This is a genomic window from Aeromonas sp. FDAARGOS 1404 (genome assembly GCF_019047085.1).
In the GTDB taxonomy this organism is placed as follows: Bacteria; Pseudomonadota; Gammaproteobacteria; order Enterobacterales; family Aeromonadaceae; genus Aeromonas; species Aeromonas veronii.
Window position 1 is genome coordinate 461,372 of record NZ_CP077237.1, and the last position, 57,671, is coordinate 519,042.

Consider the following 57,671-nt stretch of genomic DNA (forward strand, 5'->3'; position numbering starts at 1 on the left):
GAATTCCCGACCTTCTGTAAAAGCTGTTGTGCATCATCGACCAACCCTGACTTCGCTAATGCCTCTATCTCTAGCATACTAATTGCACTGGAATTAACGGCGGCTTCCATTTGAGTTCTGTGGCGGTTAATATAATCCACTGCTGCCGATATTGGCTTTTGTACCTGTGCCAATACAAATCTGGCTAAACCAAGAGTTGCATCATTCTCTGGACTTAGTGCTGTTTGTCTATTTACTTCCTTTTCTATCGCATCAAAATCGATTTCAATTCCAAAAGCAAATGCCAATGACAAATTCTCAAGTGTTTTCTGAGTGTAACTAACAAAGTAGCTCTCAAGTTCTAAAATTGCTTGTTCGTGTGTTTCACTGTTTCTAAGCTGTAACCACAGCACATATTTATCTGATATATTAGCGACATCTTCAGCACCGAGGTGCCTTGCCTGACCTGAACAACATTTGAATAGTTCGACAGCTCTATTTCTAAGCGCTGTCGATTCAGAATCATCTGCAAGTGGAAACTTATCTGCTGCTAAAGGAATAAAAGCCAACACGCTCTCGCGGAGTTCAACAGCCTTAATTGCATTTACCAAGAATGCAAACGCAGAAATCTGCGCCAGTGCTGGTGAAATATAAAATGATGCGTCGCCTATCGTCTGCGCCGAATCTAAAGCCTTTTCCCATTGATGCTCTATCAACAATGTAGAAACCAAAAAGACTTTGCCATCATTGTCTAAATCTTGAGAGCTTAATCCTGCACTTTCTAACCAGAGCAAAGCAGCGTCGTTTCCTTCTACTATTTTTTTAATCATAAAAAAGGCAGAATAATTTGAAGCCCCCCCTGCAAGCAAACCAGACGCCGCATCTACTCTGTTCAATTCAATAGCATCGATAAAGGCCTGTGCTATCGCAGCCTCCTCCGTTTGACACAATTTTTTAGAACATGATAGCCATTTTTTCGCTAGCTGAGCCCTTTCTCCTACACATAAGTATCTTGCAATTAGCGCTAGCGCCCTAGCTTTTACTTGAGGGGTGCCGCCGGACAGCTCTCCATCAATAATGCTTTCTGCTAAAGCAATCGATTTCTCTTCCTTAGGAAAAGAACCGAAAAATCTCAGCAAGGTAATTTCGTGGGCAAGTTTTTCTATTCTTTCGTCTTGAAGATGCTGAGCGGTAAATCCGGCCCCCCTCATCTGATCAACTATCAAATCCGCTGTTTGTTTTGGATGATTTTTAACGGTATCCAGTAGCTTTTTTTCACTTTCCTGGCGCATTGATTTAATTTGAAGCCACACTTCAATAAAATAAATAAAAATACTTAGACCAATTAACACCCACCCGGTTATAAACATTGGAGTTGATATTGGCCCACTATATTCTGGGAAGAATTTTTGGTTACTCAAAAGCCAATTTAAAATATCTAGCCATAAAGGAGTGTTGAGAATGCCTACTCCTGCCAACAACAACGGTACACTTAGTGCTTTCGCTAATGAAGGTCTATATAGTGCAACTAAAAATTTTATGTTTTTTCGCACAACATCCCAATCAATATTCATGTTGTTCTAAACCCTCTCTGAAGGTGGAGTTTCCTTATCAAATGGCTTGGATATCTGCGCCGTTTCGGTATTGGTTGGTAGCGTCACCTCTTTTGGTGGGCTCTTCTCTTATCAACTCGGTCATCTGTATGCCCATCTACCGCACAGAGAAGTAATCTCGTAGAGCTCATATTCCATGGCGCCATCGCAGATGGTTATTCCACTGCTGCATGTAGTGAATTCGCAGCATGGTGTCGAGTGGATAGGAACGGCTGCCGTTGTCAGCTTTCGGGTAGACCGGTTCAATGACACTGAGCATTCTGGCCCATGGGAGCAAAGCGTCCATGCGGGCTAGGAATGTCTCTTTGCGGGTTTTGCGGCGTTTACCATTGAACTTGCTATCCGCGAAAGTAAACTGTTGGACCATGCTGAACCTCATCCCTGATACCAAGTGAGACTGATAGTCTCACACCAGAGACTTGTTCGCACCTTCCCCAACACGGCTGAAAGATCAAAATGCGATCATTTTTATAATTTAATGACTCTCAGTCCACGGAATAATAAAAAGGCCCTGCTGTTGCAGGGCCTTTGAGTTTCCAACTTGAATGGTCGGTTTCCAACTTCAATGTCACGGTTTCCAACTTAAATGGCCGTGATCAAGAAGCCACTTACTTGGCGTAATCCTCAGTCGGGATACAGGCACAGAACAGGTTGCGATCGCCGTAGACGTCGTCGATGCGGTTGACCGAGGGCCACAGTTTGCTGGCACGCACGGCGTTGGACGGGAAGACCGCCTCGGCACGGCTGTAGCCGCGGGACCACTCTGCATCCATCACATCGTCCTGAGTGTGCGGCGCATGGACCAGCGGGTTATCGGCGAGGCTCCACTGCCCCTCCTGCACCTTGGCAATCTCGGCGCGGATGGAGGTCATCGCTTCGACGAAGCGATCCAGCTCGCGCTTGGATTCCGACTCGGTCGGTTCGACCATCAGGGTACCCGCCACCGGGAAGCTCATGGTCGGCGCGTGGAAGCCGTAGTCCATCAGCCGCTTGGCCACGTCCATCTCGCTGATGCCGGAAGCCTCCTTGAGCGGGCGAATATCCAGAATGCACTCGTGGGCCACCCGACCGTTGCGGCCAGAGTAGAGCACCGGGAAGGATTCACCCAGCTTCTTGGCCAGATAGTTGGCGTTGAGGATAGCCACCTGAGTGGATCTCTTCAGCCCCTCGTCACCCAGCATGGCGATATACATCCAGCTGATGGGCAGGATGCTGGCCGAGCCGAACGGTGCAGCCGACACAGCGCCATTGTCACGGCTCTCCTTGTCGGTCTTGACCACGGCGTGACCAGCCACGAACGGTGCCAGATGTTTCTTCACACCGATGGGGCCCATGCCCGGGCCTCCACCGCCGTGAGGAATGGCAAAGGTCTTGTGCAGGTTGAGGTGAGAGACGTCCGCCCCGATAAAGCCCGGCGCCGTCAACCCGACTTGCGCGTTCATATTGGCGCCGTCCAGATAGACCTGGCCACCGTGCTGGTGAACGATGTCGCACACCTCCTTGATGGTCTCCTCGTACACCCCGTGGGTGGAGGGGTAGGTCACCATCAGACAGGAGAGTTGATCCCCCGCCTCGGCCGCCTTGGCGCGCAGGTCGTCGAGATCCACGTTGCCGGACTTGTCACAGGCGGTGACGATCACCTTGAGCCCCGCCATCTGGGCAGAGGCCGGGTTGGTGCCGTGGGCAGAAGCTGGGATCAGGCAGATGTCGCGATGCCCTTCACCACGAGACTCGTGATATTTCTTGATGGCGAGCAGACCTGCGTATTCGCCCTGGGCACCTGAGTTGGGCTGCATGCAGACCGCATCGTAACCGGTCACTTTCACCAGCCAGTTTTCGAGGTCGGCCAGCAGCAGCTGGTAGCCCTTGGCCTGCGCCAGCGGAGCGAACGGGTGCAACTTACCGAACTCGGGCCAGGTCACCGGGATCATCTCGGCGGTGGCGTTGAGCTTCATGGTGCAGGAGCCGAGTGAAATCATGGCGTAGTTGAGCGCCAGATCTTTCGCTTCGAGACGGTGGATATAACGCAGCATCTCGGTTTCGGAGTGGTACTTGTTGAACACCTCGTGGGTCAGCACGGCGTCGGTGCGCAGCAGATCCTGCGGGATGGCGTGATGGGCCTGCGCCGCCTTGTCGAGGGCCTCGATGTCGAGGCCATGGCCTGCCCCTAGGAACAGTTCGAACAACTCGGCCACATCGCCGCGAGTGGTGGTTTCAGAGAGGGAGACCCCTACCGCACCGTCGAGATCGGCGCGCAGGTTGATGCCATTAGCTTCAGCCTTGGCAATAAGTGCTGCTTTATCTGCCGTCAGCACGGTCAGGGTATCGAACCAGCTGGCATGCTTGAGGGGCATGCCCTTGGCCTTGAGGCCAAGGGCCAGAATGGTGGTGAGACGGTGCACGCGGGAGGCGATGGTTTTCAGTCCCACCGGGCCGTGGTAGACGGCGTAGAAGCTCGCCATGTTGGCCAGCAGCACCTGAGCGGTACAGATGTTGGAGTTGGCCTTCTCGCGGCGGATATGCTGCTCGCGGGTCTGCATCGCCATGCGCAGCGCAGCCTTGCCACGGGCATCCTTGGAGACGCCGATAATGCGGCCCGGCATGGAGCGCTTGTAGGCATCGCGGGTGGCGAAGAAGGCGGCATGGGGGCCACCGTAACCCATGGGCACACCAAAGCGCTGGGCGGAGCCCAACACCACGTCGGCACCCAGCTCGCCCGGGGATTTGAGTAGCAGCAAAGAGAGCAGGTCGGCGCTGACGCAGGCCAGCCCTTTTTGGGCCTGTACGGCTGCAATCAGGGCACGCAGATCTTTCACCTCACCGGTGGTGGTGGGGTACTGGAACAGGGCACCAAACACCTCTTCGCTCACTGCATCGCTCGCAGCGCCAACCGCCACATCGAAACCAAAGTGAACAGCGCGCTCCTTGACCACGTCGATCACCTGCGGGTGCACGTCATCGGCCACAAAGAAGAGGTTGGATTTGGACTTGGCCATCCGTTTGGCCAGCGCCATCGCCTCGGCGGCGGCGGTCGCTTCATCCAGCAGGGAGGCGCTTGCCAGATCCATGCCGGTGAGATCCTGCGTCAGCTGCTGGAAGTTGAGCAGGGCTTCGAGACGGCCCTGCGCCAGCTCGGGCTGGTACGGGGTGTAAGCGGTATACCAGCCCGGATTTTCCAGCACGTTGCGCAAAATGACGTGGGGCACATGGGTATCGTGATAACCCATGCCGATATAGCTCTTGGCAATCTTGTTCTGAGCGGCATAGCCCCTGAGCTTGGCCAGCGCTTCCACTTCGGTCATGCCGGCACCGATCCCCAGCGGGCCCGGCAGGCGAATGGCGGCGGGCACGGTCTGTTCAATCAAATCGTCCAGGCTTTCGGCCCCGACGGTCGCCAGCAGCTGGCGCAGCTCTTCCTCGCCCGGGCCAATATGGCGGCGGACAAAATCGGTTTTTTGCTCAAGTTCAAACAGTGACTGGGTCATTTCCCTATTTCCTGATAAATAAGTCCTGGCATGACATCCTGATAACCAAGACCTGATGTTCCTGATCGTCGGCTGATACCGACTCCACTCATGTTCTGGGTCCCGCAGACAGGGTGCGGCACCGGATGCTGCGGCAGCATCGAGAGGGGATCGCCTTGTTGCGAACGGACCCATTTGCCCCCTATGCACCTAGACTGGTAAACGGCAGGCGCGGGCGACTTCACCCTTCCACCGGCCGGTGCTTGCCCGGCTGGCGGTCATACAAAGGGGCCCTGCTGTGTTGGCAGGGCCCGGGGGCATTACTCTTCGTCCACCACGTTCTGGTAGCCTTCGGCATCCAGCAGGTTGGCCAGCTCGCTCTCGTCATCGAGCTTGATGCGGAACAGCCAGCCAGCGCTGTAGGGATCGGAGTTGACCAGCTCGGGGCTCCCTTCCAGCTCTTCGTTGACGGCAATGATCTCGCCGCTCACCGGGCTGTAGATGTCGGAGGCCGCCTTGACCGACTCGGCCACGGCGCAGTCGTCACCGGCACTGACCTGCTTGCCCACTTCCGGCAGCTCGACAAACACCATGTCACCCAGCAGCTCCTGGGCGTGTTCGGTGATACCGACCACGGCCTCGCCGTTGGCTTCAACACGGATCCACTCGTGGGAAGTGGCATATTTCAGTTCGCTCGGGATATGGCTCATTTGTGCTTCCTTTGATCTTTGAGTCGCGTTTAAAAACGAATATGAAAAGGGATGGGGGAGGCACTGCCCTCCCCCAAAACGGTATTAAACCAGCTTCTGGCCGTTACGGACGAAAGCGGGCTTGGTGACCTTCACGGTGACCAGCTTTTTGCGGATCTCCACCTCGGCCAGTTCACCGATATCGCGGGGCACCCGCGCCAGGGCAATACTGTAGCCCAGGGTGGGGGAGAAAGAGCCGGAGGTGATCACACCTTCCCGCTTCTCACCGTTTGCCGCGGTGAAGGTGACCGGTATACCGGCACGCAGCACCCCTTTCTCTTCCATCACCAGACCCACCAGCTTGGGCTGATTGCCCGCCGCTTTCTGTGCTTCCAGCACGTCGCGGCCGATAAAGTTGCGCTCGCTCGGCTCCCAGGCGATGGTCCAGGCCATGTTGGCGGCCAGCGGAGAGATTGACTCGTCCATATCCTGACCGTAGAGGTTCATACCCGCTTCGAGGCGCAGGGTATCGCGGGCACCGAGGCCGCACGGGGCGACGCCGTTATCCAGCAGTGCCTGCCACAGCTCGCAGGCTTTCTCTTGCGGCACCACGATTTCATAACCATCCTCGCCGGTGTAGCCGGTAGTGGCGATAAAGAGATCGCCAGCCTGCACGCCGAAGAAGGGCTTCATCCCCACCACGGCAGTGCGCTGGGCGGCGCTCAGCACGGCTGCGGCCTTGACCTTGGCGTTGGGGCCCTGCACCGCAATCATTGCAAGCTCGGGACGCTCGGTCACTGTGATGTCGAAATCGATGGCGTGATGGCGGATCCAGGCCAGATCCTTCTCGCGGGTAGCGGAGTTGACCACCAGCCGGTAAAACGTATCGCCAAGATAATAGGTGATAAGGTCATCGATCACGCCGCCTTCCGGATTGAGCATGCCGCTGTAGAGGGCCTTGCCGGGGACAGTGAGTTTGGCCACGTCGTTGGCCAGCAGGTGTTGCAGAAAGGCTTTGACCCGTTCGCCGGTCAAATCGACGATGGTCATGTGGGAGACATCGAACATACCGGCATCGCTGCGCACCGCGTGGTGCTCTTCCAGCTGGGAGCCGTAGTTGATGGGCATTTCCCAACCGTGGAAGTCCACCATCTTGGCGCCGGCTTCCAGGTGTTTGGGATGCAGTACAGTAGTCTGGATCATCGCATTCTTTCCTTAGCAAAAAGCCTTTTCGCTTTGGCGACCACCCTTGCGACCCGTGCCACCGCTCTGACTGCACTACGTACAGCAAAAAGCGACCGGATCCAAAAGTGTGTGCTCGCTCCTGCCCTTGCCAGGCAAGAGGGATTCCTTGAACGGAGCGGATTATATGACAAGCAGGCGAGCGTGCCGCTCAAAAAAAACTAATCCCCTCCCGTAAAACTGACTCCAGACACTAAGATAAATGCAGTGATAAAAACAGCCATAAGCCGACTCAGGCGAGATTAAATTTTGATTTTTACCGTTTCGTCACAATTTGCAGAAAAACGTTTCGCTCCAGAGCAAAATTAAAGGCTGACACCCAAAACGGGTCATCAGCCTTGTCGGATTACTTTTGTTGTCAAAAAACGCGAGTAATATTAGTTTTTTTCACCCTTGGCCTGCATGGCACTGCCCTTGGTCGCCGCAACGACCCAGTCAGGACGGGCCAATGCGGGCAACTCGCCCTCCAGCCCCATGGCGGCGCGGATCACCCCCTCCTTGAAGGGCGTCAGCAGATTGGCCGCGCGCAATCCCACGCCCCGCACCAGCTTCTTGAGCGGGTTGGCCCCGCTGAACAGCCGCTTGAGCCCCTCCATTGCAGCGAGCATGCGAGCCGCTTCGCTCTTGCGCCAGCGCTCGTAGCTGCGCAGGTTGGCGAGCAGGCCGATATCCTCACCCGCGGCATGATTTTGCAAGATCAGCTCCGCCAGCGCGGCAGCATCCAGCAGGCCAAGGTTGACCCCCTGCCCCGCCAGCGGATGGATGGTATGGGCGGCATCTCCCACCAGCACCAGCCGCTCGCGAGCAAAGTCGCGGGCATAGCGGGCGGTGAGCGGAATCGCGCTGCGCGGCCCCTCCACCTTGCACAGACCGAGCCGGGCATCGAAGGCGGCGGTAAGCTGGCGATTGAACTGCTCGTCATCGCAGGTGCAGAGCGCCTCGGCGCGGGCCGCAGGCAGCGACCAGACGATGGAGCAGAGGTTCTCTTGCCACAGCGGCAAAAAGGCGAGCGGGCCATCCGGGGTGAAGATCTGGCGTGCCACCGCCTCATGGGGTTCGGCGCAGCGCACCGTCGCCACCAGGGCATGGTGGCCATAATCCCAGCTGGTGAGCGGGATATCGGCCTGACGGCGCACCCAGGAGTGGGCGCCATCGGCGGCTACCACCAGTTTGGCCGAGATAGCCTGACCATCTTCAAGGAGCAGCAGGGCGCCCGCCGGGCCGCTCTGCAGGCTCTTGGCTCTGGCGGGGGTCAGCAACTGGATATTGCTGGCACCTTCAATTGACTCAAGCAGCGCCAGCTGGATCACCCGATTCTCGACGATATGGCCGAGGTTGGCCTGACGCAGGCTGGCGGCATCGAAGTCGATATGGCCAAAACTGTCCTGCTCCCACACCGCCATCTTGTCGTAGGCCTGCAGGCGGCGCGCTTCAATGCTGTCCCAGGCGCCGACATGGCGCAGGATCTGCTGGCTGGCCAGACTCAGGGCGCTGACCCGGTTATCGGCCACCTCCCCTAGCTGCGGATCGGGCAATTGCCCCTCCACCACCAGCACCTTGAGGGCACTATGTTTCAGGGCCGCAGCGAGCCCCAGCCCCACCATGCCGCCACCGACAATCACCACATCCACATTTTGCATCTGCATCATCTCATCCTTTCAGGGCTGACCGGCTGGCCAGCGAGGGGACGCCCGCAGGCATCACCTCTTTATTCAATAGGTTTTGATCAACGAATGGCGGTCAACAGGTTCCACTCAACAAGTGCTGGCTAGTTGCCGCACACATCGGCGACAAAGCCCAGGGTGCGCGAGGCAAGCGGCGCCTTGAGGCACGGGAATCGCCCCATCAGGGTGAGCGCCAGATTGCGCCCCGCCACCAGCGGATCGTGACCATTGGAGAAGAGCTGGGCCAGCGAAGAGGTGAGCCAGACGGTCTGCGCCTGATCGCGCTGACGCTGCTGCCAGTAGCCACTCAGTACCTTGAAGCTGCCGATATCCTCCCCCTCTGCCAACGCCTTGGCTACGGCGCCGGTAAGCAGGTCGAGATCCCGCATCCCGAGGTTGAAGCCCTGTCCGGCAATGGGGTGCAGGGCGTGTGCGGCATTACCGACCAGCACGGTGCGCTGGGCCAGCGGGTAGTCGCAGGCGGTCAGAATGAGCGGATATACGTTACGCACGCCGCATCGCTCGAAGCGACCAAGCCGCCAGCCAAAGGCCTGCTGCAGACGGGCAAGAAACGCCGCCTCATCGAGGGCCATCAGCTCATCCACCTCATGCTGCCCGACGCTCCACACCAGCGAGGAGAGCCCCTCCTGCATCGGCAGCAGGGCCAGCGGCCCCCCTTCGGTAAAACGCTCGAAGGCGCGTCCCTCAGGGTCTTGCGCCGTTTTGACCGTGGCGATGATGGCGTGCTGCTCAAAGTCGTGGCGGGTCACCGGCAACTTGAAGTGCTGACGCACAAAGGAGTTGCCGCCGTCTGCCGCCACCAGCAGGCGGGTCTCAATCTGTTCACCGCTCTCGAGGGTGAGGGTCACCTTCTCCTCATCGGGCGCAATCTCGCTCACCCGTGCCGGACAACAGACCCGGATATTGGGAGAGGCCGCCATCGCCCGTTGCAGCTCCTTGCCGGCGGATGCCAGCTCGATCACTTGGCCCAGCGCGGGCAGGCCGTATTCGGCAGCCGACAGGCGAGCCTGACCGAAGTGGCCCCGATCCGAGACATGAATCTGGGTAATGGGGGCGCAATGGGGGGCAAACAGCGGCCAGAGTCCGCGTCGCAACAGCGCATCACAGGTACCGGCCGAGAGCGCAATGGCGCGTGCGTCGAACCCTGAATGGGTGTGCTGTTCGGGGACGCTTGCCTCCAGCAGCAGGATCTCGAGGGGGGAGCCATCGGATCGAAGCAGGGCTGCCAGCGAGAGGGCCAGCACGGCACCGCTCATTCCACCGCCGACCAGGGTGACATCGACCTGTCGCACATCAGATTGAGACATAAGCAGAGAGGAAGAAGTGAAAAAGGTGGCTTCATGCTATCACAAAGCCGCTGACTGAATGCGAGGTCACCGGCAAAAAACCGGTTGCGCCTCACAGGGTTAGCCACCACAAGGAAATAAAAAAGAGCGCCATCAGGCGCTCTTGCAGATTCAGTAAGGGTCGCGTTGACCCGCACCTCAATGAAGGGTCGGCGGCGCGCTCGGGGTATCGGGGCGCTTGCCAAACTCTTCGAAGGCCATCATGACCCCCAGTTTGACGTGTTCGTAGAGCACCAGGAAAGAGGCTTCGTTCTCGTCATCTTCCTGATCGAACTCGGCGGAGACCTGAGTGATGCTGGCGATATCCTGGATCATCTCCTGCAGCTCTTCCGACGCGCGGGAGAGCTCCTGCTGCACCACGCCAAAACCGGCCAGAAATGCCTGTGACCAGTCCACTAGCGAATCGATGCGCTCGTCGAGGGGAGCATCATCACTTGGCAGCAGCAGCTCGACGCCCTTCTGGGCCATCAGGCTCTCGACCACATTGTGATAAAGATCGGTCATCACCTGGCGCACCGGGGCCGGCAGGCCGAAACCGTCGTTCACCAGATCGTTGAAATGGGGCAGCCAACTCTTGTCGTCCAGTGCCACACCGCCGCACACCAGACCGCAGATCACACCATGGGCCTCTACTGCGCTGGCCATCAGCTCATGTTGTTCCATGATGTCGGCCACTGCCGCATATTTAAGGGGGTTCGTTTTGCTCATCGAGGATCCGCTCAAAGTTCAGTCAAATTTGCAGAATTAATGGTCAGGATCCTAGCATTCTCCCTCTTGCAGAGCCAGCAAGGCCTTGAAACTTATGCATCTGCGCTATATAGTCCCGCCCAGTTGTCCACGTGGATAAAGGCGGAAATCAGCTCCGCCGTATTGAGGAAGGCATGAGCACAGAGGCCGTAGAAATCGTCATTTTGGGACGTCCCTACAAGGTATCCTGTCCCTTGGGACAGCAGGATGCCCTGCGCCAGGCCGCCGAGCAGCTGACCGACAAGTTGATCGACCTGCGTCAACGTTCCAAAGTCTCCAGCAACGAGCAATTGGCTATCATGGCGGCGCTCAATTTCTGTCATGAGCTCTGCCTTGAAAAAGAGAAGAACCACCAATACTCTGAGACCATGGACAAGCGGATCAAGATGCTGCAGCGCACCATCGAAGCGGCCCTGATCGAGCACGGACAGTATGGTGATTCCAGCGAAGAGGGGCAACAGCCCTAATCGCAAACCGTTTTAAAATTCCCTGGGATGTTTGTCAGCCGGTTCAAGTCCCCGAGCCGATATTCATACCAAACAGGGGATCTGCCTTCTGGCTATTGCGCATGCTCGGCACGACCGAGAAGCCTGCGGTCAGATCCGATCCCCGCCTTGAACCGACGGTTCAAGGGCCCAAACCGGCAACGGCATCTCGGGGTACCAACAGCAAAAGCCCGTCACCAGCGTGACGGGCTTTTTCTTTGCCTGATGATCAACGAACTGTCCCGTCCTGAATATGGTTTACACCTTTCCCCCCAATAAATGGAGAACCCGATGGGACAAGGTGTGAAGCGGACACAGCCATAACGACAAAGCCCGCCAAAAGGCGGGCTTTGTTTTGCAGCAGGCAAGCAAATTTAGATGGCCATCTGCTCGTGGGGGGAGCCATGGTGGCGTAACCAGACAAAACTCAGCGCCACGATCAGCACCATCAGGGTCATGATGGCACCCAGAGTCACCTGACCGGTCATCGGGAAACCGGCCGCCAGCAGGGTCACCACACCGGCCCCCAGATTCTGCATCCCGCCGAGAATGGCACCAGCGGTGCCGGCCTGACCCGGGAAGGGCTCGATGGCACAGGAAGTGGCGGTCGGGTAGAGAATACCGCTACCAATGAAGTAGACAGCCGCACCACCGACCAGCGAGGCGGCACTCACCACCCCGAACAGCCCCGGCACCAGAATGATGAGGGAGCCGAGCGCCAGAAAGGCGATCCCCAGACGCATCAGCTTGCCCTGAGTCAAACGGAAGCTCAGCTTGGCAGAGAGCCAGGCCCCGAACAGATAGCCGGGCAGCGGCAGCACGAACAGCACGCTCACGGTACGGGCGCTCAGTTTCAGCACATCGCCGAGCAGCACACCGGCCGCAGCCTCGAACACTGCCAAACCGGCAAAGGTCGCCATCAGGCAGAGCAGGTTGCCCTGAAACTTGGGGTTGCCCAGCACATGGCGATAGGCAGCACCGACGCGCAGTGGCTGACGGGCAGCAGCAGGCAGGGTCTCGCCAAACCAGGCCATGATCGCCAGGGTGGCTACGGCACCAAAACCGAACAGGAACCAGTAACCGGCGCGCCAGTTGAACAGCTCGGTCAGCCATCCCCCCAGCACCGGTGCCAGCAGCGGGGAGAAGATCACCCCCATGCTCACCAGACTGTTGGCGCGGTTGAGCTCGGCGCCGTTGTAGCGATCGCGCATCACGGTACGGCTCATGGCGCCACCGGCACCGGTACCCAGCCCCTGAATAAAGCTACCCACTAGCAGGGCGGCAAAATGGGGGATGACCTGAATGATCAGGGTGCCCACCAGAAACACCATCATGCCGACGATCAGCACCGGGCGACGGCCGATACGATCCGACAACGGCCCATAGACAAACTGGGAGAGGCCATAGGGGATCAGGTAACAGGCCATCACCGCCTGCAACTGGCCCGAGGCCACATTGAAGTCCCCCGCCATCATGGGAATGGAGGGAACATAAAGGGTCTGGGTCATCTGGCCCACAGCGACCATCAGAATGGTCAGTAAAAACAACGGATAAAAACTGTGCCGATCCATATCAGTCCCAAAAAATCGAAAAAATGCTGCCGCCCCTCTGGCACAAAATGGCCCAGAGGAATCTGATCACAGAGGCTGTGATGCAATCAAAAACAGTTTTGGAAACAGTAGGCGGGGAGCCCGCCAAGCCACCGCACAGGACGCTTGGTGGTATGGGGGCATCATAGTGATTCAGCTCACAAAAAACGAACGAATCTTTATAATCGGCTTGCCTTAGTTTTTCTAATATTACGGGGCATTTCGCCCCGTCAGCAGTTAAAAATCAACGCGTTACCATCTGTTGCGCCTGCTTGATCAGCTCATCGGGCTGCTCTCTGCGCGGCGGTATGGTGATCCCCTTCTGGCAGGCAGGCTTCTCTGCCATGCGATCCATCCAGGCTTGCAGATGGGGCAATCCCTCGATGGAGATGCCGCTCCAGTCATAAATACGCACCCAGGGCCAGGTGGCAATGTCGGCGATGCTGTACTCGTCCGCCAGATATTCGTGATGGGCCAGATGGCTGTCGAGCACCTCGAACAGGCGACGCCCCTCCTTCTGGTAGCGTTCGATAGCGGCGGGGATCTTCTCGGGGAAATAGCGGTAGAAGACATTGGCCTGCCCCATCATGGGTCCTACCCCGCCCATCTGGAACATCAGCCACTGGATGGCCTGAGAGCGGCGTTTGGGATCAGCGGGCAGCAACTTGCCTGCTTTCTCCGCCAGATAGATGAGGATGGCCCCCGACTCGAATACGGCGAAATCGTCGTTATCCCGATCGACGATAGCCGGAATACGGCCATTTGGGTTGATGGCGAGAAACTCGGGCTTCTTCTGATCCAGCGCCGAAAGATCGAGAGGAATGACCCGATAGGGCAAACCCAGCTCTTCGAGGGCGATCGCCACTTTGAAACCATTGGGGGTCGCGGCGGTGTAAAAGTCGATCATGATTCACTCCTTGTTGGTCATAGCCAGATTGCACGGTTGGAACAGGGTGCAACACCATAGCCGCCTCATCTTGCAACAAGTGACCGGCTCCAGACCATTAAAAAGCGGCGCACCGTAGGCCAAACAAGGCCACGGTGCGCCGCTGGTGCGCTCTGGCAATAGTAGATATTAGTTAATCACGCCGACCGGCTTGCGCTGGCGCAGCATGATCAGGCGGGAAAGCAGCGGGAAGTAGGACTCCAGCTTGCGCAACAGCACCCGGCTGCAGGCAGGCTCGGCCAGCTCCGACTCATCCAGCACGATGCCGTTTGAGACAAAATAGAAACGGGGGTCACGCACATCCGGCCCGCAGACCGTCAGCTCCTTGTCTCCCTTGCGGATCAACAGCGGCAAGACCGGCAAACCGATCGTCTCATCCTCTCCCCGGGCAAATCCGGCATCCTGCCAGGGCGCATCGCCGTCGATCAGCAGGATCGCCGCCTCCGTCTTGGCCGGTTGCCACTGGGCCAGGGGGGTCACGGTGATGTGGGCAAAGTGATCACCATACTCGGGTGACGATCGTAAAATGGCCAGCAGTCCCTCGCTGGCAGTAGACACATTTTGACTCACTAATGACAAATTCATGGTTCACATCCCTATGCTCATGACAGCCTGTATCCGGCTGCTGGGATAAGACTAGCGCAGATCTGGTCTATATTGGAGCCGTCAAATCTGGCAGTGGTAATCAATTGGTCGTAGGGGGATAACAGTTGCCATCGCACAAAATACTGGTATCATACCGCGTCCTTTTATCCCCCGTTCTTTAACATCCAGTGGTGAACCTATGCATCCGATGCTGAATATCGCCGTGCGCGCTGCGCGCAACGCCGGTCAAGTTGTAGTAAAAGCCTTCTCCCAGCCCGAGAACATTGAGGCTATCCAAAAAGGCAGCAATGACTTCGTGACCAACGTTGACCGTGAAGCCGAAGCGGCCATCATTCACACCATCAAAAAATCTTACCCGGAGCACAGCATTGTTGCTGAAGAGTCTGGTGAGATTGCCGGTACCAATCCGGACTACCAATGGATCATTGACCCACTGGATGGCACGACCAACCTTGTCAAAGGCATTCCGCACTTTGCCGTTTCCATCGCCCTGCGTGTGAAAGGCAAAACCGAACAAGCCGTTGTTTACGATCCTATCCGTGACGAGCTGTTTACTGCTACCCGTGGTAGCGGCGCCCAGCTGAACGGCTACCGTATCCGTGTCGGCAAAGCCAAAGAGCTGGCTGGCACCGTACTGGCTACCGGTTTCCCCTACAAACAAAAGCACCACATCGAGTCCTACCTGAAGATGTTCCAGAGCATGTTCATCGAATGTGCCGACATCCGTCGCTCCGGCTCTGCTGCGCTGGATCTGGCCTATGTGGCTGCCGGTCGCGTCGACGGTTTCTGGGAAATCGGCCTGAAACCCTGGGACACAGCTGCCGGTGAACTGCTGGCCAAAGAAGCTGGCGCCATCGTCACCGACTTCGTAGGTGGTCACAACTACGAAAACTCCGGCAACATCGTGGTTGCCAACCCGCGCGTCCTGAAAGAGATGCTGGGCAAGATCCGTGAAGAGCTGCCGGAGTCTCTGGCCAAATAAGCCAGCTCCCCAGCCTTCACCAATATAAAAAAACCGGCGCAAGCCGGTTTTTTTATTGCTGCGATATACCCTGTCAGGGCATTCCAACCAACTGCTTATGCTCTTCTTCCCCCGTAGCTCGCGCCCCAACCGCTCGCCCCGTTCCCCATCCCCAAAACAGTTCGTCGCCCTTCTCTCGTTAGCAAACACGCCTTAACCAACCTTCTTGAATATCACCACACAGGCAGAGATAAACATCTGATCTCCCTCCCAGTTTGCCCTGATCTTCATCCTCTGTATGAAGAGCCCCAACCATCAGGCCTCGTACCCATCGCCAGATAAAAAACACCCGGCACATGGCCGGGTGTCGTGAGGGCAGGCAAAGCGCCCCGACTTTTATGAATAAAGAGGCCGGAGCACTCCAGCCCCCTTATCAGGCGAGACGGAAGCGCCCGATGGTCTGCTTCAGACCCACCGCCAGCTGGCTCAGCTCCAGACACGCGCGGGCAGTATGATCCGCCCCCTGCGCCACCTCATTGGCGGATTCGTTGATCCGCTCAACATTGCGACCCAGCTCATCAGACACCGCATCCTGCTCACCACAGGCGCTGGCAATCTGGATCGCCATATCGGCAATCTGGGCGACAGCCTCTTCGATCTGCTGGATACCGGTGCCGGTCTGCTCGCTTTGGGTGACGCACTGACGGATCATGTCACAGCTCAGCCCGGTCACCTCTTTCGCCTGATTGGCGCGAGACTGCAGGGTTTCGATGATGGCGACGATCTCGCCGGTAGAGGCCTGGGTGCGGCCCGCCAGGGTGCGCACCTCATCGGCAACCACCGCAAAGCCACGGCCCTGTTCACCGGCACGGGCTGCCTCAATGGCGGCATTGAGAGCCAGCAGATTGGTCTGATCGGCAATGCTGCGAATGACATCGACCACTACGTTAATCTGGGCGGATTCACGCTCCAGTTCGGCCACCAGCGTGCCAGCCTGCTCAATCTCTTCCGCCACACGGGTGATCGCCACCAGCGAACGCTGCACATCCTGATTACCTTTGCGGGCTAAGGTATTAGCCGCACTGGCAGACTCAGAAGTGTGCTCTGTATTGCCCGCCACATCAGCAACGGTCGCTTTCATCTGGGTCATGGCCGTCGCCACCAGCGAAATCTCTTGCTGCTGGCTCTGAATACCCTTGGCAGACTGTTCGGAAACCGCACTCACTTCGTCAATTGCCGCCCCCAACTGGGTAACCGCAGCCACCACCTCTTCAATCAGACCACGCAGGTTGTCCTGCATCTTGAGGGAAGCTTTGGCCAGCATGCCCAGCTCGTCACGGCCGATATGCTGACGCTCCAGCTGATGAGTCAGATCGCCGGCGGCAATGGCGTTGGCCTGAGCCACTACCGCTTGCAGCGGCAGGCAGATCTGGCGGGTCAGGAACCAGGTCATCACCACCATGAACACCAGCAGAGCACCAATGCTCACCATGGCGAAAGTGGTCACCATGCTGACGCTGCCAAGCAAGCTGCTGCGGTTTTCCTTCACAAAACCGAGGTTCACATCGATCAGAGCATTAACTGTCCGCTCCAAAGAACCAAAAGCAGCATTCGAGGCAAATAACTGTGCCTTGGCTTGCTCTTGTTGTCCTTGTACCAGCAGTTGATCAAACTCGTTCACTGCACGTTGGTAACTGAGCCACTGTTGTTTGGCCTGATTAAACACCTGACGCTCATGATCAGCACCGACAGTCGCCTCATAGGCGTGAAATGCGTTGTCTACTTTCTGGATATTCTGCTGGATCCGGCTGCGGCGAGCCTGCAGATCAGCGGCATCGTTCACCATCAGCAAGGCGAACTGGGCACGACGGACATAGGAGACGTCATAGAGCAGGGTTTCGACCGACAGGACACTCGGCAGCGTAGAGTCGGTAAAGTTCAGCACCCGATCACGCACACCGCGCAATTCGCTGGAGAGAAAAACACCGAAGACAACGTTGACTGCGGCAATGACCGCAAAAACCACGGCAATCTTTTTGCCGATGGAGAGATTCTTGTAAAACATAGTGGCGGGTGATCCTCTACTGCTGACAGGCGAATGGAGTGTGGCGATCACGTCCCTATGAGCAAATCCCCGGACCTTCCTGACGGGAAAAAATGCAGAACACCGGGAAGGTAGAGTTCCGCAAAGGCGCGCACTCTAGCACAAAGCGACCACGCCCTCACTTTTCTTTAAAAATTAAAAGCAACTTAACAAAACCAACAATCGGAGCCGGATCACAATAAACTTCATATTCACCTGACGCCATTTTTCGATAGCAGCAATCGCCTTGCAGGCATGGACAAGGGGCGGCCAAGTGGATGTAATGCCATTATCCGCTTTGCTCACCTTGAGGCCATGCTATGGACCATCTCTCTGCTCTTCCTCCGTTATCCTGGTCACAGCAACTGCGTAGCCAGATGCAAAGCCGCCCACTCACTGCTCTCGGCCTCTTTATCGCGCTGGCTGCCGTCTTGTTGCTGCTGTTGCAGAGTCTCATCATGCTCGCTACCGGTGAAGTGACCAGCCGCGTGCGCTACGGCCTGATCGGTGGTGCTGCCGGGTTTGCCGCCACCGCCATCGGCGCCCTGCCCGCTCTATTCCTGCGAGCGGTACCGCAAAAAGTGGAGGACACCATGCTGGGCTTTGCCGCCGGTATGATGCTGGCGGCCAGCGCCTTCTCCCTGCTGCTGCCGGGGCTGGAGGCCGCCGAGGGGATTACCGGCAACGGCTTTAGCGCCGCCGCCGTGGTGGTAGTTGGCATGACCCTCGGGGTGCTGTTAATGCTGGGACTCGATCAGTTCACCCCCCACGAGCACGACAAAACCGGCCCCTGCGGTCCCGGCCATGAGAGCTGCTCCCGGGTCTGGCTGTTCGTCTTTGCCATCGCCCTGCACAACCTGCCGGAGGGGATGGCCATCGGGGTCAGCTTCTCACAGGGGGATATGTCGGTGGGGCTGCCGCTTACCACTGCCATCGCACTGCAGGATATTCCGGAAGGATTGGCGGTGGCGCTGGCCATGTGCGCCGCCGGTTTTCGCCCCTCGGTGGCGGTGCTGGTTGCCATCGCCAGCGGCCTGCTCGAACCGGTTGGCGCCCTGCTCGGGGTCGGGCTTTCCAGCGGCCTTGCCATCGCCTACCCCATCGGACTTGGGCTCGCCGCTGGCGCCATGCTGTTTGTGGTCTCGCACGAGGTAATTCCGGAGACTCACCGCAACGGTCACCAGACCTATGCCACCCTCGGCCTGATGGCAGGCTTTGCCCTGATGATGACCCTCGATACCGCGCTCGGCTAAAGGCCCTCGCCGCGCCTCATCAATGCTTTTTGTCACCCGAGGCGCTCCCATATGGAGCGCCGCGTTTCATCTCTCCTTTCGCTTGCGCCTCTCGGCGTCGACGCCATCTTTTGTTATGATCTACAGCAACTTAAATTCAGCCACACGGCTATCAAGACGAGGTAAGCAATGAAAGTAGGTATTATCGGCGCCATGGAGCAAGAAGTAGCCCTGCTGCGCAGCCAGATGAGCAACCCCACCACCCTGCAACTGGGCGGCTGCGAGTTCTATCAAGGGATGCTGGCAGGCAAAGAGGTGATCCTGACCCGCTCCGGTATCGGTAAGGTCGCCGCCAGCGTGGCCACCAGCCTGCTGCTGGAAAAATTCGCCCCCGACTGCGTCATCAATACCGGCTCTGCGGGCGGCTTTGCACAGGATCTGCACATCGGTGATGTGGTGATTGCCAGCGAGATGCGTTTCCACGATGTGGACGTGACCGCCTTTGGTTACGAGATGGGCCAGATGGCGCAGCAACCCGCCGCCTTCCCCTGCGACGAGAAACTCATCGCGGTCGCTCAGGATTGCATCGCCGAGCAGGGCAAGCACCAGACCAAGGTCGGCCTTATCTGCACCGGCGATCAGTTCATGTGCAAACCGGACGCCATCGCCAAGGCTCGCGCCGACTTCCCGCAAATGCTGGCGGTCGAGATGGAAGGTGCCGCCATCGGTCAGGTGTGCCACATGTTCAAGGTGCCCTATCTGGTGGTACGCGCCATGTCCGATATCGCTGGCAAGGAACAGGTTGAATCCTTCGATGCCTTTATCGAAGTGGCCGGCAAGCACTCCGCCGAAGTGATCATCAAGATGCTCGGCAAGCTGTGATCGAGACCGGCTCGCTTGATTTGATGGCCGACGCCCTCCTTTCGACGACGGCGGCCATTCTGGTAGGTGCTGCTCTGCTGGAGGCGGTGATCCCGTGGCCATCCCATCTGCGTCTTTCGGCCGTCACGCCCCTGCTGACCCGGCTGGGGCACAAGGTACACAGACCCGATGGTTCACCCGGCCAGCAAATGCAGGCCGGACTGCTGGCAATGCTGGTAGTCTGGCTCCCCTGCGCCGCCGGGCTCTGGTCGCTGCGCAATCTGGCCCTGAGCGAGCCGATCTTCGACCTGCTGTTCTTGCTGCTGATGCTCGAATCCCGTCAGCTGCGCGAACTCGCCCATGCCACCCGCTCGCTCGCCACGCAGGAGACCCTGCCACTGGCAAGATTGCAGTCTGCCCCCTGGCTCAAGCGGGAGACTGGCAAGCTCTCGGCCATGGGGCTCGCCAAAGCAGTGACGGAGAGCTGCGCCCTGCGTCTGGTCGGCCAATGGGCTGGCCCCTTGCTGGGGTACGCTCTCGCGGGGGTACAAGGTGCACTGCTCTGGCGGCTGACTCAGCTGATGAGCCAGGGCTGGAGCATGAAGGATCCCGCGTTTGGCTATTTTGGTCGCGCCGCCAGCGCCCTCTATCAGGGGCTCAATGCACCCACCATCCTGCTGCTGGGGCTGCCGCTCCTGCTCCCACGGCTCAAGCAGGCCGCACAGCTGCTGCGAAGTGGCGCGCTCTGGCCCTATCCCGCCATGGGGATGCTGCTCACTCTGCTGGTAGACAAGTGCCGGATCCGCCTTGGTGGTCCTCGCTACTATCAGGGAACCTTGCAACGCTGGCCGATACTTGGCGGCGGTGATGACCCCGATGATGAGTCACCGCGCAAGGTGCTCAATATTCTGCAAGGAATTGGCTGGGGCTGGTTGATGCTGGCGCTGCTTGTCACTGTGGCGGGGTTACTTCATGGTTAGATGGTTGCGATTGCCGCTCTGGCTGCCCTGCGTGTTGCTTGCCTGGTTACCCGCTGCGCTGCAGGCCGCCACTCCGACCCGGGTGGTGAGCGTAGTACCCCATCTTACCGAGCTGCTTTATGACATCGGTGCCGGTGACAAGCTGGTCGCCATCGACGATGCCTCCGACTATCCTGCAGAAGTGAAAAACAAGCCCAAGGTGGCCAATTATCGCAGCATCAATGTCGAGGCGCTGCTGGCGCAAAAACCGGACCTGATCCTGGGCTGGCGCTCGGCCCAGTCACGAATGCTGGCACCGCTGGAACAGCTGGGTATCCCGGTGTTCTATTCTGAACCCACCGATTTTGCCTCGCTGGCGACCGAGATGCGGGCGCTGGGCAAATTGCTTGGAGTGGAGAAGAGTGCCAACGAAGCCGCCGATCGCTATCTGGCGCGCCTGCATTCCCTGCAACAGCGCTATGGCCAACCAACCGGTGTCAAGGTGTTCTACCAGCTCTGGTACCCACCGCTCACCAGCGTCAGTGGCAATGCCTGGCCGGCTCAGGCCATCGAACTCTGCGGCGGGATCAACATCATGGCGAATGCCAAGACCCCTTACCCTCAAGTGGACATGGAACAGGTGATCAGGGCCAACCCATCGCTGATCCTGGCGGGGAGTCAAGATCCTGACGCCCTGCGTCACTGGCGAAAGTGGCCAAATCTCGACGCGGTGCAGCATCAGCGACTCGATTTGATCAACTCAGATGAGCTGCACCGCTTCACCCCGAGAGCCCTCAATGCGGTGGAAGATATATGCAGGGCGATCAGAAAGTAACAAAAGCCAAAGAGACCAAGACCTGAGTGATGCTCTTGGCTTTAAAACCGTTTTTATGAATTGATCACACTCTTTACAGAAAAAGCTGGTACTTTATTTGCTAGCATATGATTCATCTACTGTTTTTGAGACGAGATGCCCACAATGTTCAACGATAAAACGCTACTCATAACTGGTGGCACTGGCTCGTTTGGCCAGCGATTGGTCAAGACAGTACTGGAACGTTATAAACCCAAACGCCTTATCATCTATTCTCGTGACGAGCTGAAACAGTTCGAGATGCAGCAAGAGTTCGACGATTCCTGCATGCGTTATTTCATTGGGGATGTCAGAGACGCCAACCGCCTTACCATGGCAATGCGTGGAGTGGATTACGTGGTTCATGCAGCCGCACTGAAACAGGTTCCTGCCGCAGAATACAACCCCATGGAGTGCATCAAAACAAATATCCATGGTGCTGAGAACGTCATCCAGGCGGCCCTGCTCAATCAAGTCAAAAAGGTTATCGCCCTCTCAACTGACAAAGCTGCCAACCCGATCAATCTCTATGGCGCCACCAAGCTCGCATCAGACAAACTCTTCGTGGCGGCCAACAACATTGCGGGGCAAGACCCCACCCGTTTTGCAGTCGTTCGGTACGGCAACGTTGTTGGTTCCCGCGGTTCTGTTGTTCCCTTCTTCCAAAAGCTGATTGATCAGGGTATTGATGCCTTGCCCATCACCCATGAAGAGATGACTCGTTTCTGGATCACCTTGCAACAAGGGGTGGATTTCGTCTTGGATAATTTTGGGCGGATGAAGGGGGGGGAAATATTCGTTCCCAAATTGCCATCTGTTCGCATCACAGATTTGGCCAGGGCCATGGCACCAAACCTGCCACACAAGATCATCGGCATTCGTCCGGGAGAGAAGCTCCATGAAGTGATGTGCCCTGCCGATGACTCTTATCACACCTTTGAATTTGATGACTTCTTCGTGATCGGCCCAACAATCAACTTCAATAATCGCAACAACGACTTCTCCAAGACAGCTGCGGGCGAAAAAGGAAAGATGGTCGAGCAGGGATTTGAATACAACTCTCGAAGCAACCCTGACTTTTTCTCCATTGAACAGCTACAGAAGATGAACCAGAGCAAGGTAGCAGAATGATCCCCTACGGCCGTCAATCTATCAGCCAGGCAGATATCGATGCTGTCGTGGAAGTGCTCAAGTCCGACTTCCTGACCCAAGGGCCGGTCGTTCCACGCTTCGAGCAAGCGGTTGCCGACTACTGTGGAGCTAAATTTGGAGTGGCGGTCAATTCAGGTACTGCAGCACTCCATATCGCCTGTCTGGCGCTGGGCGTTGGCCCCAGCGACTGGGTCTGGACATCCCCTATCAGCTTCGTGGCATCAGCCAATTGCGCTCTCTATTGCGGTGCACAAGTCGACTTCGTCGACATTGAGCCAGATACCGGCAACATGTGCGCAGTGGAACTGGAGAGGAAGCTGATTGCCGCCAAGGCGGAAGGGAAACTACCCAAGGTAGTAATACCGGTGCACTTTGCCGGCCTCCCCTGCGATATGCAGGAGATCCACCGCCTAGGGCAAGAGTATGGCTTTCGGATCATCGAGGATGCCTGCCACGCCCTGGGGGCTCGCTATCACGATGAACCCACCGGCAACGGCCGCTACAGCGACATCACCGTCTTCAGCTTCCACCCGGTGAAGATCATCACCACTGGTGAAGGGGGAATGGCCATGACCAACGACCCTGCGCTTGCCAAGACGATGCGCATGCTCCGTAGCCATGGCATCACCCGTGAACCGGAAGACTTTATCAATGAGCCGGACGGCCCTTGGTACTATGAGCAGCAGATGCTCGGCTTCAACTACCGTATGACCGATATCCAGGCAGCGCTGGGATTAAGCCAGATGCTGAAATTAGATGAATTCTTAACACAACGGAAAATAATTGAACATAAATATCAACAAGAAATAGATACATCACATGCTTCATTCTTGACAAAACTTAATGACAGGGAGTCAGCCAGACATCTAATGATCATTCTTGTCAACAAGAAAAAAAGGGATTTTTTATACAGCCATTTAAATAAAAATGGCATTGGGATAAACGTTCATTATATCCCTATATACTTGCAGCCATATTACAAAGAAAAGTATGAGCCACTTGTAAACGCATCGAAATTTTACTCAACATGTATGACTATCCCTATGTTTCCGGCACTGGGGGACAGGGATCTCAACATTACTATTTTAACTATAAATTCACTATTATGGACATAGCATATGTTGAATGAATCTACAAAAGAAAATTTACGAAGAAAATCAGGTTACATAGACATTGTCCAGATAGTTGAAGGACACCCCCTATTTAGTTGGATTGATATAAATGTAACTGAACTCTGCAATAGAAAATGCATTTTTTGCCCCCGGGTTGACCCTGATAAATACCCTAATCAAAATATACATATGAGCATAGATTTAGCTAAAGAAATTGGAAATCAACTTGAGATGCTAAACTATAACGGTGTAGTTGTGTTCTCGGGATATTCGGAGCCAATGCAATGTCCACATCTAGAAGAAATTATAGCTGCTTTTCCTAAAAAAATAAGATTAGAAATGGTGACCAATGGTGATTTTTTAAAGCCAGAGAAAATCAAAAGACTATATGAAGCTGGATTAAACTATTTTGTAGTAAGTATGTATGATGGTCCAGAACAAACTGAGAAGTTCAAAAAAATGTTTAACGATGCAGGCTTAAATGAAAATAGCTACATTCTGAGAGACCGTTGGCATAATAAAGAAGATAGTTTTGGGCTAAAATTAACAAACCGAGCTGGTACAATAACGATCGGTGATCAACCGGAAACAGAGCCAACCCACCCTTGCTATTACACGGCATACTCACTAACCATTGATTGGAATGGCGATGTAATGTTATGTATGCAAGACTGGAATAAAAAAATAAAATTTGGTAATGCGTCTCAACAACCATTGGTTGATATATGGAATAGCAAGGCACTCAATAGTTACCGTAAAAAACTAATCAATGGCAATCGAACATGCTCACCATGTTATAAGTGCAATACTGATGGCACATTACATGGACATAACCACGCAACTATTTGGAATGAAATACTAAAATGAGTAATACAAAAAATAATATTTTGTTCGACAATATTCACACCATAAAGAAACAAATGCATTTAGATGAGATGATGGTGAGAACATGTAGAGAAATCATTGCTTTAGATAATGACACCCCATTTTCAGATTCATGTACAATATGTGGTAGTCATTTGATCGAATACTTTACTGAGCGATATGGATTTACGCTTTCACGCTGTTGTGAGTGTGCACACATATTTTGCAATCCTATGCCAAATAAAAATCAGCTAGATTATTACTATAATAGTGAAATGAAAGATTTCGAAAATGAGTTCTTTATAGAATCATTTGAAAATAGAGTGCCAATATTTGAACGCAGGATTGATATTATCAAAAAATATCTTTCATGCGGAAAGCTATTGGATGTAGGTAGCGCAATTGGCATTTTCTTAACCGCCATAACACGGCAAAATTTAGCGTACGAATTATTCTCCTGTGACCCATCAGCGTCAGCTTGCCGCCTTATTGAAGAAAATTTTTGCAATGTCAAAACATTCCAATGCATGGTGGAAGATCTAAATATATCCTCGTACTTTGATGCTATTACTATGTGGGATACATTAGAACATGTAATGGCCCCAATAACTGTCGCAAATAAAATTCATTCATTACTTAAAAAAAATGGTTTTTGGTTTTTCTCAACACCGAATACTAGTAGTTTTGAATGGATGACGGCAGGTGACAAGCATGTCCAAATTCTTCCTCCTGGGCATATTAATTTGTTTAACCTATCGTCAATAGATATTTTATTAAAAAAATCTGGCTTTAAATTAATAGAAACTCACACCTTGAATGGCTCATTAGACATCAGCTATGTACAAAAATTAATTAAATCATCACCATCATTTCAAAAAAGCTTAGGTGCCTTTTTAAATAGCCATATTACTGATCAAAATTTCGCAGATCTGTTTGCTGATTTTTTGGTAAAAACAAAAACTGCTGGAAATATTTTTGTAATCGCACAAAAAGAGGGCTAATAACATATGGAAAAATATACAATACATCATGCTGATTACGAAAAAGATGCGACTAAATATATATCGTCCAAAGGAGCGTTTTTAATAAATGAAAATGGTAGTTCCATTTTTGATGCCGGTCTGGGTGCGGGAAGTCAAATTCTTGGACATTGCCATGACGATGTTATTCATTCATTAAAAGAGCAAGCGGAAAGAGGCATACTCTTTTTAAAAAATAATCCTCAAATACATTTATTAGCAGAGCAACTTAGCTGTGTACTCCCTCATGAGTTAAAGAATTTTGTTTTTTGCAATAGCGGTTCAGAGGCCACACAAAGAGCAATAAGATATGCAAGAGCAGCCACAAGTAAGAACAAAATAGCCAGTTTTCATGGTGGCTGGCATGGTATGAATGAATGGACACTACAAGACGATGGTGGTCGTTTTGGTGGACAAGACATAAGATTACCAAGCGGTATTCCATTATCTATTCTCGAACACAGCATTTTACTTCCATATAACGACCAACTAGCATTTGATATATTATCTCAAAATAAGAACCAGCTAGCGGCAATCTGTATAGAGCCAATTCAAGGTTCAAACCCAAGAGGGGATATAATTTCATTTCTAAAAAAAATAGAAGCATTCTGTAAAGATAATGGTATTCTAGTCATTTATGATGAGATCATAACAGGCTTCAGATTAGGGATCGGTGGTGCCTGCACCAAATGGAAGCTTAATCCAGATATCGTCACTTACGGTAAAATTTTAGGTGGAGGATTACCTGTAGGTCTCGTCGCATTTACTGATGAAGTATCACAATTAACGTTCAAAAATAAAGAAAAAAGAATTCTTTCAGGTGGAACATTTTCTGCCAACCCATTAATGGCAACGACGGCATGCGCAGTTATTAACTGCTTAAAGCATAGAGACTATTCTTTGATTGACAATCTAGCATCCACCCTTCGAGAGCAAACAAATAAGAAACTAACTGAATTAGGCATCCCCTGTCGCCTGTCTGGAGAAGCATCGATTAATAGATTGTATTTTACTGATATCCCCATACAAAACAGGGCGCATAGAGACCAAGTCGAATTGGATACCACTATTCAGCAACGTTTTCGTGAGAACATGATGAAACTGAATGTTCTTTGGCCGACCAATGGTATTATTTTTACTGGATTCTGTCATAATAAAGAGATGATAACAGAATTTGGTTCCAAAATAATTTCAGCATTACAGATAACGTTGGAATAAAATATGTTTAAACTTCACTTCAAAACTTTAGCATATAAGTTCTATGCACCATTATTATTTAAAGCAATGAAGTTATATGGCAGAATAATGTTTTCCTTACCTAAAGAAGATCAGATGGAAATCGCGTCTACATTATGGGACCGTTTTCTTGCAAAGAAATTCTTATCTGAGCATTGGCAGGTAAATGGTACAGCTGCATACCAACTACCATGGGAAAAAAAATCAGAAAAAATATATATTTTAGGTTGTGGCAGCAGTATTAACAACATTACTGATGAAGAGTGGGATTTAATTAGTAAACATGATAGTATTGGAGTTAATTATTTTTACTTCCATGATTTCAAACCAACTGCACATTTTGTTGAATTAGGGAAATCTCAAGCGGCTTTCAATTGTATTCATGAGTTTTTATTATGTAACAAAGAAAGAAACGAACCTGTTTTTATGCAGATTAGGCATCTAATTTACAATGAGACAAGGCTTAAATCGAATAAAGAACGTGTTCATTTGTACTCTCCGACAACCATGCAGAGCAAGAACACACATATATTAAAAAAGTATTTAAAATTATTTTATTTCCCACCTTCTAAGAATAAACCATTGATCCATCATTGCTCAACACTTGATTGCGTTATAAATTTTGCAGTTCGACAAGGCTATAAAAAAATTTGTTTGGTTGGGGTTGATCTAAATAACAACCAATACTTTTGGGATGCATTTCCGAAAAATATCCACTACAATAAAGCTATTGATGCAGTAAATGAAGACTACGCTGCTGTAAATTGGAGTAGAGATGAAGACACTTGCCATGCAACCGTAAACACGGTATTGACGGACAAGTATAACTGTCTAGATTTGGTTACATACCTCAAACTGCTAAACGATACTATTTTTAGTACAAATGGCATCGACTTGGTAGTTTCAAATAAGACCTCTCTGTTGGCGAGCTATTTTTCATATCAGTCGATAAGTGACTTTTCAAACTACAAGAGTGAACATTATGAGTAAATCAGGCAGTTATATTTTCAAAGAGATTAACGATAAACTAGTCTTCGTTGGTGATTTTGAAAGATTTTATCAGGAAGATAACGACCCTTGGGGGCAATCAGCCTCATCTGAAATGAGTATATATTACCAACTATCACGTCAAAGACTGATGTCAATACTATCTACAATTAAAGAAAAATCTATGATAGTCGAAGTTGGCTGCGGCTTGGGATATGTGACAAAACTAATTTCAGATGGATTTCCACAAAACAATAACATTGTAGGGCTAGACATTAGCGAGACAGCCATAAACAAAGCCAAACTGTTATTTCCAGACTTAAAATTCATTTGTGCTGACATAACATCACCACGCTTTAAATATGACTTTGGACATGTTCGCGCGAATGTTGTCATTCTAAATCAGTTACTTTGGTATATCCTTGAGTCTCTTCCGAACGTTATGGCGAATATCTACTCCACTTTGGAGGATGATGGATTTTTAATCATATCGAATGCTTTTGCGCGAGAACAAAGATATGGTACTGAATTCATTGATCACTTCCATGGGGCAGCTCATTTTTTTTCAAAACTAGATGGCTTCAAACTGATTCATGCCTGCTTCTACAACGATAATGAAGAACACGATGACGCTCATTTCTTACTTAAAAAATGTAGTTAAACGCATTATGTTTTTATATGTACAGATCTAAATAGCCGTTCCGAATAGTAGATCACAAGATGTAGGGAACTCAGTCCAGTTTGGTGTGTACAGATCTAGTTATCACGGCATTGTTTCCCAAATCAGCCAGCAGTCATGACTTCCCCTGCCCTTGGTGACCGTTACACTCGGGGCTTTCTGACAGGCATGCCCAGTGTATTCAGCTTGTTTATGGCGCTTACATACGCCATGACTTCTCCCACTTGGCCGTTGTAGTTACGCAGACTGATTTTTCCCGCCAGCAACGGCTTGAACCGATACATTGCCGTCTCTGCCAGCGAGCGACGGTGATACCCCGATATCTTCTTCCAGTGCGCCAGCCCTTCCTTGCGCATTACCAGCACAGCCTCATTTCTTGGATGTCCCTTTTTCCAGAGTCCAGTGTTCTTGCGAGGCGGGATACAGGCTGTCGCCCCTTTGCACGAGATAAGCTGATGGCTGGCATTGCTGTCATACGCGCCATCCGCATAAACACGTCCCAGCTTACGCCGCAGTAGATTGAGTAAGGTTGGCACATTCTCCAATGACACTTCTGCTGCCACGATATCGTGGGTCACCGGGTCTACCGCCAGCTGCAACTTGCGCCACACTCGCCGTTTCTCGGCGCCGTGTTTTCTGACCTTCCACTCGCCTTCACCAAATACCTTCAGGCCGGTCGAGTCGATAACTAGGTCGGTAATGCCTCCCTTTGGGGGCTGTCGATAAGCCACTGTCACCGTGCGTGCTCGCTTGCTGACACAGCTATATTCCGGTGCACACAGCGGTACATTCATCAACTCGAACAGGGAGTCGAGTAGTCCCTGTGTTGCTCGCAGAGTGAGGCTGAAAATCCCCTTGAGCATCAGGAAGGTTGCTGATGCAGATTTGAAGAGGATGGTGGTGATCAGATCACCGAACCCTCAGTTAGTTCCATTCAAGCTGCATCGATTTGGGAAACAACGCCCTAATAACCATTAATATTACATTTATAGTTCTCCACCATATCAACCAAATATGAATACCCTAAAAGTTCAAATCTTGCTGTTGGTGTATATGCATCTTGTACATATGGAAAACCGCCTACCACTTTTAAAAACTCACACTGAGCATCAGGACGCAACTCAGACAACTGCCCCCATAAATACTCTATAGAATTATAATTAGCCGACTTTATTGTTCCGTCTATCAAAAGTGGCGTTTTATAATCTTCATCCTTCACAAGGATGAGCATTCTATTTAAGAAACGCTGTAAATCATCATTATTAAACACAAGACCATTCTCTTTTAAAGCTAACACAGCACGAATATCTAGTGAGGCATGATCTATATCCACATAGTCAGGCGAAGATGATTTTTCTTGACTAGGAGTGTTCTTGGATAACTGTCCCTTACTCCATCCATCCCTATACATTCCCCACCAATATGGCCAAAGGTAGGAATTGCTATCCTCTACATATTGCAAATGTCTTTTAAATAACTTACCTAGTGAAGTTGCTATCTCCAGATATTTATCATCATGAGAGATTATAGCGTAATTTATAAGAGGTCTTACATACGCGTTCATCATATTAAAAGGTAGGTTTACTCTGTCATATTTATAACCATCCCCATCAGGAAAAGTGTAATAAGCCTCTCCTTTTTTAATAATTCCTAAAACATCAGAATCATAATTATAAAACTGTTTATGATGATGCGCATAATTATTTTGAAAAACCTTCTTCAAGTCATTCAAATAATTAGGATAGCGTTTGTTCAATTCCTGACTTGATGCAATTTCTTTTGCCAACATAAGTAATGAATCAAGAATTATTGCATCATGAACAAGAAATGATGTGGCCTTATTATTGTTAGAGAACACTTTAACGTCCCAACCTGACTTCGTATCATCATGAGATACACTTCTATCATTCGATCTGATTATATGCGAAGCCCTTTCTGCTGCTATATATAAGTATGATATGTCAGATGTTTTTTTATACATATTAATTAGAGATAGTATCACCGGAGATTCAGTGATAGACAGCATTGCATAGTCATTATTATAAATAGAAAAACCAGTGATTGGAGGTGAATATCTTTCAAGAAGTGCTTTATAGGTGATAACTGAATCACCAGGTGTTTTTTTAACGAGATTCACACCATTGTTAGATAAAAAAACATCCTTTCCGCTTATGCAGGTTATATCTGTTTTCTCGTAATTATCATTTATCGCCGCAGTACAAAAACTATCTCGATGTCTTTTTATTTCAAATAAGACACCATTATTCTTGGTTAATATGTTTTGAATGAAAGAATCATCTTCATAAAATGTACTTACAACCTTCCCATTCTCTATGAAATCTATTTCAGATCGCTGCTGGTCATAATTTTTCTTTACTACAGCAACCACCCCCTTAGGCAACACTGTGTAATCTGTTATTGTATTTGGATATATACTCGACAATACCTCCTCTTCCGCTGCATTAGTCGTCAATCTCATACGCATTATTTTAATTTTTCGATCTTTACTTGAAATATCATCTTGATACCAATATATATACTCTCCATTGATCATCGGTTTTCTATGGATTGATGAGTCACTCCCAATGATAACTCTATTTTTTCTTACCCTATCCATAACAACTACTCGATCACCACTTCCATTTGGTTCAAAATTAACCCAATAGATATAGCTAAGATCTCTGCTAGCACCTAGTTGCCATTTAATTCCAGGAATACCTAATGATATATTCTCTGAGTGGTTATTATCATGATAAAGAGAGATATAGTTTTTATCCGGTGCATTCCATTCTATTGTCACTCTGGAGTGTTTATCACCAACAACTTCAGTCACAAGAGGTTTAATTAATATTTTTATATCAAACTTACCATTGTTAACCTTATAACCACCAGTACTATCTGGCCAACCAAATACAGTGCCATTTTTATAAAAAAGACCATGACCTAAGTCTGTGAACGGCATACCATCACTTTCTTTTAAAATTGAAACTTTGACATACTCACCAACTTTGCCATTAACCACAATTTCTTTTTTATTAAAAAGGAATGTCGCAGACATAAGCAGTAACACTAAAAAAACAAAATAAGTACATTTACCTTTCAAAATCCCCTCCCACCCCAAAATAGTCCGATGATATCAGATGATATTATCATTTCAAAACTTTAATTTAAAACTGATTTATCGAAATAGCTCATCATGTGCAACATATAATACACGCCACAATAGCCAAGTCTTATAAAATTACGGACCAACATTAACTTTTTATAGATATGATATTCATATTGCACAAACACACATTCCTTCGTTGGGTTAGAAGGGCATTGCCTCATCTGAAAGAAACTGATGGAGAGTGAAGAGCAACATGGCATGTACAGATCTAGTTATCACCTGACACCGGCCTCAAACCGGTGTCTTGTTTACGCTACTTTAGTGCACATGTATGGAAATGGTATTCACCTGACAGTTGACCCAAAAGGGAGTGGTCATACGGCTTCAAACCGGATAACAAAACGGTACCCCTACCGTGTTATCTGGAGTCACCGTATGACCACCAACGAGAAAGTAGCACGTCGCAAACTCAGCCTGCTAGAGCTCGCCAAAGAACTCAATAACGTCAGCAAAGCCTGCAAGCTCATCGGCTACAGCCGTCAGCAGTCTACGAAATTCGCCGTAATTACCAGACCTATGGCGCCGAGGACTTGCTCGATAAACAGCCCGGTTGTAAAGGGGCTCATCTCAATCGGGTTGCGCCCGAGATTGAACAGGCCATCCTCGATTACTCCCTCACCAGACCAACCCATGGCCCGCTGCGGGTCGTCCAAGAACTCGCTCTGCAGGGCATCAATGTCAGTGCCGGTGGCGTGCGTGGCGTATGGCAACGGCACGACTTGCTCTCCAAACACGACCGCTTGTTGCGCCTAGAGAAAACCCACCGTGAGCAGACCATTGAGCTCAATGACGAGCAAATTCGCCTGTTAAAGCGCTTCAGCCCCGAGTTTCGTGAACGCCAGATTGAGGTTCACTACACCGGAGAACTGGTGGCGGTCGACACCTTCTTCGTCGGCGCACTCAAGGGGGTGGGCAAGGTGTATCTGCAAACCGTACTGGACTGCTACAGTCGCCACGCACCAGCAAGCTGCAGGTAACCTCGGTTCATGTGCTCAATGAAACGGTACTGCCGTTCTTCGAAGCCCATGAGGCTCGGGTCTAGACCATCCTGTCGGATAACGGGCGCGAGTTCTGTGGACGACCTGACCACCATACCTACGAGCTGTTCCTGCACCTGGAGGGGATTGAGCACCAAACCACCAAGGTACGCAGGCCACAGAGCAACGGCTTTATCGAGCAGCTACATCGAACCTTGCTGGATGAACACTTCCGTATCAAGGGTGGACGACCTGGTATGAGTCGGTGGTGCAGATGCAGACAGACCTGGACAGCTACCTGGATCACTACAACACCCAGCGGCCACATCAGGGCAGGATGATGGAAAAACAGACTCCCTACTGCATGTTCAAGAAGGGTCTGAAATTGATACCAAATGAAGTGCGCACTAAAGTAGCGTAAACAATACACCGGTTTGAGGCCGGTGTCAGGTGATAACTAGATCTGTACACAATGCCGTGATCTACTATTCGGAACAGCTATTTAGCATAATTTTGTGGATTTCCACCACATCTGAAGCACTAATTATATTAAACAACATCAATATCGGAACTCATGCTTTTCACTAACGTATATATCTCTTGATAGTAGGCATCAGACGCGATAATGACGGCATTGATTTTTGTAAAATTAATTTTATCGGGCATTAAAATTGGTATTTTGCATGTACATTTTTTTTTGGTGTAATCTTTATCAAAAAAACATACTGGAGTTATATCTGCCGCTTGCAATATATTATAAATCCTGCGACCTATATCGCCAGCGCCATATATAGCAAATCTATTGTTATGTTTTTTGCCAAGAGATAAAATCTTATATAGTCTTTGATCATCAAAGCGATATCCAGCTCCTAACAAATACATTCTATAATCAAGCAATTCTTGAGGTTTTAAGACCAGAGACGAACTTGCTGACTTGACTATCGATTTGAGCAATTGATAGAGTGGGAATAACTCAGTATGCTTCTGTATTGTACCCAGCAGGAACTGTAGCTCCCCTAGATTCAATAATTTTTTTGAACTAACAACAATAGTCATAAGATCCATAATCAGAGTCTCAAGTTCATGAGGCATAGATATAGGCCTTTTATCTAATCTCAATGACAATCCTGCTAATATAGGGATGATATATGAAAAGGACATATCAACATTATATTTAAGCATGGTTGACACATTGTATAACCATACATCAAAGATTGCCTTTTTCATTTTCTCGGTATTAGTAGACATTGAACCATCGCGCCGATGATATGCAACACCAACTTTATGCAAACTTATAAAGTCGACTTTATTCAATGCCATTCTAAATATCAGGTCATAGTCCTCACATCCTCCATTCGTTCTTTCGGTGATGTCAAAACCAGAAACATCTATCAAATCACTCTTATGAAACAGAAACGAATGCACGGGAGCTAAGTTATCAATCATCAATGCAGGAATTACATCACCGAAAGCAGGATATACATCTCGAGATATGCCACTATTTTCATTAATCTCTTTATAACCAATTACACTGACTACTCCTGATGATTGACTTATACACGCAGCTTGTGCTATTAAGCATCCGGGTAAAAGAGTATCATCGGCATCAAGAAATTTGATCAGTTTACCTGCCGCATTATCTATCCCAGTGTTTCTTGCTGCTGACAAGCCTAAGTTTAATTGCCTGATCAACTGTATAGAAAACGAATATTCTATAGCAGGCAGTGTGACAGGGGTTACTGAACCATCGTCGACGATAATAACTTCCAAGGGGTGATATTTTTGTTGCTGGATAGAATCGAGAGCACGCTCAAGATACTCTTCTTGCTGGTAACATGGGATAATTATGGAGATCAACATATGTTTTATCTCTAAATAAAATCAATTGATAATATAAATATTAAAGATCACATGATATGTATTATACCCATGTGCATGTAAATCATTTTTTTCTTAAAACAGTGATGCAGTCTATATGTGCAACTCCCCAATCAATGATATTTTGGCTTATAACATCGAAGCCATGATGCTTAGCTATAAAAGCAACATCATCCTTAGATATATTACTTCGTCCATTTATATTCAAACTCCACAAATCAAAGACACTTATCTTACTAGTTAATGCTGCCAGGTTAGAATGATGCATAAGCACATATCCGCGCCGTTGTAATACCCGACTAAATTCACAGAGATAGAAATCAATACTCTTATATGAAAAGTGAACCATCGCATCCCATGAGTAAACTAGACTAAGTGAACTATCAACTATCGACAGAGCTCCAGCCGTATTGCACTGGACCTGCACATTTGGATATTTAGCAAAGCGTTCACGACAGACATCAACCGCTTTAGTGCTGGCATCAATCAGCTGTAAATGTTGACAACGCTCCTGCATCAGCTCAGCAATGCGTCCTTCTCCACAGGCAAAATCCAGAACATTGCTATAGTCTAACTCTCCTTCCAGTTTTTCAAGAATAGGCTTTATAAATTTATTATATTGATCCTGAGCAGCAAGTTCGGCTGACTTGTAATAAGCTCCCCAGTCATAAGCAGCTGGAGTAGCACTCAATCTTGCTTGGATGAAATCAAGTACATCAACCTCTTGTGCATCTTCTATCGTGATCAACTTGGAAGCAGCAACACCTCTCGTTATTAAATACTCAGTCATCTCATTTTTAAATGCCTGCGATGCGATTATAATTTGCTCTGGTTGCTGCCAGTCCATCATATTTGGGGGAAGACAAATCAGTTTCCCCTGCTGTCCTTTTGATTCAAATTTTTGGTCTACTAGCCAATCGACTTGGCAATAGTTGATAGCACTTAGTTGACTTAAAAAGCTCTTGCTTATCTCACCAGCACCATAAATGGCAATAGTCGCACCTTTATTGACTCTATCAAAAGGAAACATTATTAAATTCATTATATCATCCTGAAAAATTATGTAGCAAAAACATATCATATACAAACAAGACAAGAACCCTCACTAATTTCATCTATGATTTCATCCCGATAAGGAATTGAAGCAATTATTACTGCATCAATACCCGCCACCTTTACAAGATGATTATTTATTTCCACCCCCATGAACTCGCCACTTACACTCTTATCAACAATGTACTCTATTAAATATCCATCCATATTTCTTATTATTTCATAGCAAAGACGCCGCCCTCTCTGACCAGCCCCCCAAACTACAATATGTGCCCCATCAGGAAATTTATTTTTAAGGCGGGATAAGATATCCATATCATCTTGATCGAGATATGTTTGAAGTGGCTCACATGCATACTCAGTCTCAGCACGACTTACCAGATAACTATTTTTGAAAGGATGAGCACAATATACATGCCAAGGCTTTTCCTGACCACAGAAATGCACCAAAACTGGTTCGGAAATATCCTTTTTCGCAAGATGATTGGGTTGAGCATTCCACTTCTCATCAAGATAAAGAACCTTATTTTGCAAAACAATGTTTAGGGCATCCTGATCATTGTGCTCGAAACCATTATTATCTATCAGCAGTTTCAATGCCTGCTGACTGATATTATTTTCTCGCCATTTCCCAAGATCCATCAACATGAAACCTGCGTTGAAATACCTTCCAGATGATATTCCACGCACTTGCTGCTTCTCTTTGTCACATCCCAAGATATGGTCTGATACCACGGCAACTATGGAATCCATCATATCTATCGACCAAAGTGTACTAATATCTCCAATCGCTATCATGTCAGCATCGATGAACACGACCTTTTCAACATTGTGCAAGACTTCAGGTATGGCAAAACGATAATAAGTAACTTCGTTCAATCTATTATTATAGAGACTACTGATTGGGATTTCTTTATAATCAGGAAAATCATCATAAAAACCAATTTTTATATTTTGCGAAGTCAATGACGTCAACTTAAATATGTTATCTTCATTAAGCCTGCCCAATATATGACATTTTAGCTGAAAGTTCTGACTCAGATGCTTACCAAGACTATGTATCAAAGCAGCCAAATGAATGGCAAAGGCGTTATCAATGCAGAAGGCAATATGGATTGTTTTTTTCATGTAATTACCTAGTCAGGTTAATGAAAATACACGGTCAATCAGCCAAAAATTCTTTCAAGCACGCGTTCTGGCTCATTTTTATGTTGCCATGCAAATTCATGACGCTCATCAAAGAACCACTCATACTGAACGGAATAAGTGATGAAGAGATCAAAAAGAGCCCAGTTTCCGGCACGTAAGAAATACAATGCGGTGGAAAACCATAGATGACTTTTTCCCCTTTTTACTAACAACTCATCCATTCCTGCATGAAGAGCCAAATCACATGCCGCCAGCATGTCTTGCAAAGCAAGTTTGCGACGAGTTTCTGAGGAACGAATAGCACTACATATGCTACTATCGTGAATACGATAACGCCCATATACTTGCGAAATACGGTCTATATTTCCACCCAGATAAGATGAATTAAGAATATGCCATGAGTAATCATTCACTATGTGGCAATCTAAATTTACCGCATCCAGCATTCTTTCGTGCCGGCGAAAAGCGCAGGAACTAGTATTAAAAAAGAGTCCATATAGCACTAAGTGCTCTGGACTTGCTCGATCAGGAATATATTTGGCGTTGTAATAATCTTTGCTGAATAGCGAAGTGATCCGATTTGAATCGCTATCAAATACTTCCGCTTCGTGATAAACGAATCCACAATCTGGATGCTTATCTAGATGATCATTCAACGCCTGCAGCTTGCCAGGTAGAGCCAAATCATCGCCATCGACATAAACCAGATACGAGCCCAGAGCTTGTTCCAACAAGGCACGAATGGTCAGGCACACCCCTATGTTTTTTTTGTTTTGCAATGTCCGCAGTGTGGGCCACTCTAATGCCAGCCGCTGCATAATGGCCCAGGAGTCATCGCTCGAGCCGTCATCAATGGCAATGACCTCAAAATCGAAATTGGTTTGCTGTTCCAGCAGACTAAGCAGACAGGGCTCGATAAAGCGCCCGAGGTTATACACCGGCACCAGTACGCTGACTTTCATAGAGGATCCAGAAGTAGAGTAAAAAAGAAGCGAATTGGAGAAAATGGACAAGGCTACCGCACGGTCTCTGTCAACCCTTCCTGCCCTTCATGGTAATATTTACTGCAAGAGCCGTGCCTGACCAAGCTAATTCATTGATATGACTTGATTTATGTGACTTGGAATCCACTATTCAATACGGTCAAGCTGACGGCTGCAGGCCACCAGCATGTCGATGCCGTCCCAGAGCCATTCGAATGCCAGCGCTTGTCCCGGACTTGCCACCCTATCGATACGGCAGCAAGGCGACAGCTGTAGAGCACACTCAAGCCGCATTTTATCTGGCCCAACCCAGACACAGGTCTGCATATCCCAAGGTTGTAAAAGCAACTCATCAAGGGTATCGGCAACGAATTCGGCAACTGTACCTCCTCCGATGTGTGCAAGCCGCAAAGAGGCGGTGGGAGTCAATAAGGTGACGCCAGCAAAGGTCTCCAGCTGCACCTGGCCATCATGGGCGGCATTTTGTTGACTATTGATGAGGCGTTCCATCATCAGGGCTGGGCTGTCTGCAAAGGGGGCAAAGACTGCTTCGAGCAAACGACGGCGCAACACACTATCGGGAGAGCCCAACCAGCAAATCGTGGTGGGTGAGGCGCAGGCTTGTTGATTGAAACGGGTAAAGTCTTGTTGCAAAGCCGCGACCACTTGCCGCCACGCAGCAGCATCCAGGTTGGCGAGCCATTGGCTATCCAACACCGCCATGGAGCGGCGATCCGGAAACACGATTTCCTGAGCGCGGGGTGAGAGCGGAATAGCCCGTACCCGGCTGATGGTTTCATCACCTCCCCAGATAATGCGAAGGCGACACCGGGCCGACAGCCAGGCGGTGATGCCCTCGTCGTGGTCATAGCGGATAAAACGGGTACGGGAGGCAATCTCTTGCCACTCGGGCAGAGAGAAGAGCTCGTTCAGGATGGCCAGCATGGCCTCTTGCACCGGATCGATGCGCGATGAGAGACGTACCACGGACCCATTGCCCATCAGCAGCGCCATGATCCAGGAGTAGAACGCGACGGTCGGCACGTTGGAGGGTACCAGATGAAAAACCATCCCCAAGGGTGCGCGCCCTGCCATGCGTTTGCGCTGTACCTCAATCTGGCGTGGCCGCAACCAAAAACCAAAGGCGGCCAGATCCGGGTTCTCTCGCCCCTCCTGCTGCAGACGTGCAGAGAGCGCAGCCACAAAGTCGCAGATGACGGGCGCAAAGCTTGGCAACGGGCGAATGACAAAACCTTGCCAACCGCTGACGGGAGCCACGAAAGCGACCTCTGGCCCCGCTTGCCACATGACATCTTCTACATCTGATCGGCTCACTGGAAAGTGTCGCTGCATCCCCTCACCTCGGCGCCTTGCTGACGTCCTGATACGTGAAAATAACGACCATAACGGCCGCAGGGGCAATCATCCTCACCCAACAGCACACCGAGATCCTCGCTGAGTAAACTGTGACCGGGATAACTTTGGGGAATGGCTGAGATCACCTGCAACAAGCCGGGTTGGCCGACCCCAAGCGGTCGATGGGTCAGCGGATCACGCACCAGCAGATCAGCAAAGAGAGGCGCATGGAGATGGCCCTGCTCGCACTCGACAAACACCGACCCCACCTGCTCCACCATGCCATAGAAGTTGTGCACCCGACTCACCCCCAGCTGCTCATGGCAACGCTGCTTGAAGGCTGGATTATCCACCGCGAGGTGTTGAAGCTTCTTCCAGCCACCGCTGTGAAAAAGCGTGCCCTGCGTCAGCGGCAGTTGCAGACCGCGCTCACGCAGCGGCTCCAGCAGACATTGCCATAGCATGAAGGTAAAGCCGAACAACAGGACCGGCTGGCCAGCATATTTGTCACAAAACGCCTCAATGACCGGCCAGTTGGGCCGCATCTGCTCATCGAGGGCATAGGTATGGTCACGGCCAAGGAAGGAGAGCCCCAGCGCACCGGCGCCGCGGGCTGAAAAACCGCTGCGGTTTTGAATCAGGGCGGGTTGCTCCACCAGCAGCATGGGTAGCCGCTGCTTACCGACGAACTCTTGCAGGATCTTCACCAGCACCTTGCTCTGCAACGCGGCTGTATCCCGATCCAGCACGATCCGTGACGGCGTTCCGGTAGTGCCAGAGGAGGTGAGCACCTTGAATACCTCTTCTTGCGGCACGCTCTGCCATTGGGCCAATTTGAACAGGCGAGCCGCCAGATAAGGAAGCTCTTGATAGGTCGAGGCCTGACCCCAGCCAAACGCCGACAGAATATTGGCAAAAGCTGGACACCCCTGCCCATGCCGCTGCGTCAATTCATTCAGGCGAGCAAGGAGCAGCCCACTTTTTTCACGTTGGGGTAGCCCGAAAACCGGCGCATCAAACAGCTTGTTCATAGTTGCTCCAGCGCTGTTAATAGGGCCGGATAATCAATTTTCATATTGCTGCGTCGTGGCAAATGATGTTGGTAGATGCGTACGCTTGATGGCGGCACCATCAGCCAGCGGGCTAGCTCCAGCTGCAGTGCGTCACTGGGGCACGCATCTGCCTCGATGGCTACCAGCAGGCGATCATCGCGGCCAGTCGCGGCGCAGGAATAGCCCCTCCCCTGCAACCAGGCCTCCACTTCAGCCAAGCTTACCCGTTTGCCAAACAGCTTCAGGAAACGGTTGAGTCGCCCGGTCAGATAAAATCGGCCCGCCTCATCACAACGAGCCAGATCGCCGGTAAAGAGCGCATCCATATCACGCCCCCGAGCCAGATCTTCAGGGCGCTCCGCATAGCCCAGCATCACGTTTGGCCCTTCGTAGACTAGCTCCCCCTCCCCATCGGGAAACCCGGACTCATGACGCAAAGAAAGACGCCCGCCCGGTATGGCACGGCCGATGGCATCCGGGGCAATCATCACTTCATCGTGTGCCAACCAGGCGATGCGCGGTGCCGCTTCGGTCTGGCCATACATCACGAAAAAACGGCGTCCCAGTGCAGCTGCCTGCTCGGCAAACTGTTTTGCCAGTGCTGGCTCAAGTCGTCCTCCGGCCTGGGTCAGTGTCATCAGGCTGGGATAACGCGCCCAGTCAAAACGCAAGCGGTTAAGCATCTGAAAGGTAAAGGGTACCCCCGCCACACTGGTGACCTGATGGAGATTGACCTCATCCCAGAAGTGGCGCTCAAGGGGGCTGGCAGTGCATGAAACCAGAGAGGCGCCAGCCAAAAGATGGCTGTTGAGCACCGACATGCCGAAGGAGTAAAAAAGTGGCAACGAGGTGATGGCTCGCTCACCCCCGTTCAGCGTCAGATATTCGGCGATGGCCGCAGCATTGGCATCAAGATTGGTTCGCGACAATCGCACCCATTTGCAGGAGCCTGTACTGCCCGATGTCGGCAGCAGCATGGCCAGCTCAGGGTGAAGCGAGGGCGCATCGCCAAGATGCGCAACTGCCCCATCCTCCAATACCCGCAGACTGACACTAAAGCGCTGGCACTGCTCATGGTGCAACTGAGCATCCTGTGCAGGATCGGCCAGCATGATGGCGTGGCCATCACGCAGGGCCAGCAAGTAGTGAAGCAGATGCAGGGTGGACGTCACAAATGGTAGGTAGACCAAATGGCGGCCAGCAGGATAGATGGTGGCCAACTGCGCCACACGCCGAGCCAGCTCACCATAACTGAGCCACCCCTCTTGCGGGTCTCGCCAGGCTGGCTCGTCATTACTTTCAACCAGATGTGTCAACAAATCAGGCTGGATCAAATCACCATCCCTCCATCGACCCCAATCACCTGCCCGGTCACATAGCTCGACAAGTCGGATGCAAAAAACAGGGCCACCTTGGCCACTTCATCTGGCGTACCAATCCGCCCCATGGCGATGCTGGCCACCCGCTCAGCAAACTTATCTTGCGGGATGGCGTGGGCCATATCGGTATCGATAAAACCGGGGGCAATCGCATTGACCCGGATCTGGCTGGCGGCCAGCTCCTTGGCCAGTGACTGGGTAATACCGATCACTGCCGCCTTGCTGCCGGCATAGCAGCTGAGCCCAGCCGCTCCCACTTGCCCCATCAGGGAGGCGAGATTGATGATGCTGCCACCACCACTTCGCTGCATCAGGCGGGCGGCATACTGGCTGCAGTAGATCACGCTAAAGGTATTGTTGCTGAATGTCTTTTGCAGATGGGTCTGGTTCGCCATCCCCAATAACGCCTCTTCCAGCATGCCGGCATTGTTGACCAACACGTCCAGCTGACGAGTCTGAGCAAACAGCTGCTGAAAAGCCTGCTTGACCGCCGACGGATCAGCCACATCAAAACAGAGAGGCTGGCAAGGCACGCCAAACTCGGTACCAGTCGCGGTCGCCAGCTGGCTCATGGTCACCTCATCACGGCCTCCCAGCCACAATTCCGCCCCCTGAGAGGCAAACTGGCGTGCAATGGCAAAACCGATGCCACGCCCGGCACCGGTGATCAACACCCGTTTGCCCTGCAACAGCCCCTGCATCAGAAAGTGACCCCGTATTTGGCCAGGATCTCCCTCGCCTTGCCGACCGAACTCATGTCGATAATGTCATCGGTGTCGAGCAATACACCGTAGTTATCCTCCAACTGGGCAATCAGCCCCATGTGGGCGACGGAGTCCCACTGCGGGATGCTATTGTAGGCCAGCCCATCGCTGACGCTGCCGATATCAATACCCAAAGCCTCGGCAAAAACCTGTTCCAATGCGATTGTCATCTGAAAAATCTCCGTAGCCGCTCACGGGCGGCATAGTAATCCGCCGGCTGCAGTTCCAATGCGAAAAATCCGTTATCTTGTCCTATCTGGCGGTAACCCAGTTGTTCATTCAAGCGCAGGGCCGAGCGATTGTTCTCCCGAACCAGGGTGCGGATACAACCGATATGCAACTCATCAAAACCCTGATCAAGCTGGGATAAGGCAGCAGCAATCGCCAACATGGGATGCCGCACGGTCGAATTGCCCAGATAGAGTCCCGCATCGGCAATCGCCTGACCCTGTAGCACATCCTGGCACTCACCTTTCAGATTGACGTAACCCGCTCGCACGCCCTTGCACCAGAGCACCCAGTGCTGCTGATCCCGTCGCTCACTGGTGGCGGTGAACCATTGGCGCTGTTGCCGTGGCGAAATGCGCGTCTGTGATACCATCTGCATTCGCACCTCATCCTGATTGCGCCAACGTCGCAAGGCAGGAAGATCCCACGGTTCTATCGGGCGTAGCTCAACGCCATAACTCATCTTCAACGCCATCCACTTTTCATGACCTGTCTCTCTTATCGACCACACTGCTGCCATTCCGTAGTAAAAATCGATAATACAAGCAAGAAAAACAGTATAATATCAAAAATAATCAAAGAGTTGTCATCGATTATCCTGGCTTTGGCCAGTCATTGAAGCAGCGGAGAGAGCCCATCATGGCCATCGCCATTATCCCGGCCCGGGGTGGCAGCAAACGCATTCCACGCAAGAATATCCGCCCCTTCTGTGGCCAGCCCATGCTCGCCTATGCCATCCAGGCGGCGCAACAATCGAGCTGTTTCAGCAAGGTGGTGGTCTCCACCGATGATGAGGATATTGCCGAAGTTGCTCGTCAACTGGGCGCGGAAGTACCATTTCTGCGGCCAGCCAACCTCGCCGATGATCACACAGGTACCACCCCTGTGGTGATCGACACCATCCAGCGGCTCGACCAGCTCGGCATCCAGGCAGAGCACTACTGCTGCATCTATGCCACTGTCCCGCTTATTCAAGCCGATGACTTGAAGGCCGCCCATCAGCGACTGATCGCAAGTCATGCTCCATTTGTCTACACCGTGGCCGAATTCGGCTTCCCTATCCAGCGCGCCGTGCGCATGGATGAGCAGGGCCGGGTCACCCCCTTCTGGCCGGAGCAGATGGCGAAACGCTCTCAGGATCTGGAGCCTGCCTATCAGGATGCAGGCCAGTTCTATTGGGGGACGCGGGCTGCCTGGTTGGGCGGGATCAGCCCCGTCGGCGGAGAGGGGATCGGCCATATTCTGTCAAGACACAGGGTGGTCGATATCGATACACCGGAAGATTGGCACCTGGCCGAACTGCTCTATCAAGTGCTGGCCCAAGATGACGTTTAAGGTAGCCTTCCGGCTCGATGCCGGGGCCGAGATTGGACTGGGTCATCTGATGCGCTGTCTGGCCATCGCTGACCGGCTGCATGCCGCCGGAGCAGAGTGCCACTTTCTCTGCCATCAGCTACCGGCTCACCTGCTGCCACTGCTGCACTCCCACCAGCATCACGCTCTTTGTGGTCTGGACGATGCAGGCCCCTTGCCCACCTTGGTCCCGGAGTGGCTGGTGTGTGATCACTACCAGATTGATCGGCAAATCGAGCAGACACTGGCAAGTCACTGTGGTCAGTTGCTGGTGATCGACGATCTGGCCGATCGCCCTCATCATGGTCAGTTGCTGCTGGATCAGGGGCCACTACGCAGCACAGCCGATTACCAGTCACTCGTCCCTGCCGACTGTCGGCTGCTGCTGGGCACCGACTATGCCCTGCTGCGCCCCGCCTATCGCCAGCTTGCACGCCAAAAGGTCAGCCGGTGGCAACGTGGCCTCATCTGCTTTGGTGGTGCCGATCCAGCCGGAGCCTGCCTCATCACCCTCAACACGCTGGCTCGACTGCCATGGGCTAAAACCGTCAGCTGGACTCTGGTAGCCGGTGGGGCAAATCCTTTCTGGCCAGAGCTGCAACAAAGGGTTGCCGAACTGCCCGATCTGCAGCTCACCCTGCTGCGTCAGAGCGACCAGATGGCCGACCTGATGAGCCGACACGACTTCGCTATCGGAGCAGCGGGCGGCATGACCTGGGAGCGGGCCTGCCTCGGCCTGCCGACCCTGGCAGTCCCTATCGTCGACAACCAGCAGTTCAACGACCAGGTGATCGCCCTCTTTCAGCTTGCCGAGCGGCTGACCCTGAGCGAGCTGGCCGAGCCTGATCGACTGCTGGAGGCTCTGCAACGGCTTGAACAACACTCAGACGACTACCGCCGCCGTGGCCAGCAGCAGGTGGACGGGCTGGGGCTGGATCGGCTCACCGCCCGGTTGCTGCAACAATCGGATTATCAGCTGTTACCAGATGGCCAACTGTGGCAACTACGCCATGATGGCAAACTGCTGCTCACCCTGACGCTGAACGGCCAGCGGCTGACATGGCAGGCCACCCGGTCACTTCAGCCCATGGAGTGGCAAGAGCTGGCACATCGCTTGCAAACAATTTTCTCCCAATTTCCCCTCTATCTTGCCGAGCCACCGCAGATAGCGCCCCCTGCCCCCTGGCAACCGGCGCCGCAAGGCTGGCAACTTGGCACAGGAATCTGAACACAGATGCAGATCGATCATCGCCCCATCAACCAGGAACAGGCCCCCTATGTGATTGCCGAACTGTCGGCCAACCACAATGGCAATCTGGACCGAGCCCTGGCCATCATGACCGCCGCCAAAACAGCGGGGGCCAGCGCCGTCAAGCTGCAAACCTACCGCCCGGATACCATCACCCTCAAAAGTGATCGACCGGAATTTCAGATCCACGGCGGTTTGTGGGATGGCCACAGCCTCTATGACCTTTATGAGTGGGCACACACTCCCTGGGAGTGGCACCAGGCGCTGTTTGCCAAAGGCCGCGAGCTGGGCCTAACGGTCTTTAGCAGCCCGTTCGACTTCAGTGCGGTGGACCTGCTGGAATCCCTCGACTGCCCAGCCTACAAGATAGCCTCCTTCGAGCTGGTGGATCTTCCCCTCATTCGCTACGCCGCCCAGACCGGCAAGCCGCTTATCATGTCCACCGGCATGGCGGACGAGGCCGAGATCGCCGCCGCCGTCGAGATGGCACTCAAGCACGGCAACGGCCAGCTGGCGATGCTGCACTGCGTCAGCGGCTATCCGGCGCCGGCGGCCGAATATAACCTGCGTACCATCCCCATGTTACGCCAGCGCTTCGGGGTCGAGGTGGGGCTCTCCGATCACACCCTGGGGTCGGCCACAGCCATCGCCGCTACCGCGCTCGGGGCCACCCTTATCGAGAAACACTTCACCCTGGCCCGCGCCGACGGCGGGCCGGATTGCGCCTTCTCCATGGAGCCGGCGGAACTTACCGAACTAGTAACCTCGGTCAATACCGCCCATGCCGCCCTCGGAGTGGCCGATTACCAGCTCACAGCCAGTGAACAGGGTAACCGCGCGTTTCGCCGCTCCCTCTATCTGGTCAGGGATATTGCAGCCGGAGATGTGCTCACCGCAGCGCACATCAAATCGGTACGTCCCGCCCTCGGCCTGCCCCCGGCCGATTACGATCGGCTCATCGGCAAGCGGGTCAACCGCGACATGGCAGCCAATCAGCCTCTCAACTGGGAGTGGATTGCACAAGATGAATGAAGAGCTGCTACGTCACCATCTGGCGATCATCGAACAGCGTTGGCCACGGCTTGCAGCCCACCTCACGGTGGCACAGCTGGGCGATCTGCAGGTGGAGTTGTGTGAAGGCCTCAGCAGCACACTGCTGGTCAATGGCATCCAGCTCACCAGCCGCCATGACCGGGTGGCCGAGGCAGAACTGCAAGCGGCAACTCTTCCCGATGGACCCGTGCTTCATCTTTATGGCACCGGACTCGGCGATCTGCAGAAGGTGCTGCTGGCACGCCCCCGGTTAGAAACCCTCCATGTCCATATCATGCATCACAATCTATTCACTCTGGTGCTGGCCTTGCTCGAGCACGACGAGTGGCTGCAAGACCCCCGGGTCGAGCTGAGCCTCGCGGCCGATGAACAGGAGATTGTCCTCCCCTTCTTCGCCCTCCCCAGCGAACTGGAGCTGGCCGAAGATGCGGCCTGCCGTATTCGTGGTCGACTGGTGAGCGAAGTGATGGCGACTTACACAAAACAACGCTTCGTCCCCGACTTGCCGCGCATTACCGGACGACTGACCGAGAATCTGCCACTTGTGGGTGAAGATGGCGATGTTGCCACGCTTTTTGGCTCACACCCGGATGCTACTGCACTTGTCATCGCCAGCGGTCCCAGCCTGCAACACCATCTCCCTCGCCTTGCAGGCTTGTTGCAGCAACATCCCGAGTGGAAGGTACTCTGTGTCGATACTGCGCTCGCCCCTCTGCGACAATACGGCATCAGTGTGGATCTGGTCGTAACTATCGACGACGCTCTGACTCCGGATCGACTGGCCAGCCAGGGGCTGACTTCGGTTCCTCTGGTATATGCCCCCATGGTGCCCCATGAGACGCTCGCAAGTTGGCAAGGGCCGCGTTTTACCGCCTACTCCATCAGCCCCGTGTATGAGCAACTTCGTCATACTCATCCCAAAGGGTTACTCCATCAAGGAGGCAGCGTGATCCATCCCACCGTCGATCTCGCCGTCAAGATGGGTTGTCGCGAGATCATTCTGCTCGGCTGTGACTTCGCCTTCCCCGGTGGCCAGACCCATACCGGCTGGGATGATGGTGCTTTGGGTCCTGTTGCCAGCCAGGCCCTCAGCTGGGTACTGGATGGTCATGGTCAGCGCGTCAGCACCAACCCCAATTTCACCACCTATCAGATCGAGCTTGAACGCTATATGGCAAGCCACCCGGAAGTCAAATTCTGGAACAGTAGCCGCGACGGTGCAGCCCTGCTCGGTTGTGACTATCATCCGGAGCTGATGCAATGACCATCACAGAGCAGTGCATTGCACTGGCACACAATTTTCGCCTTGGCCTTCATGTTGAAAGTGCGCTGCAGCTACCGGCTCTGGTAGAGCAGGCATTGCATGCTCTACCTCCGGAGCACCAAGGCGATGCCGTGACCATAGTGAGTGCCCTGCTGGCTTGCCAGGAGCGCCATGACTGGCTGGGATTGGCAGACTGGCTTGAAGTTGAGTTTGCAACTATTCTTACAACACCAGAGAAATAATAATGCTGAGCGGGTGAAACGAAGGGAATCTCATATGCGAGCATGATAAACAAGCTTGCTCGCAATAACACCCCAAACGCATGTCACGTTTGGGGCTAAGGTTTCCAAATAATGACTGATAATTTATTTAGAACACAACGTGTATAACGTGACAATAGATACACGTTATAATAGGCTGCTACTTAAATATATTGAGGCCTATAAAATAGGCAGTGTCATGTCTTTCCAATGCGCTAGCATAAATATGTTTGGCATCAGTAAAAAACTGTTCCAATATAGTGATTGTAGCATTCAAATTTTCTGTCAGCGCATCATCAGAATCATTGATATGAGCCATCATCAAACTGATGATATTGGCATAGAAATAATTTATTGATCCTATCAATACACGGTAAAGATGGCTATCACGACTCATGAACAAATACAGCAGATAATCATGATGGCGTTGCATCATCGATTGAATTGCGTTGCGTTCACGAGGAACTGCTTTCCAATCATCGAGCAGTTTATTAACTACATCATTAAAAAACGGCACGTTAATGGCAGATTGGAAATCAATACTGGCTACATTAAATGGTTTGAAACAACGTGATAGCAAATCATCAATGAAGGCTCGCTTATTAATATCTGGCCAAGTGGGGTTGATATGCTCAACCCGACGAGGTTCGGCACCAGCAACATAAGCACCATCACTACTATTGACACAACGTATTTCAGGATTATTTTCCAAAACCTGAGCCATATTGTGAATAGAGAGACCAAATAAATGATTGATACGGACTTCACCACCAAAGTTACCACGAGCTGGAAATGTCTCGTTCAGATCCAGATGGTATTTTGCTTCCTGCTTTTCATTATAATAAAGGCTCAAACTAGAATGATGCTTATCAGCAAACTTATACCCATTGTCAATCCCAAACAGATAGATATCCTTAAAGCCAAGCAACGCTGCGTAATTAAGACCGGTATTTCCAACAAATGGATTTGAATACTCGATTGATTCAAACTCAAACTGTTCACCAAAGTTAGTAGTCAGCAGTTTATACATAGGTTCATTTGGTTTGAATGCCAAACCGGTTTTACGGAAAAACGTCTTACACTCAGGATGAATCACATCCACGCTTAAAAAAACACTATCCTTGAGAAACTCCCCTGCATCCAGAATATGCAAAAAATCTGCTGAACTTTTGGTACGCTCAACAGCAACATAAATATCTGGCTTGATCCCAGCTTTATAAAGTGCGCTGACTGCAGTGCCACAGGCAATGATAATAGCCTGACGTTGATGATCTCGAATAAAATCAATGCTCTGATCTAACGATGGCCCATTGCCAACAACAAATACAGGTATAGTCTCCGATGAAGACGTATCACGTTGGCGCAGAAGAAATGGTGTGCCATCTTGCAGATGACTATGGCTATGAGCTAGAGCAAAGACATTATCATCAAAAAAACCCCAACCCGTACGCAGCAGATAGAACTCATTTTCAACCTGGTTAATAAGCGAATGCAACTTTGGCGAATGATAATGGCAGAATGAGAAATATGCTGCAGACCAGAATGCCCCTTTACGATGAAGCGCTTCCATCATATCGGCTGCTAATAATTTTTCGTCAACTCCTATAAATAAATGCAAGCTTAATGACTCTTGCTCCATATAATCCAGCAAAGAGCACCAGTCAAAACAATATAAAGATGCATAAAACATATCAAGATCTGGTTCAAAGGCGAACAAATTCTTGACTTTGCATCGCTCGTATAAATAGCCCAGTTGATAACCCAAACCTATTCCATACATCAAGGATAATGGGATATCCATTGATAGTGCACTCTTGAGTGATAACCCTTCGAGCGTTGATTGTTGTTTAAGCTTGGATATTTCGTTGTTATATTTTATATGTATTTGGTCATCAAAATACCATTGTGGTGCAAAATCAATACATTGCAAAATACTTTGTTCAATTACTTCATCAATTTGTGATTCAGCATCTGCGAATGGATCGTCACCGTATAACGAAACTTGCTCATCAAGCCACAATATATTAGGGATACCATTTTCATTGCAAAAAAAACGGAATGGCCGTACTGGTTGATATGATTCAAAAAAATCATATATACTTGGCATGAATTTTTTAAAGGCATCCATGTTCATTGCAAAACGAACAGGCAATACCTCCAACATAGCAATTTCCTGTTGCTTTTGCCTCTCAAGGCGAACAAGTTCACTCTCGATATTTGTAATTTCTTGTTTAATATCCATGTATGCCTAACCTGCGTTCAGCTTGTACATATCAGATGCTCGACCTGCTTTTGAAAATTTCCACAAAGCTGCTTCTGTCTGATTCTTTGCATGTTCTATCAGCTCATGTAGGGTTTGAAACTGCACCAATGCTTGTTGGTGATCCATGTCAAGAACCACATGTGGAGGGATATTCTGGAAAACAGCATCAAGGAGAATGAGATAATGGTCGATCAACTGTTCAGCCGTTTGCACATCCTCCTGTTCGAACAAGGTCAGTAACTCTTGACCTGCTGCGATTAATTCTGGCAAACGGTTATTGCTCATTCGGTTCCGCCCACTTTTTGTTGAGCCAAGGCCTTATCTCGCTCCTCGACAGGAATAGCATCCCAACCGCTTTTAACTGTCAGCATCAGATTCATAACCTCATCGACAGCTGTGATATCCATATCACGGCTGGCATCCATCATCCTAGCTTTCATGTAGTCATAAAGCGCAGAAAGGTCTTCGGGAACCTTACCATAAGAGAGATCAAGTGAATCTTGCAGCCCGTTGATAATGGCCATTGCTTTAGAGATAGACTGGGATTTTTGCTCAAAATCTCGACGTTCGATAGCACCACGAGCCTGAGCCAAGCGCTCCAGGCAACCTTGCATCAAAAGTTGAATCACGCGGTAAGGATCGGCTACTGCCAATTCGGATTGCAGATTCTGGGTGGTATAGGCCTTTATATTTTTATGATACATATGAAACACCACTCATGACTTCACATTAACTATTGTTTGTATTTAGCATACTTAAATATGAGGCAGATTTATTCATCTTGGCCAACATAGCATCCAGACTTCCGTAACGGGCCCGCAAGGTCTCTTCATACTTGGTCAGCTGAGTGGCAACATCTGACTCCTTACGACCCACTTCGCGCAGATCGGAATTCAAAGAGTCTTCCCGTTTCGCCAACAAACCACCGGTCTTGGAGTAGGTTTCCAGCTGGCTGGCCAGCTGACCGGCGATCCCATCCTTACCGCCAAAAACTGCCACTACCTGATCGAAATTCTTGTCGATGGCCTCGTTGAACTTGGTATCGTCGATAGACAATACCCCTTTGTTATCCATCTTTATGCCCATCTGAAAAATCGTTTTATAAGTAGAGGAGTTTTTCGAAGGCTCGGTGATGATGCCATTCATCATATTGACTACGGCACGCGTCGTTGCATCGCCCGCCAGAGCCCCACCATCATTCTTGCTCTTCCCTTCAACGATCGTATTACGCTTGCCGAGCTCATTGCTCTTCTTCACCAGCGCGTTGTAACCGTCGACAAAGCTTTTGACCATGTCCTTTATGCCAGCCTTGTCGGTGGTCACGTCAACCTTGTTAGAGCTGTAGGTCTTGACCGGATTACCGCTGGCATCGGTAGAGGTTGTGCTATCCGACTCCCGCAACACGGTCAGTTTAAGTCCGACAATGGTGCCATCGAAGGTATTGGATGAACTGGTCAGAGTATTTCCATCAACGGTGATCTTGGCATCTTGAGCATCTTGGCGCTTGGTCAGTTTGGATACGAGATTATCGGTCAGGTCGGTAGTACTGCCAGTGATCTGCAGGTCCTTGCCGCTGCCGCTTACCCCGGAATCGATCATCAGCTTGGATTTACCATCGGAGGTATTGACTATATTGACGCTCAAACCGAAATTGTCGGCGTCATTGTTGATGCGTTTACGGATGGACTGTAGTGAATCCCCTGCTTTCACATCGACATCGAAGGTCTTGTCACCAGCCTTGAAGGTCAGCTTCCCATCCTCAGTGATAAGGGAAGTCGTCGATGAGTCGAAAGTACCGTCAAATTTACTGGTCTTCGCCAATTGTTCGACGCTGATATCATATTGCCCGTTGGAAGCCCCCGCCTTGCTCTCCACCTTGAGAACGGGTTTGTCCTTGTCCTGGGTAATATTAATCGAGCGTTTGTTGAACGCATCATCTTTGGACATGGCCTGAAGTGTCGTCACAAAAGAGGCGATGGCCGACTTCAACTGTCCAACCCCGGAGAGAGTGATCTGGGCATTGGTCTTTTTGGTGGTGATGGGCTGCATCAGTTGCGCCTTCTTGGCATTGACGCTCGCGGCAATGACAGACTCCAAGTCCAGCTGTGAACCCGCACCAGCAGACGTAATCGTGGCCATTCTCACTCTCCTCGTAAAACTTGCGTATTAAATCTCTTTATCAAGCAATAATCCGACTCTTGAGCCACCACCTATAACATCAACTTCACGCAGATCCTTGAGCCGCTTGCTGATAGCCAGCAACTCTTCACTTGGGATCTGGCGGATCATTGACTTGGTATTGGCGTCCATCACCTTGATAACAACTTGCTCGAGATCCTTTTCGACGCTGAAGTTGACGGTCCATCCCTGCAACTTGCTGAACTCCTGCAAGTTTTGTACCTCTTTTTCAATATCCTTATCTGAGACATCGGATTTGCGAACCTTCTCTTTGGCTCGCTCCTCTTGTTGTTTTTCCACATCCTGTGTCATCACCCGCTGCTCTTCCGCCATGCCAGATAGCACTTGAGCGGCCGATTGGCCGCTCTTGCTACTTGACTGAAGAGAAGAAGGAGTGACCGATGAGGGAATTCCAATGTCATTGGCCATATCGTCGCTCCTTTTCTATCTCATCACTACCCGTTAACCCAACAGGGACAGCGCAGATTGCGGTCTTTGGTTAGCTTGCGCCAGGATACTTGAAGCAGCCTGCTGCAGGATGTTCTGCTTGGTCAGGTTGGCGGTTTCTGTCGCAAAGTCCGCATCACGGATACGCGAACGTGCTGCACTCAAGTTCTCGGACACGTTGGACTGGTTGCGAATGGTCGAGTCGAAACGGTTCTGGACCGCACCAAGCTCTGCACGTTTGCTATCAACCGCCTTGATCATGTAGTCGAGGTTGGCCATAGCAGACTGGGCACCACTGGCTGTTTTGATACTGTTCATGTTGGCAACAGTTACAGCAGTTGTCGCAGCGGTTACCTTGTACGGCTCTTTACTACCAGTAGAACCGGCGGCGATGGTGGCACTGCCTTTTGATGCGCCAGCAATACCGCTAATGGTAAAGGCACTGGTCATCTTGAAGGTAATGGTCTGGGTAGCATCCGCACCGACCTGGAATGATCCCTTATATTTACCGTCCAGCAACTTCTGACCACCGAACGTGGTATCACTGGAGATGCGATCGATCTCGGTTGTCAGTTGATCGTACTCTTGCTGCAATGCAACGCGGTCATCCGTATTGTTGGAACCGTTGGCTGATTGCTGCGCCAGAGTCCGCATCCGCTGCAACATGGAGGTTATTTCATCCATGGCCCCTTCTGCGGTCTGGGCTACAGAAATACCATCGTTTGCGTTGCGATTACCCTGGTTCAAGCCGTTAACCTGTGAAGTCAAACGGTTGGAGATCTGCAAGCCAGCAGCATCGTCTTTGGCGGTGTTGATGCGAAGACCGGATGCCAATCTGGTATAGGAGGTATCCAGAGACTTGTTGGTATTCATCAAGTTACGCTGGGCGTTCAATGATGAAATGTTGGTGTTGATATACATGGCCATAAAATATTCTCCCGAAGAACATGCGACTGCAGGTTGCGTCGTCTAAACAACACGACGTCCCACCGTTTGAAGAGCAGGTTGAACATGCCTGTCTCTTCAGGCGGGTGTCTGTTTGAACGAACAGGCCACCCGCAGTAGTGCAAACGTTGGATTCCGAACACCCCTCGATTGCTTCACTTTATTTAACGGCAGCGCAGATACAAGCTTTAGGAAAATTGTTGCCTAAAGCGGCAAGTTTTCTCCGGCAAGCGGCAACAGAACATGAATTGAGCAGCATCACCATGCAAATCACCGCTGATGATGACCTCGTTTACGGGATAAGATGCGTTGGCACGATTCATGCTTTAAACTGACAGAGTGACGTCAATTTGGCGACACAATAAAAAGAGGCCGGTAAACCGGCCTAAAGATGAGCATATGCTCAGGAGAATATGACCAAGCGTGACAGAACTGAACAGCTGGACAACACTTGGCATTACTAGTAGAGATTATATCTCTCCCGATAGAACAGAGTGCGACCCGAACACCCCTTTGTTCCATCTCTTGACCAGGGCGGCCTGAACAACCGCCCTGTTTTCTTTTGTTAGCCTTGCAACAGTGACAGTGCAGACTGCGGGCGCTGGTTTGCCTGAGACAGAATGGTCGATGCGGCTTGCTGCAGAATGTTCTGCTTGGTCAGGTTGGCGGTTTCAGTCGCAAAGTCAGCATCACGGATCCGTGAGCGGGCAGCACTAACGTTTTCGGAGACGTTCGCCTGATTGCGAATGGTTGAATCGAAGCGGTTTTGCACTGCACCCAATTCAGCTCGCTTGCTGTCTACAACTTTAATCATGTAGTCGAGGTTGGCCATAGCAGACTGGGCCGAACTCGCCAACTTGATGCTATTCATGTTTGCCACAGTCACTGCGCTGGTTGAGGCCGTTACTTTGAAAGGCTCTTTGCTACCAGTTGAACCGGCAGAGATTGTTGCATTGCCCTTGGCAGCCGAAGCCATACCTGCGATGGTAAACGCAGTGGTCATTCTGAAAGTAATGGTTTGAGCCGCATCGGCACCAACCTGGAAAGAGCCGACATAACCACCGTTAAGCAGTTGCTTACCACCGAATGTGGTATCTTTTGCCACACGATCAATTTCGGTCATCAGCTGGTCATACTCTTGCTGCAACGCGGTACGGTCATCAGTGTTGTTGGAGCCGTTGGCTGATTGTTGAGCCAGGGTACGCATACGCTGCAGCATGGAGGTAACTTCATCCATTGCACCTTCCGCAGTTTGCGCTACCGAAATACCATCGTTGGCGTTGCGGTTACCCTGATTCAAACCGTTCACCTGAGACGTCAAACGGTTGGCGATTTGCAGACCCGCGGCATCATCTTTGGCGCTGTTGATACGCAAGCCGGATGCCAGTCGAGTGTAGGAAGTATCCAGTGATTTGGTCGTATTCATCAGGTTACGCTGCGCGTTGAGCGATGAAACGTTAGTGTTGATATAAAGGCCCATGACTATTCTCCTAAGCTATTAAATTTACTCTTCTATTCGCTCAGGCTTTATTATTTTCCGTGCCCGATGCGTCTTATTTAACGGCTCGTTTTTGGATGTCTTTAGCATTTTTTTCAACGCTTCATCGCATTAACGCCGCTTACCTTATATATCGGCGGGTCGGGGGGATACTTAAGGAAAAAATCGGGCCAAAACCAGTGACAAACTCAACATTCTGAAGCTCGCCAACGGCAGGGGGCAAACGAGACACTACCGTTCGTGCTGCGAGAAAAAATCCGTCCCGACTCTCAATTTTGTCGAGCACTGTTGGCGATTGGGCTCACCAGCCCCTAAAATCGCGGCCCCATCAACAATTTGGCGTGAGTTGTTCTCCATGCAGACACTGGTTGAGCAGATTGTTTACATCAGCGACATGTTTGGTACTGCGGTATTCGCGTTTTCAGGGGTATTGGTGGCTGGCCGACTCAGAATGGACGGGTTTGGCGTCATGGTTTTGGCGGCGGTCACTGCCATCGGCGGCGGCACCATCCGTGACATGATCCTGGGAGCCACCCCCGTGTTCTGGGTGCGCGATCCCCTCTATATCTGGGTCGTTATTGCGACGGCGTTGATCGGTATGTGGATGGTCAAACTGCCCCGCAGAATGCCCTGGTATGTGCTGCCGGTGGCGGATGCCTTCGGACTGGCCCTCTTTACCGTGATCGGTGCCCAGAAGGCCCTCAACTTCGGCACCCCGGGGCTGATTGCCGTGATCATGGGCACCATGACCGGGGTAGCCGGTGGCATGATCCGCGATGTACTGGCGCGGGAGGTCCCCATGGTGCTGCAAAAAGAGATCTATGCCACCGCCTGTATCCTTGGCGGCATTCTCTATACCCTGGCGCTGGAGGCAAACATGGACAGGGTAACTGCCATGCTCATCTGCATGACGGCCGTGTTTGGCCTGCGGGTCGCGGCTATCTACTGGCATCTTTCGCTACCGACCTTCTCCCTGCAACGCAATTGAGAGCAGGCCCACAGCGTCATCATGTCGCTGTGGGCCACGCGTTGAACCAAATAGGCTTTTCTGTTGTCATAGAAGCAGTCGTTGTTAGCCGGAACTTCTCATGCGCAAAATCGGTATGCTTACCACCCTCCTCCTGGCGAACGTGACGGCAGCCCACGCCGAAGCACAAGTGGTATTTGGACGACTGGCCTCGGCGCCGGTGCAGCAGTTCAACCAACAGATACGCCAGGCAAGCCATCAACAGCAAAACTGGGTCAATGACTACCGTGAGGTAGCTCTGCGATTCGTCGGTCATGGTGACACGCCCAGCCGCATCCATGCCCAGCAGCTGGACAATGATCTGGTGCTTTCGGTCGCCCTCGACGGCAGCAAGAGCGACATGATCTACATCCTGACCCTCTATCGCAGCAACAACCTGTGGCAGATGCGGGAGGCGGAAATGGGCTGGCGTTGTCAGGGGCAAGACTCCTTCACTCCGGTTCCCTGTCCCTGATAGTCATTGCTCACTCTGTGAAATAAAAAAATCCGGCACATTGGCCGGATTTTTTTATTGAAGGTAAAAAACACGCTTACGGGCGGTACACCTTGACGTTGGCAAAGCCCTTCTCTTTCAGATAAAGCGCCTGCAGCTTGCTCATCACACCGCGATCACAGTAGAGCAGGTAGGTCTTCTCCTTGGGCAGATCGCCAAAGGCGGTAGCCAGCTTGAAGAAGGGGATATGCATGACCTCACGCCCTTCCACCAGCAGCGGCTTCTCGTCGTGCTCGTCCATGGAGCGGATATCGAGGATCACCTCGTTGTCACCGCTCTCGGCAGTGGTCTCCACTTCCTGCACCTCGGCGGCGGTCTCTTCACCGATACGACGGATATCGAGGTAACGGGCCTCGGCCACCACCTTGTCCAGAATGGCGAAGTCGAAGTTGCCCTCTTCCTCTTCAATGCGCGCCAGATCGGCCTTCACGGTCGGCTTCTTGGAGATGACACCACAATACTCCGGCATGGTCTCGGCAAACTCCAGAGTGCCGATGCGGCGGGCTTCACTGATGATGTCCGGCTTGTCCCAGGTGATGAGCGGGCGCAGGATCACCTTGTCGGTCACCCGGTCGATGACGTTCAGGTTGGTGAGGGTCTGGCTGGATACCTGACCCACACACTCGCCGGTCACCAGCGCCGGGATCTGGAACTCGTCAGCCACCTTGGCGGCAGCACGCATCATCATCCGCTTGAGCACCACCCCCATCTGACCGTTGTCGATCTTCTCGAGGATCTCGGCGACCACCGGCTCGAAGTCCACCGCGGTGAAACGTACCCGGTGGGAGGAGCCGAAGCGGTTCCACAGGTGATAGGCCACCTGCTTGACGCCGATCTCATGAGCTGCACCGCCCAGATTGAAGAAGCAGTAGTGTACCCGGCAGCCACGCTTGATGAACTGGAACGACGCCACGCCGGAGTCAAAACCACCGGAGATGAGGCTCAGCACATCTTCCTGGGTAGCGATGGGCATGCCACTCAGCCCCTGATGGATGGCGCTGACGATGAAGAGCTCTTCTCCATCGATCTCGAGGTTGATCTTCACATCCGGGTTCTTGAGGCGCACGCCGTTGCTTTCGCAGTGCTGGTTCAAACCACCGCCCACGTAGCGCTCCACTTCGAGGGAGGAGAACTCGTGCTTGCCGTGGCGCTTGGCGCGCACGCAGAAGGTTTTGCCCTTGAGCTGGTCGCCCCACACGGCTTTCACCTGCTCGAAGATGTCGTGCAGATCGGTGAACTTGCTGGCCTGAACTTCGAGGAAAGC

51 protein-coding genes, 1 other RNA gene and 3 pseudogenes (2 of these 55 running past the window's edge) are annotated in these 57,671 nt (G+C 51.5%); 23 read left to right on the top strand and 32 right to left on the bottom strand.

The features are described 5' to 3' along the window. The 8 genes and pseudogenes from I6L34_RS01990 to I6L34_RS02025 all read right to left on the bottom strand — a co-directional run. On the bottom strand, positions 1 to 1,553 hold the beginning of the coding sequence (locus I6L34_RS01990) for a hypothetical protein (protein WP_162628372.1). It extends 2,545 nt beyond the left edge of the window; the window shows 1,553 of its 4,098 coding nt (coding positions 1–1,553); the start codon lies at positions 1,551 to 1,553; its stop codon lies beyond the left edge, outside the window. A 144-nt stretch (positions 1,554 to 1,697) separates the two neighbouring features. Beyond that, positions 1,698 to 1,959 (bottom strand): annotated as a pseudogene (locus I6L34_RS01995) (transposase); the annotation flags it as partial. A 241-nt stretch (positions 1,960 to 2,200) separates the two neighbouring features. Further along, a complete protein-coding gene (gcvP, locus tag I6L34_RS02000; protein ID WP_216955485.1) occupies positions 2,201 to 5,077 on the bottom strand; it encodes an aminomethyl-transferring glycine dehydrogenase in 2,877 nt (958 codons plus the stop codon). Positions 5,078 to 5,376: 299 nt separating this feature from the next. Continuing rightward, entirely contained in the window at positions 5,377 to 5,766 is a 390-nt protein-coding gene (gcvH, locus tag I6L34_RS02005; RefSeq protein WP_005333898.1) for a glycine cleavage system protein GcvH, read from the bottom strand. Between the two features lie 84 nt (positions 5,767 to 5,850). Beyond that, the gene (gene gcvT, locus I6L34_RS02010) at positions 5,851 to 6,948 is read right to left on the bottom strand and encodes a glycine cleavage system aminomethyltransferase GcvT (RefSeq protein ID WP_216955487.1); all 1,098 of its coding nucleotides are present in this window, start codon (positions 6,946 to 6,948) and stop codon (positions 5,851 to 5,853) included. A 416-nt stretch (positions 6,949 to 7,364) separates the two neighbouring features. Next, positions 7,365 to 8,633, bottom strand: coding sequence for an FAD-dependent 2-octaprenylphenol hydroxylase (locus I6L34_RS02015; protein ID WP_058058492.1), 1,269 nt, complete (start codon positions 8,631 to 8,633; stop codon positions 7,365 to 7,367). Positions 8,634 to 8,755: 122 nt separating this feature from the next. Next, a complete protein-coding gene (gene ubiH, locus I6L34_RS02020) occupies positions 8,756 to 9,979 on the bottom strand; it encodes a 2-octaprenyl-6-methoxyphenyl hydroxylase (RefSeq protein ID WP_058058491.1) in 1,224 nt (407 codons plus the stop codon). Positions 9,980 to 10,156: 177 nt separating this feature from the next. Beyond that, the gene (locus I6L34_RS02025; RefSeq protein ID WP_005333908.1) at positions 10,157 to 10,726 is read right to left on the bottom strand and encodes a UPF0149 family protein; all 570 of its coding nucleotides are present in this window, start codon (positions 10,724 to 10,726) and stop codon (positions 10,157 to 10,159) included. Between the two features lie 173 nt (positions 10,727 to 10,899). On the opposite strand from I6L34_RS02025, the gene zapA reads away from it, so the two are divergent. Then, complete coding sequence (gene zapA, locus I6L34_RS02030) at positions 10,900 to 11,232, top strand: cell division protein ZapA (RefSeq protein WP_005333910.1); 333 nt, start codon at positions 10,900 to 10,902, stop codon at positions 11,230 to 11,232. 16 nt (positions 11,233 to 11,248) lie between these two features. Continuing rightward, positions 11,249 to 11,430, top strand: a non-coding RNA gene (gene ssrS, locus I6L34_RS02035) — 6S RNA. 194 nt (positions 11,431 to 11,624) lie between these two features. Here ssrS and emrD read toward each other — a convergent pair. The 3 genes from emrD to I6L34_RS02050 all read right to left on the bottom strand — a co-directional run bounded on the left by emrD (position 11,625) and on the right by I6L34_RS02050 (position 14,370). After that, the gene (emrD, locus tag I6L34_RS02040) at positions 11,625 to 12,821 is read right to left on the bottom strand and encodes a multidrug efflux MFS transporter EmrD (RefSeq protein ID WP_005333920.1); all 1,197 of its coding nucleotides are present in this window, start codon (positions 12,819 to 12,821) and stop codon (positions 11,625 to 11,627) included. Positions 12,822 to 13,083: 262 nt separating this feature from the next. Then, entirely contained in the window at positions 13,084 to 13,746 is a 663-nt protein-coding gene (locus I6L34_RS02045; protein WP_058058490.1) for a glutathione S-transferase family protein, read from the bottom strand. Positions 13,747 to 13,914: 168 nt separating this feature from the next. Next, positions 13,915 to 14,370 carry a hypothetical protein gene (locus I6L34_RS02050; RefSeq protein WP_058058489.1) on the bottom strand — a complete coding sequence of 152 codons (456 nt, stop codon included), beginning with the start codon at positions 14,368 to 14,370 and terminating at the stop codon, positions 13,915 to 13,917. Between the two features lie 199 nt (positions 14,371 to 14,569). Here I6L34_RS02050 and suhB point away from each other — a divergent pair, with 199 nt between their 5' ends. Beyond that, positions 14,570 to 15,373 (top strand): inositol-1-monophosphatase, encoded by an 804-nt coding sequence (suhB, locus tag I6L34_RS02055; protein WP_005352992.1) that lies wholly within the window; start codon positions 14,570 to 14,572, stop codon positions 15,371 to 15,373. A 412-nt stretch (positions 15,374 to 15,785) separates the two neighbouring features. On the opposite strand, the gene I6L34_RS02060 is transcribed toward suhB, so the two are convergent. Then, complete coding sequence (locus I6L34_RS02060) at positions 15,786 to 17,417, bottom strand: methyl-accepting chemotaxis protein (protein WP_058056998.1); 1,632 nt, start codon at positions 17,415 to 17,417, stop codon at positions 15,786 to 15,788. Between the two features lie 338 nt (positions 17,418 to 17,755). On the opposite strand from I6L34_RS02060, the gene I6L34_RS02065 reads away from it, so the two are divergent. From I6L34_RS02065 to I6L34_RS02115, 11 genes are all read left to right on the top strand, one after another. Next, complete coding sequence (locus I6L34_RS02065; RefSeq protein WP_216955489.1) at positions 17,756 to 18,688, top strand: ZIP family metal transporter; 933 nt, start codon at positions 17,756 to 17,758, stop codon at positions 18,686 to 18,688. 168 nt (positions 18,689 to 18,856) lie between these two features. After that, the gene (mtnN, locus tag I6L34_RS02070) at positions 18,857 to 19,549 is read left to right on the top strand and encodes a 5'-methylthioadenosine/S-adenosylhomocysteine nucleosidase (RefSeq protein ID WP_040067225.1); all 693 of its coding nucleotides are present in this window, start codon (positions 18,857 to 18,859) and stop codon (positions 19,547 to 19,549) included. Then, entirely contained in the window at positions 19,546 to 20,508 is a 963-nt protein-coding gene (locus I6L34_RS02075; RefSeq protein WP_058059951.1) for a cobalamin biosynthesis protein, read from the top strand. The genes mtnN and I6L34_RS02075 overlap by 4 nt, the downstream gene beginning before the upstream one ends. Further along, the gene (locus I6L34_RS02080; RefSeq protein WP_058057020.1) at positions 20,501 to 21,322 is read left to right on the top strand and encodes a cobalamin-binding protein; all 822 of its coding nucleotides are present in this window, start codon (positions 20,501 to 20,503) and stop codon (positions 21,320 to 21,322) included. The genes I6L34_RS02075 and I6L34_RS02080 overlap by 8 nt, the downstream gene beginning before the upstream one ends. Before the next feature lie 144 nt (positions 21,323 to 21,466). After that, positions 21,467 to 22,471, top strand: coding sequence for a UDP-N-acetylglucosamine 4,6-dehydratase (inverting) (pseB, locus tag I6L34_RS02085; RefSeq protein WP_058057002.1), 1,005 nt, complete (start codon positions 21,467 to 21,469; stop codon positions 22,469 to 22,471). Continuing rightward, positions 22,468 to 23,607 (top strand): UDP-4-amino-4,6-dideoxy-N-acetyl-beta-L-altrosamine transaminase, encoded by a 1,140-nt coding sequence (gene pseC, locus I6L34_RS02090; RefSeq protein ID WP_058057003.1) that lies wholly within the window; start codon positions 22,468 to 22,470, stop codon positions 23,605 to 23,607. Before pseB ends, pseC begins: the two co-directional genes overlap by 4 nt. 3 nt (positions 23,608 to 23,610) lie before the next feature. Further along, positions 23,611 to 24,471: a radical SAM/SPASM domain-containing protein gene (locus I6L34_RS02095; protein ID WP_075115158.1), complete on the top strand. Its 861-nt coding sequence runs from the start codon at positions 23,611 to 23,613 to the stop codon at positions 24,469 to 24,471. Then, entirely contained in the window at positions 24,468 to 25,469 is a 1,002-nt protein-coding gene (locus I6L34_RS02100; protein WP_075115159.1) for a class I SAM-dependent methyltransferase, read from the top strand. Before I6L34_RS02095 ends, I6L34_RS02100 begins: the two co-directional genes overlap by 4 nt. A 6-nt stretch (positions 25,470 to 25,475) precedes the next feature. After that, entirely contained in the window at positions 25,476 to 26,705 is a 1,230-nt protein-coding gene (locus I6L34_RS02105; protein WP_081042832.1) for an aminotransferase class III-fold pyridoxal phosphate-dependent enzyme, read from the top strand. A 3-nt stretch (positions 26,706 to 26,708) separates the two neighbouring features. Beyond that, positions 26,709 to 27,713, top strand: coding sequence for a hypothetical protein (locus I6L34_RS02110; RefSeq protein ID WP_141108818.1), 1,005 nt, complete (start codon positions 26,709 to 26,711; stop codon positions 27,711 to 27,713). Continuing rightward, positions 27,706 to 28,371 (top strand): trans-aconitate 2-methyltransferase, encoded by a 666-nt coding sequence (locus tag I6L34_RS02115; protein ID WP_075115161.1) that lies wholly within the window; start codon positions 27,706 to 27,708, stop codon positions 28,369 to 28,371. Before I6L34_RS02110 ends, I6L34_RS02115 begins: the two co-directional genes overlap by 8 nt. A gap of 161 nt (positions 28,372 to 28,532) precedes the next feature. Here I6L34_RS02115 and I6L34_RS02120 read toward each other — a convergent pair. Further along, a pseudogene (locus tag I6L34_RS02120) lies at positions 28,533 to 29,261 on the bottom strand (IS5 family transposase); the annotation flags it as partial. Between the two features lie 92 nt (positions 29,262 to 29,353). After that, a complete protein-coding gene (locus I6L34_RS02125; protein ID WP_156808806.1) occupies positions 29,354 to 31,492 on the bottom strand; it encodes a hypothetical protein in 2,139 nt (712 codons plus the stop codon). Positions 31,493 to 31,933: 441 nt separating this feature from the next. On the opposite strand from I6L34_RS02125, the pseudogene I6L34_RS02130 reads away from it, so the two are divergent. Then, positions 31,934 to 32,956, top strand: a pseudogene (locus I6L34_RS02130) (IS481 family transposase). Between the two features lie 128 nt (positions 32,957 to 33,084). Here the strand turns inward: I6L34_RS02130 and I6L34_RS02135 are convergent. The 10 genes from I6L34_RS02135 to I6L34_RS02180 form a co-directional block, all read right to left on the bottom strand. Next, the gene (locus I6L34_RS02135; protein ID WP_019446022.1) at positions 33,085 to 34,395 is read right to left on the bottom strand and encodes a glycosyltransferase family A protein; all 1,311 of its coding nucleotides are present in this window, start codon (positions 34,393 to 34,395) and stop codon (positions 33,085 to 33,087) included. Positions 34,396 to 34,477: 82 nt separating this feature from the next. Continuing rightward, a complete protein-coding gene (locus tag I6L34_RS02140; RefSeq protein ID WP_019446023.1) occupies positions 34,478 to 35,455 on the bottom strand; it encodes a class I SAM-dependent methyltransferase in 978 nt (325 codons plus the stop codon). A 35-nt stretch (positions 35,456 to 35,490) separates the two neighbouring features. Then, positions 35,491 to 36,594, bottom strand: coding sequence for a glycosyltransferase family 8 protein (locus tag I6L34_RS02145; protein ID WP_019446024.1), 1,104 nt, complete (start codon positions 36,592 to 36,594; stop codon positions 35,491 to 35,493). 38 nt (positions 36,595 to 36,632) lie between these two features. Further along, positions 36,633 to 37,577, bottom strand: a complete 945-nt coding sequence (locus I6L34_RS02150; protein WP_019446025.1) for a glycosyltransferase family A protein — start codon at positions 37,575 to 37,577, stop codon at positions 36,633 to 36,635. 168 nt (positions 37,578 to 37,745) lie between these two features. Next, a complete protein-coding gene (locus I6L34_RS02155; RefSeq protein ID WP_075115164.1) occupies positions 37,746 to 38,951 on the bottom strand; it encodes an acyl-CoA reductase in 1,206 nt (401 codons plus the stop codon). Then, complete coding sequence (locus I6L34_RS02160) at positions 38,930 to 39,985, bottom strand: acyl-protein synthetase (RefSeq protein WP_058059511.1); 1,056 nt, start codon at positions 39,983 to 39,985, stop codon at positions 38,930 to 38,932. Before I6L34_RS02160 ends, I6L34_RS02155 begins: the two co-directional genes overlap by 22 nt. Further along, positions 39,982 to 41,340, bottom strand: a complete 1,359-nt coding sequence (locus tag I6L34_RS02165) for an AMP-binding protein (RefSeq protein WP_019446028.1) — start codon at positions 41,338 to 41,340, stop codon at positions 39,982 to 39,984. Before I6L34_RS02165 ends, I6L34_RS02160 begins: the two co-directional genes overlap by 4 nt. Next, positions 41,337 to 42,086 (bottom strand): SDR family NAD(P)-dependent oxidoreductase, encoded by a 750-nt coding sequence (locus tag I6L34_RS02170; protein WP_216955491.1) that lies wholly within the window; start codon positions 42,084 to 42,086, stop codon positions 41,337 to 41,339. Before I6L34_RS02170 ends, I6L34_RS02165 begins: the two co-directional genes overlap by 4 nt. Then, positions 42,086 to 42,319 carry an acyl carrier protein gene (locus tag I6L34_RS02175; RefSeq protein WP_019446030.1) on the bottom strand — a complete coding sequence of 78 codons (234 nt, stop codon included), beginning with the start codon at positions 42,317 to 42,319 and terminating at the stop codon, positions 42,086 to 42,088. Before I6L34_RS02175 ends, I6L34_RS02170 begins: the two co-directional genes overlap by 1 nt. Beyond that, entirely contained in the window at positions 42,316 to 42,852 is a 537-nt protein-coding gene (locus I6L34_RS02180) for a GNAT family N-acetyltransferase (RefSeq protein WP_019446031.1), read from the bottom strand. Before I6L34_RS02180 ends, I6L34_RS02175 begins: the two co-directional genes overlap by 4 nt. 164 nt (positions 42,853 to 43,016) lie before the next feature. Between I6L34_RS02180 and pseF the strand changes: the two genes are divergently transcribed. The 5 genes from pseF to I6L34_RS02205 are packed head-to-tail and all read left to right on the top strand — an operon-like array spanning position 43,017 to position 47,538. Then, the gene (gene pseF, locus I6L34_RS02185; RefSeq protein WP_019446032.1) at positions 43,017 to 43,712 is read left to right on the top strand and encodes a pseudaminic acid cytidylyltransferase; all 696 of its coding nucleotides are present in this window, start codon (positions 43,017 to 43,019) and stop codon (positions 43,710 to 43,712) included. Continuing rightward, a complete protein-coding gene (gene pseG / locus I6L34_RS02190) occupies positions 43,702 to 44,958 on the top strand; it encodes a UDP-2,4-diacetamido-2,4,6-trideoxy-beta-L-altropyranose hydrolase (RefSeq protein ID WP_075115165.1) in 1,257 nt (418 codons plus the stop codon). Before pseF ends, pseG begins: the two co-directional genes overlap by 11 nt. Positions 44,959 to 44,964: 6 nt before the next feature. Next, positions 44,965 to 46,011 (top strand): pseudaminic acid synthase, encoded by a 1,047-nt coding sequence (gene pseI / locus I6L34_RS02195; RefSeq protein ID WP_019446034.1) that lies wholly within the window; start codon positions 44,965 to 44,967, stop codon positions 46,009 to 46,011. Then, positions 46,004 to 47,296, top strand: coding sequence for a motility associated factor glycosyltransferase family protein (locus I6L34_RS02200; RefSeq protein WP_019446035.1), 1,293 nt, complete (start codon positions 46,004 to 46,006; stop codon positions 47,294 to 47,296). The genes pseI and I6L34_RS02200 overlap by 8 nt, the downstream gene beginning before the upstream one ends. Next, entirely contained in the window at positions 47,293 to 47,538 is a 246-nt protein-coding gene (locus I6L34_RS02205) for a hypothetical protein (protein ID WP_058057013.1), read from the top strand. The genes I6L34_RS02200 and I6L34_RS02205 overlap by 4 nt, the downstream gene beginning before the upstream one ends. Positions 47,539 to 47,716: 178 nt before the next feature. Here the strand turns inward: I6L34_RS02205 and I6L34_RS02210 are convergent, their stop codons facing one another. Genes I6L34_RS02210 through flaB form a run of 6 tightly spaced genes read right to left on the bottom strand, consistent with a single transcriptional unit; the run spans position 47,717 to position 53,371 of the window. Continuing rightward, positions 47,717 to 49,798, bottom strand: a complete 2,082-nt coding sequence (locus I6L34_RS02210) for a 6-hydroxymethylpterin diphosphokinase MptE-like protein (protein ID WP_058057014.1) — start codon at positions 49,796 to 49,798, stop codon at positions 47,717 to 47,719. A 6-nt stretch (positions 49,799 to 49,804) separates the two neighbouring features. After that, positions 49,805 to 50,104, bottom strand: a complete 300-nt coding sequence (locus I6L34_RS02215) for a hypothetical protein (RefSeq protein WP_019446038.1) — start codon at positions 50,102 to 50,104, stop codon at positions 49,805 to 49,807. Further along, on the bottom strand, positions 50,101 to 50,523 hold the full coding sequence (gene fliS / locus I6L34_RS02220) for a flagellar export chaperone FliS (protein ID WP_019446039.1): 423 nt from the start codon (positions 50,521 to 50,523) through the stop codon (positions 50,101 to 50,103). Before fliS ends, I6L34_RS02215 begins: the two co-directional genes overlap by 4 nt. A 25-nt stretch (positions 50,524 to 50,548) precedes the next feature. Further along, positions 50,549 to 51,958: a flagellar filament capping protein FliD gene (fliD, locus tag I6L34_RS02225; RefSeq protein ID WP_058057015.1), complete on the bottom strand. Its 1,410-nt coding sequence runs from the start codon at positions 51,956 to 51,958 to the stop codon at positions 50,549 to 50,551. A gap of 27 nt (positions 51,959 to 51,985) precedes the next feature. Next, positions 51,986 to 52,426, bottom strand: coding sequence for a flagellar protein FlaG (locus tag I6L34_RS02230; RefSeq protein ID WP_019446041.1), 441 nt, complete (start codon positions 52,424 to 52,426; stop codon positions 51,986 to 51,988). A gap of 33 nt (positions 52,427 to 52,459) precedes the next feature. Then, positions 52,460 to 53,371: a flagellin B gene (flaB, locus tag I6L34_RS02235; RefSeq protein ID WP_019446042.1), complete on the bottom strand. Its 912-nt coding sequence runs from the start codon at positions 53,369 to 53,371 to the stop codon at positions 52,460 to 52,462. A 146-nt stretch (positions 53,372 to 53,517) separates the two neighbouring features. On the opposite strand from flaB, the gene I6L34_RS02240 reads away from it, so the two are divergent. After that, positions 53,518 to 53,724, top strand: coding sequence for a hypothetical protein (locus I6L34_RS02240; RefSeq protein WP_141108820.1), 207 nt, complete (start codon positions 53,518 to 53,520; stop codon positions 53,722 to 53,724). 230 nt (positions 53,725 to 53,954) lie between these two features. Here the strand turns inward: I6L34_RS02240 and flaA are convergent, their stop codons facing one another. Further along, on the bottom strand, positions 53,955 to 54,869 hold the full coding sequence (flaA, locus tag I6L34_RS02245) for a flagellin A (RefSeq protein ID WP_019446043.1): 915 nt from the start codon (positions 54,867 to 54,869) through the stop codon (positions 53,955 to 53,957). Positions 54,870 to 55,242: 373 nt separating this feature from the next. On the opposite strand from flaA, the gene I6L34_RS02250 reads away from it, so the two are divergent. Beyond that, positions 55,243 to 55,875 carry a trimeric intracellular cation channel family protein gene (locus I6L34_RS02250; protein WP_005333975.1) on the top strand — a complete coding sequence of 211 codons (633 nt, stop codon included), beginning with the start codon at positions 55,243 to 55,245 and terminating at the stop codon, positions 55,873 to 55,875. Positions 55,876 to 55,975: 100 nt separating this feature from the next. Further along, a complete protein-coding gene (locus tag I6L34_RS02255) occupies positions 55,976 to 56,368 on the top strand; it encodes a hypothetical protein (protein WP_005333978.1) in 393 nt (130 codons plus the stop codon). A 76-nt stretch (positions 56,369 to 56,444) separates the two neighbouring features. Here I6L34_RS02255 and thiI read toward each other — a convergent pair whose 3' ends face one another. Continuing rightward, positions 56,445 to 57,671 carry the 3' portion of a tRNA uracil 4-sulfurtransferase ThiI gene (gene thiI / locus I6L34_RS02260; protein ID WP_075115166.1) on the bottom strand. It continues 222 nt past the right edge of the window, so 1,227 of the gene's 1,449 nt are visible here — the last part of the coding sequence; the start codon falls outside the window, past its right edge; it ends in the stop codon at positions 56,445 to 56,447.

Bases quoted from the DNA above. Each gene is read 5' to 3' on its own strand.
- gcvP (WP_216955485.1), bottom strand. From the start codon at position 5,077: ATGACCCAGTCACTGTTTGAACTTGAGCAAAAAACCGATTTTGTCCGC.
- gcvH (WP_005333898.1), bottom strand. From the start codon at position 5,766: ATGAGCCATATCCCGAGCGAACTGAAATATGCCACTTCCCACGAGTGG.
- gcvT (WP_216955487.1), bottom strand. From the start codon at position 6,948: ATGATCCAGACTACTGTACTGCATCCCAAACACCTGGAAGCCGGCGCC.
- I6L34_RS02015 (WP_058058492.1), bottom strand. From the start codon at position 8,633: ATGCAGATGCAAAATGTGGATGTGGTGATTGTCGGTGGCGGCATGGTG.
- ubiH (WP_058058491.1), bottom strand. From the start codon at position 9,979: ATGTCTCAATCTGATGTGCGACAGGTCGATGTCACCCTGGTCGGCGGT.
- I6L34_RS02025 (WP_005333908.1), bottom strand. From the start codon at position 10,726: ATGAGCAAAACGAACCCCCTTAAATATGCGGCAGTGGCCGACATCATG.
- zapA (WP_005333910.1), top strand. From the start codon at position 10,900: ATGAGCACAGAGGCCGTAGAAATCGTCATTTTGGGACGTCCCTACAAG.
- emrD (WP_005333920.1), bottom strand. From the start codon at position 12,821: ATGGATCGGCACAGTTTTTATCCGTTGTTTTTACTGACCATTCTGATG.
- I6L34_RS02045 (WP_058058490.1), bottom strand. From the start codon at position 13,746: ATGATCGACTTTTACACCGCCGCGACCCCCAATGGTTTCAAAGTGGCG.
- I6L34_RS02050 (WP_058058489.1), bottom strand. From the start codon at position 14,370: ATGAATTTGTCATTAGTGAGTCAAAATGTGTCTACTGCCAGCGAGGGA.
- suhB (WP_005352992.1), top strand. From the start codon at position 14,570: ATGCATCCGATGCTGAATATCGCCGTGCGCGCTGCGCGCAACGCCGGT.
- I6L34_RS02060 (WP_058056998.1), bottom strand. From the start codon at position 17,417: ATGTTTTACAAGAATCTCTCCATCGGCAAAAAGATTGCCGTGGTTTTT.
- I6L34_RS02065 (WP_216955489.1), top strand. From the start codon at position 17,756: ATGGACCATCTCTCTGCTCTTCCTCCGTTATCCTGGTCACAGCAACTG.
- mtnN (WP_040067225.1), top strand. From the start codon at position 18,857: ATGAAAGTAGGTATTATCGGCGCCATGGAGCAAGAAGTAGCCCTGCTG.
- I6L34_RS02080 (WP_058057020.1), top strand. From the start codon at position 20,501: ATGGTTAGATGGTTGCGATTGCCGCTCTGGCTGCCCTGCGTGTTGCTT.
- pseB (WP_058057002.1), top strand. From the start codon at position 21,467: ATGTTCAACGATAAAACGCTACTCATAACTGGTGGCACTGGCTCGTTT.
- pseC (WP_058057003.1), top strand. From the start codon at position 22,468: ATGATCCCCTACGGCCGTCAATCTATCAGCCAGGCAGATATCGATGCT.
- I6L34_RS02095 (WP_075115158.1), top strand. From the start codon at position 23,611: ATGTTGAATGAATCTACAAAAGAAAATTTACGAAGAAAATCAGGTTAC.
- I6L34_RS02100 (WP_075115159.1), top strand. From the start codon at position 24,468: ATGAGTAATACAAAAAATAATATTTTGTTCGACAATATTCACACCATA.
- I6L34_RS02105 (WP_081042832.1), top strand. From the start codon at position 25,476: ATGGAAAAATATACAATACATCATGCTGATTACGAAAAAGATGCGACT.
- I6L34_RS02110 (WP_141108818.1), top strand. From the start codon at position 26,709: ATGTTTAAACTTCACTTCAAAACTTTAGCATATAAGTTCTATGCACCA.
- I6L34_RS02115 (WP_075115161.1), top strand. From the start codon at position 27,706: ATGAGTAAATCAGGCAGTTATATTTTCAAAGAGATTAACGATAAACTA.
- I6L34_RS02135 (WP_019446022.1), bottom strand. From the start codon at position 34,395: ATGTTGATCTCCATAATTATCCCATGTTACCAGCAAGAAGAGTATCTT.
- I6L34_RS02140 (WP_019446023.1), bottom strand. From the start codon at position 35,455: ATGAATTTAATAATGTTTCCTTTTGATAGAGTCAATAAAGGTGCGACT.
- I6L34_RS02145 (WP_019446024.1), bottom strand. From the start codon at position 36,594: ATGAAAAAAACAATCCATATTGCCTTCTGCATTGATAACGCCTTTGCC.
- I6L34_RS02150 (WP_019446025.1), bottom strand. From the start codon at position 37,577: ATGAAAGTCAGCGTACTGGTGCCGGTGTATAACCTCGGGCGCTTTATC.
- I6L34_RS02155 (WP_075115164.1), bottom strand. From the start codon at position 38,951: ATGCAGCGACACTTTCCAGTGAGCCGATCAGATGTAGAAGATGTCATG.
- I6L34_RS02160 (WP_058059511.1), bottom strand. From the start codon at position 39,985: ATGAACAAGCTGTTTGATGCGCCGGTTTTCGGGCTACCCCAACGTGAA.
- I6L34_RS02170 (WP_216955491.1), bottom strand. From the start codon at position 42,086: ATGCAGGGGCTGTTGCAGGGCAAACGGGTGTTGATCACCGGTGCCGGG.
- I6L34_RS02175 (WP_019446030.1), bottom strand. From the start codon at position 42,319: ATGACAATCGCATTGGAACAGGTTTTTGCCGAGGCTTTGGGTATTGAT.
- I6L34_RS02180 (WP_019446031.1), bottom strand. From the start codon at position 42,852: ATGGCGTTGAAGATGAGTTATGGCGTTGAGCTACGCCCGATAGAACCG.
- pseF (WP_019446032.1), top strand. From the start codon at position 43,017: ATGGCCATCGCCATTATCCCGGCCCGGGGTGGCAGCAAACGCATTCCA.
- pseG (WP_075115165.1), top strand. From the start codon at position 43,702: ATGACGTTTAAGGTAGCCTTCCGGCTCGATGCCGGGGCCGAGATTGGA.
- pseI (WP_019446034.1), top strand. From the start codon at position 44,965: ATGCAGATCGATCATCGCCCCATCAACCAGGAACAGGCCCCCTATGTG.
- I6L34_RS02200 (WP_019446035.1), top strand. From the start codon at position 46,004: ATGAATGAAGAGCTGCTACGTCACCATCTGGCGATCATCGAACAGCGT.
- I6L34_RS02205 (WP_058057013.1), top strand. From the start codon at position 47,293: ATGACCATCACAGAGCAGTGCATTGCACTGGCACACAATTTTCGCCTT.
- I6L34_RS02210 (WP_058057014.1), bottom strand. From the start codon at position 49,798: ATGGATATTAAACAAGAAATTACAAATATCGAGAGTGAACTTGTTCGC.
- I6L34_RS02215 (WP_019446038.1), bottom strand. From the start codon at position 50,104: ATGAGCAATAACCGTTTGCCAGAATTAATCGCAGCAGGTCAAGAGTTA.
- fliS (WP_019446039.1), bottom strand. From the start codon at position 50,523: ATGTATCATAAAAATATAAAGGCCTATACCACCCAGAATCTGCAATCC.
- fliD (WP_058057015.1), bottom strand. From the start codon at position 51,958: ATGGCCACGATTACGTCTGCTGGTGCGGGTTCACAGCTGGACTTGGAG.
- I6L34_RS02230 (WP_019446041.1), bottom strand. From the start codon at position 52,426: ATGGCCAATGACATTGGAATTCCCTCATCGGTCACTCCTTCTTCTCTT.
- flaB (WP_019446042.1), bottom strand. From the start codon at position 53,371: ATGGCCATGTATATCAACACCAACATTTCATCATTGAACGCCCAGCGT.
- flaA (WP_019446043.1), bottom strand. From the start codon at position 54,869: ATGGGCCTTTATATCAACACTAACGTTTCATCGCTCAACGCGCAGCGT.
- I6L34_RS02250 (WP_005333975.1), top strand. From the start codon at position 55,243: ATGCAGACACTGGTTGAGCAGATTGTTTACATCAGCGACATGTTTGGT.
- I6L34_RS02255 (WP_005333978.1), top strand. From the start codon at position 55,976: ATGCGCAAAATCGGTATGCTTACCACCCTCCTCCTGGCGAACGTGACG.